Annotated in this window: 56 protein-coding genes and 1 riboswitch (2 of these 57 only partly in view); of the genes, 16 read left to right on the top strand and 40 right to left on the bottom strand. The window is 71.1% G+C overall.

Going from position 1 to position 56,718, the window contains the following annotated elements:
* A protein-coding gene (locus tag D456_RS0106950) for a UDP-N-acetylmuramoyl-L-alanyl-D-glutamate--2,6-diaminopimelate ligase (RefSeq protein WP_017575445.1) crosses the window boundary here: on the bottom strand, window positions 1-22 show its beginning. It extends 1,637 nt beyond the left edge of the window; only the first 22 of its 1,659 coding nucleotides appear in the window; it begins with the start codon at window positions 20-22; its stop codon lies beyond the left edge, outside the window.
* 189 nt (window positions 23-211) lie between these two features.
* Between D456_RS0106950 and mmuM the strand changes: the two genes are divergently transcribed.
* Window positions 212-1,138 (top strand): homocysteine S-methyltransferase, encoded by a 927-nt coding sequence (mmuM, locus tag D456_RS0106945; RefSeq protein ID WP_017575444.1) that lies wholly within the window; start codon window positions 212-214, stop codon window positions 1,136-1,138.
* Window positions 1,139-1,192: 54 nt separating this feature from the next.
* Here mmuM and D456_RS0106940 read toward each other — a convergent pair whose 3' ends face one another.
* The 4 genes from D456_RS0106940 to mraZ all read right to left on the bottom strand — a co-directional run bounded on the left by D456_RS0106940 (window position 1,193) and on the right by mraZ (window position 5,373).
* Complete coding sequence (locus D456_RS0106940; protein ID WP_026115645.1) at window positions 1,193-3,160, bottom strand: peptidoglycan D,D-transpeptidase FtsI family protein; 1,968 nt, start codon at window positions 3,158-3,160, stop codon at window positions 1,193-1,195.
* Window positions 3,157-3,582 (bottom strand): hypothetical protein, encoded by a 426-nt coding sequence (locus D456_RS27045; protein ID WP_026115644.1) that lies wholly within the window; start codon window positions 3,580-3,582, stop codon window positions 3,157-3,159. The genes D456_RS0106940 and D456_RS27045 overlap by 4 nt, the downstream gene beginning before the upstream one ends.
* A 12-nt stretch (window positions 3,583-3,594) precedes the next feature.
* On the bottom strand, window positions 3,595-4,665 hold the full coding sequence (gene rsmH, locus D456_RS0106930) for a 16S rRNA (cytosine(1402)-N(4))-methyltransferase RsmH (RefSeq protein ID WP_017575441.1): 1,071 nt from the start codon (window positions 4,663-4,665) through the stop codon (window positions 3,595-3,597).
* A 276-nt stretch (window positions 4,666-4,941) separates the two neighbouring features.
* A complete protein-coding gene (gene mraZ / locus D456_RS0106925) occupies window positions 4,942-5,373 on the bottom strand; it encodes a division/cell wall cluster transcriptional repressor MraZ (protein ID WP_017575440.1) in 432 nt (143 codons plus the stop codon).
* Between the two features lie 374 nt (window positions 5,374-5,747).
* Here mraZ and D456_RS0106920 point away from each other — a divergent pair, with 374 nt between their 5' ends.
* From D456_RS0106920 to D456_RS0106910, 3 genes are all read left to right on the top strand, one after another.
* Window positions 5,748-6,740, top strand: a complete 993-nt coding sequence (locus D456_RS0106920) for an AAA family ATPase (RefSeq protein ID WP_017575439.1) — start codon at window positions 5,748-5,750, stop codon at window positions 6,738-6,740.
* A gap of 88 nt (window positions 6,741-6,828) precedes the next feature.
* A complete protein-coding gene (locus D456_RS0106915) occupies window positions 6,829-8,037 on the top strand; it encodes a DUF58 domain-containing protein (protein ID WP_017575438.1) in 1,209 nt (402 codons plus the stop codon).
* A gap of 8 nt (window positions 8,038-8,045) precedes the next feature.
* Window positions 8,046-10,361 carry a transglutaminase family protein gene (locus D456_RS0106910; RefSeq protein ID WP_026115643.1) on the top strand — a complete coding sequence of 772 codons (2,316 nt, stop codon included), beginning with the start codon at window positions 8,046-8,048 and terminating at the stop codon, window positions 10,359-10,361.
* Between the two features lie 205 nt (window positions 10,362-10,566).
* Here the strand turns inward: D456_RS0106910 and D456_RS0106905 are convergent, their stop codons facing one another.
* From D456_RS0106905 to D456_RS0106855, 11 genes are all read right to left on the bottom strand, one after another.
* Window positions 10,567-10,986, bottom strand: coding sequence for a DUF3040 domain-containing protein (locus D456_RS0106905; RefSeq protein ID WP_040698856.1), 420 nt, complete (start codon window positions 10,984-10,986; stop codon window positions 10,567-10,569).
* A gap of 243 nt (window positions 10,987-11,229) precedes the next feature.
* Window positions 11,230-12,483 carry a DNA polymerase IV gene (dinB, locus tag D456_RS0106900; RefSeq protein ID WP_017575435.1) on the bottom strand — a complete coding sequence of 418 codons (1,254 nt, stop codon included), beginning with the start codon at window positions 12,481-12,483 and terminating at the stop codon, window positions 11,230-11,232.
* A gap of 124 nt (window positions 12,484-12,607) precedes the next feature.
* Window positions 12,608-13,378, bottom strand: coding sequence for a methyltransferase domain-containing protein (locus tag D456_RS0106895; RefSeq protein ID WP_017575434.1), 771 nt, complete (start codon window positions 13,376-13,378; stop codon window positions 12,608-12,610).
* Window positions 13,379-13,427: 49 nt separating this feature from the next.
* Window positions 13,428-13,841: a transcription antitermination factor NusB gene (gene nusB / locus D456_RS0106890; protein WP_017575433.1), complete on the bottom strand. Its 414-nt coding sequence runs from the start codon at window positions 13,839-13,841 to the stop codon at window positions 13,428-13,430.
* Complete coding sequence (gene efp, locus D456_RS0106885) at window positions 13,841-14,404, bottom strand: elongation factor P (protein ID WP_017575432.1); 564 nt, start codon at window positions 14,402-14,404, stop codon at window positions 13,841-13,843. The genes nusB and efp overlap by 1 nt, the downstream gene beginning before the upstream one ends.
* Window positions 14,405-14,592: 188 nt before the next feature.
* On the bottom strand, window positions 14,593-15,675 hold the full coding sequence (gene aroB, locus D456_RS0106880) for a 3-dehydroquinate synthase (RefSeq protein WP_017575431.1): 1,083 nt from the start codon (window positions 15,673-15,675) through the stop codon (window positions 14,593-14,595).
* Window positions 15,672-16,178: a shikimate kinase gene (locus D456_RS0106875; RefSeq protein ID WP_017575430.1), complete on the bottom strand. Its 507-nt coding sequence runs from the start codon at window positions 16,176-16,178 to the stop codon at window positions 15,672-15,674. Before D456_RS0106875 ends, aroB begins: the two co-directional genes overlap by 4 nt.
* A 265-nt stretch (window positions 16,179-16,443) precedes the next feature.
* Window positions 16,444-17,625 (bottom strand): chorismate synthase, encoded by a 1,182-nt coding sequence (gene aroC, locus D456_RS0106870; protein ID WP_026115642.1) that lies wholly within the window; start codon window positions 17,623-17,625, stop codon window positions 16,444-16,446.
* A gap of 50 nt (window positions 17,626-17,675) precedes the next feature.
* Complete coding sequence (locus D456_RS0106865; RefSeq protein ID WP_026115641.1) at window positions 17,676-18,566, bottom strand: prepilin peptidase; 891 nt, start codon at window positions 18,564-18,566, stop codon at window positions 17,676-17,678.
* A 225-nt stretch (window positions 18,567-18,791) separates the two neighbouring features.
* Window positions 18,792-19,514, bottom strand: coding sequence for an SseB family protein (locus D456_RS0106860; protein ID WP_017575427.1), 723 nt, complete (start codon window positions 19,512-19,514; stop codon window positions 18,792-18,794).
* A gap of 338 nt (window positions 19,515-19,852) precedes the next feature.
* Window positions 19,853-20,323, bottom strand: a complete 471-nt coding sequence (locus D456_RS0106855; protein ID WP_017575426.1) for a MarR family winged helix-turn-helix transcriptional regulator — start codon at window positions 20,321-20,323, stop codon at window positions 19,853-19,855.
* A 222-nt stretch (window positions 20,324-20,545) separates the two neighbouring features.
* Between D456_RS0106855 and D456_RS0106850 the strand changes: the two genes are divergently transcribed.
* The 4 genes from D456_RS0106850 (at window position 20,546) to D456_RS0106835 (ending at window position 25,677) form a co-directional block, all read left to right on the top strand.
* Window positions 20,546-21,088 carry a YceI family protein gene (locus D456_RS0106850; protein ID WP_017575425.1) on the top strand — a complete coding sequence of 181 codons (543 nt, stop codon included), beginning with the start codon at window positions 20,546-20,548 and terminating at the stop codon, window positions 21,086-21,088.
* A gap of 241 nt (window positions 21,089-21,329) precedes the next feature.
* A complete protein-coding gene (locus tag D456_RS0106845; RefSeq protein ID WP_017575424.1) occupies window positions 21,330-21,638 on the top strand; it encodes a DUF2470 domain-containing protein in 309 nt (102 codons plus the stop codon).
* Window positions 21,639-21,914: 276 nt separating this feature from the next.
* Window positions 21,915-24,617, top strand: coding sequence for a protein kinase domain-containing protein (locus D456_RS0106840; protein ID WP_026115640.1), 2,703 nt, complete (start codon window positions 21,915-21,917; stop codon window positions 24,615-24,617).
* Between the two features lie 79 nt (window positions 24,618-24,696).
* Window positions 24,697-25,677: an aldose 1-epimerase family protein gene (locus D456_RS0106835; RefSeq protein WP_017575422.1), complete on the top strand. Its 981-nt coding sequence runs from the start codon at window positions 24,697-24,699 to the stop codon at window positions 25,675-25,677.
* Window positions 25,678-25,721: 44 nt separating this feature from the next.
* Here D456_RS0106835 and D456_RS0106830 read toward each other — a convergent pair whose 3' ends face one another.
* The 8 genes from D456_RS0106830 to rpe form a co-directional block, all read right to left on the bottom strand.
* On the bottom strand, window positions 25,722-26,294 hold the full coding sequence (locus D456_RS0106830; protein ID WP_017575421.1) for a nucleotidyltransferase family protein: 573 nt from the start codon (window positions 26,292-26,294) through the stop codon (window positions 25,722-25,724).
* A 154-nt stretch (window positions 26,295-26,448) separates the two neighbouring features.
* The gene (locus D456_RS0106825) at window positions 26,449-27,633 is read right to left on the bottom strand and encodes an XdhC family protein (RefSeq protein ID WP_017575420.1); all 1,185 of its coding nucleotides are present in this window, start codon (window positions 27,631-27,633) and stop codon (window positions 26,449-26,451) included.
* 124 nt (window positions 27,634-27,757) lie between these two features.
* Window positions 27,758-28,216 carry a PH domain-containing protein gene (locus tag D456_RS0106820; protein ID WP_017575419.1) on the bottom strand — a complete coding sequence of 153 codons (459 nt, stop codon included), beginning with the start codon at window positions 28,214-28,216 and terminating at the stop codon, window positions 27,758-27,760.
* Between the two features lie 67 nt (window positions 28,217-28,283).
* Window positions 28,284-28,757, bottom strand: a complete 474-nt coding sequence (ribH, locus tag D456_RS0106815; protein ID WP_017575418.1) for a 6,7-dimethyl-8-ribityllumazine synthase — start codon at window positions 28,755-28,757, stop codon at window positions 28,284-28,286.
* A gap of 28 nt (window positions 28,758-28,785) precedes the next feature.
* Window positions 28,786-30,075: a bifunctional 3,4-dihydroxy-2-butanone-4-phosphate synthase/GTP cyclohydrolase II gene (locus tag D456_RS0106810; RefSeq protein ID WP_017575417.1), complete on the bottom strand. Its 1,290-nt coding sequence runs from the start codon at window positions 30,073-30,075 to the stop codon at window positions 28,786-28,788.
* An 85-nt stretch (window positions 30,076-30,160) separates the two neighbouring features.
* Entirely contained in the window at window positions 30,161-30,793 is a 633-nt protein-coding gene (locus D456_RS0106805; RefSeq protein WP_026115639.1) for a riboflavin synthase, read from the bottom strand.
* A 115-nt stretch (window positions 30,794-30,908) separates the two neighbouring features.
* A riboswitch (FMN riboswitch) is annotated at window positions 30,909-31,039 on the bottom strand.
* A 69-nt stretch (window positions 31,040-31,108) separates the two neighbouring features.
* On the bottom strand, window positions 31,109-32,272 hold the full coding sequence (locus D456_RS0106800; protein WP_017575415.1) for a phosphatase PAP2 family protein: 1,164 nt from the start codon (window positions 32,270-32,272) through the stop codon (window positions 31,109-31,111).
* Between the two features lie 176 nt (window positions 32,273-32,448).
* Window positions 32,449-33,120: a ribulose-phosphate 3-epimerase gene (gene rpe, locus D456_RS0106795; RefSeq protein WP_017575414.1), complete on the bottom strand. Its 672-nt coding sequence runs from the start codon at window positions 33,118-33,120 to the stop codon at window positions 32,449-32,451.
* 127 nt (window positions 33,121-33,247) lie between these two features.
* Between rpe and D456_RS0106790 the strand changes: the two genes are divergently transcribed.
* Window positions 33,248-33,634, top strand: coding sequence for a hypothetical protein (locus tag D456_RS0106790; protein ID WP_017575413.1), 387 nt, complete (start codon window positions 33,248-33,250; stop codon window positions 33,632-33,634).
* 32 nt (window positions 33,635-33,666) lie between these two features.
* Here the strand turns inward: D456_RS0106790 and D456_RS0106785 are convergent, their stop codons facing one another.
* Together D456_RS0106785 and fmt are read right to left on the bottom strand one after the other, a co-directional pair.
* Window positions 33,667-35,133, bottom strand: coding sequence for an RsmB/NOP family class I SAM-dependent RNA methyltransferase (locus D456_RS0106785; protein WP_017575412.1), 1,467 nt, complete (start codon window positions 35,131-35,133; stop codon window positions 33,667-33,669).
* Window positions 35,134-35,206: 73 nt separating this feature from the next.
* On the bottom strand, window positions 35,207-36,142 hold the full coding sequence (fmt, locus tag D456_RS0106780) for a methionyl-tRNA formyltransferase (RefSeq protein ID WP_017575411.1): 936 nt from the start codon (window positions 36,140-36,142) through the stop codon (window positions 35,207-35,209).
* A gap of 399 nt (window positions 36,143-36,541) precedes the next feature.
* Between fmt and D456_RS0106775 the strand changes: the two genes are divergently transcribed.
* Complete coding sequence (locus D456_RS0106775) at window positions 36,542-38,668, top strand: primosomal protein N' (protein WP_017575410.1); 2,127 nt, start codon at window positions 36,542-36,544, stop codon at window positions 38,666-38,668.
* Between the two features lie 62 nt (window positions 38,669-38,730).
* Here the strand turns inward: D456_RS0106775 and D456_RS0106770 are convergent, their stop codons facing one another.
* The 3 genes from D456_RS0106770 to D456_RS23765 form a co-directional block, all read right to left on the bottom strand.
* Window positions 38,731-39,273 (bottom strand): DinB family protein, encoded by a 543-nt coding sequence (locus tag D456_RS0106770; RefSeq protein WP_017575409.1) that lies wholly within the window; start codon window positions 39,271-39,273, stop codon window positions 38,731-38,733.
* A gap of 25 nt (window positions 39,274-39,298) precedes the next feature.
* Entirely contained in the window at window positions 39,299-39,985 is a 687-nt protein-coding gene (locus tag D456_RS0106765) for an SAM-dependent methyltransferase (RefSeq protein ID WP_017575408.1), read from the bottom strand.
* Between the two features lie 468 nt (window positions 39,986-40,453).
* Window positions 40,454-41,062 (bottom strand): RNA-guided endonuclease TnpB family protein, encoded by a 609-nt coding sequence (locus tag D456_RS23765; RefSeq protein ID WP_160166719.1) that lies wholly within the window; start codon window positions 41,060-41,062, stop codon window positions 40,454-40,456.
* 226 nt (window positions 41,063-41,288) lie between these two features.
* Here D456_RS23765 and D456_RS25515 point away from each other — a divergent pair, with 226 nt between their 5' ends.
* The 5 genes from D456_RS25515 to D456_RS0106740 all read left to right on the top strand — a co-directional run bounded on the left by D456_RS25515 (window position 41,289) and on the right by D456_RS0106740 (window position 45,019).
* Window positions 41,289-41,450, top strand: a complete 162-nt coding sequence (locus D456_RS25515; RefSeq protein ID WP_083904527.1) for an Arc family DNA-binding protein — start codon at window positions 41,289-41,291, stop codon at window positions 41,448-41,450.
* A 78-nt stretch (window positions 41,451-41,528) separates the two neighbouring features.
* Complete coding sequence (locus D456_RS0106755) at window positions 41,529-41,903, top strand: DUF3870 domain-containing protein (RefSeq protein ID WP_026115638.1); 375 nt, start codon at window positions 41,529-41,531, stop codon at window positions 41,901-41,903.
* A 97-nt stretch (window positions 41,904-42,000) separates the two neighbouring features.
* On the top strand, window positions 42,001-43,299 hold the full coding sequence (locus tag D456_RS0106750) for a CaiB/BaiF CoA transferase family protein (RefSeq protein ID WP_017575405.1): 1,299 nt from the start codon (window positions 42,001-42,003) through the stop codon (window positions 43,297-43,299).
* The gene (locus D456_RS0106745) at window positions 43,283-44,473 is read left to right on the top strand and encodes an acyl-CoA dehydrogenase family protein (protein WP_017575404.1); all 1,191 of its coding nucleotides are present in this window, start codon (window positions 43,283-43,285) and stop codon (window positions 44,471-44,473) included. Before D456_RS0106750 ends, D456_RS0106745 begins: the two co-directional genes overlap by 17 nt.
* Window positions 44,474-44,551: 78 nt before the next feature.
* Entirely contained in the window at window positions 44,552-45,019 is a 468-nt protein-coding gene (locus D456_RS0106740) for a nitroreductase/quinone reductase family protein (RefSeq protein WP_017575403.1), read from the top strand.
* Window positions 45,020-45,056: 37 nt separating this feature from the next.
* Here the strand turns inward: D456_RS0106740 and D456_RS0106735 are convergent, their stop codons facing one another.
* The 6 genes from D456_RS0106735 to ruvC all read right to left on the bottom strand — a co-directional run bounded on the left by D456_RS0106735 (window position 45,057) and on the right by ruvC (window position 51,603).
* Window positions 45,057-47,237 carry a RelA/SpoT family protein gene (locus D456_RS0106735; protein WP_017575402.1) on the bottom strand — a complete coding sequence of 727 codons (2,181 nt, stop codon included), beginning with the start codon at window positions 47,235-47,237 and terminating at the stop codon, window positions 45,057-45,059.
* A gap of 575 nt (window positions 47,238-47,812) precedes the next feature.
* The gene (locus D456_RS0106730) at window positions 47,813-48,370 is read right to left on the bottom strand and encodes an adenine phosphoribosyltransferase (protein ID WP_017575401.1); all 558 of its coding nucleotides are present in this window, start codon (window positions 48,368-48,370) and stop codon (window positions 47,813-47,815) included.
* A gap of 189 nt (window positions 48,371-48,559) precedes the next feature.
* Window positions 48,560-48,916, bottom strand: a complete 357-nt coding sequence (yajC, locus tag D456_RS0106725) for a preprotein translocase subunit YajC (RefSeq protein ID WP_040698877.1) — start codon at window positions 48,914-48,916, stop codon at window positions 48,560-48,562.
* Between the two features lie 354 nt (window positions 48,917-49,270).
* Entirely contained in the window at window positions 49,271-50,353 is a 1,083-nt protein-coding gene (gene ruvB, locus D456_RS0106720; protein WP_017575399.1) for a Holliday junction branch migration DNA helicase RuvB, read from the bottom strand.
* A gap of 34 nt (window positions 50,354-50,387) precedes the next feature.
* Window positions 50,388-51,005 (bottom strand): Holliday junction branch migration protein RuvA, encoded by a 618-nt coding sequence (gene ruvA / locus D456_RS0106715; RefSeq protein WP_017575398.1) that lies wholly within the window; start codon window positions 51,003-51,005, stop codon window positions 50,388-50,390.
* A 49-nt stretch (window positions 51,006-51,054) separates the two neighbouring features.
* Window positions 51,055-51,603: a crossover junction endodeoxyribonuclease RuvC gene (ruvC, locus tag D456_RS0106710; protein WP_017575397.1), complete on the bottom strand. Its 549-nt coding sequence runs from the start codon at window positions 51,601-51,603 to the stop codon at window positions 51,055-51,057.
* 174 nt (window positions 51,604-51,777) lie between these two features.
* On the opposite strand from ruvC, the gene D456_RS0106705 reads away from it, so the two are divergent.
* Window positions 51,778-52,203: a PPOX class F420-dependent oxidoreductase gene (locus D456_RS0106705; protein ID WP_017575396.1), complete on the top strand. Its 426-nt coding sequence runs from the start codon at window positions 51,778-51,780 to the stop codon at window positions 52,201-52,203.
* A gap of 89 nt (window positions 52,204-52,292) precedes the next feature.
* Here the strand turns inward: D456_RS0106705 and D456_RS0106700 are convergent, their stop codons facing one another.
* The 5 genes from D456_RS0106700 to D456_RS0106680 all read right to left on the bottom strand — a co-directional run.
* Window positions 52,293-52,754, bottom strand: a complete 462-nt coding sequence (locus tag D456_RS0106700; protein WP_017575395.1) for a DUF4282 domain-containing protein — start codon at window positions 52,752-52,754, stop codon at window positions 52,293-52,295.
* A 177-nt stretch (window positions 52,755-52,931) separates the two neighbouring features.
* Window positions 52,932-53,678, bottom strand: coding sequence for a YebC/PmpR family DNA-binding transcriptional regulator (locus tag D456_RS0106695; protein WP_017575394.1), 747 nt, complete (start codon window positions 53,676-53,678; stop codon window positions 52,932-52,934).
* A gap of 328 nt (window positions 53,679-54,006) precedes the next feature.
* Window positions 54,007-54,918, bottom strand: coding sequence for a pyridoxal 5'-phosphate synthase lyase subunit PdxS (pdxS, locus tag D456_RS0106690; protein WP_026115637.1), 912 nt, complete (start codon window positions 54,916-54,918; stop codon window positions 54,007-54,009).
* Between the two features lie 93 nt (window positions 54,919-55,011).
* Window positions 55,012-55,599 carry a hypothetical protein gene (locus D456_RS23760; RefSeq protein ID WP_017575392.1) on the bottom strand — a complete coding sequence of 196 codons (588 nt, stop codon included), beginning with the start codon at window positions 55,597-55,599 and terminating at the stop codon, window positions 55,012-55,014.
* A gap of 26 nt (window positions 55,600-55,625) precedes the next feature.
* Window positions 55,626-56,718, bottom strand: partial view of a glycosyltransferase family 4 protein gene (locus D456_RS0106680; RefSeq protein ID WP_017575391.1) — the 3' portion only. 191 nt of this gene lie beyond the right edge of the window; the window shows 1,093 of its 1,284 coding nt (coding positions 192-1,284); its start codon lies beyond the right edge, outside the window; the stop codon is at window positions 55,626-55,628.

Genomic DNA, 56,718 nt, shown 5'->3' with positions numbered 1-56,718 from the left:
GTTGAGTGTGTTCAGGTCGCATTACCGGTGGCACGTGTGGAGGGTAACGGGTGTCGGGAGCCGCTCGGTAATTTCCACGCTGGGTGCGACGGGGTTCACGCGAGCGGCTTTCCCGCCGAGGTTACCGGGGGCGCGGCGTTGCGTCCCCGGTTCGCACGTAAAGCTTCGCCGGACCCGGTGGGACGGCCACCGGTCCCCAGTGACGGAAGGGGTGACCGTGAGGGGCACGGAGGAGGCACGAGAAGGACCTCGTGTCCTGGACGGCGGGTTGGCCACCCGGTTGGAGGCCTACGGCTGTGATCTGGACGACCCCCTGTGGTCGGCCCGGCTGCTGGTGCAGGACCCGGGGGTGATCCGCCGGGCGCACCGGGACTTCTTCGAGGCGGGTGCCGACGTGGCGATCGCCGCCGGCTACCAGGCGAGTGTGCCCGCGTTGACGGCGCGCGGTCTGACCCGGGCGGAGGCCGCGCGGGTGGTGGCGAGCTCGGTGGAGCTCGCGCGGGCAGAACGGGACGCGCACGGGGCAGGGCTGGTTGCCGCGGGGGTGGGGCCGTACGGGGCCTTCCTCGCGGACGGGTCGGAGTACACGGGCGCCTACGACCTGGATGAGGAGGGCCTGTACCGGTGGCACCGGGAACGGTGGCGGATCCTGGCCGACTCCGGTGCGGATCTGATGGCGTGCGAGACGGTGCCTTCCCTGCCCGAGGCGCGGGCGCTGCGACGGTTGGCCGAGGAGACGCCGGGGGCGCGTACGTGGGTGAGCCTGTCGTGCCGCGACGGGTCCCGGATCAGCGACGGGAGCCCGTTGCGGGAGGTGGTGGCCGAGCTCGCTCCCGCGTATGCCGAGGGCTCCCTGCTGGCGGTGGGGGTCAACTGTGTGGCCCCGCACCACGTACCCGCCCTGGTGCGCACGATCGCGGAGGCAGGGGTGGACGCGGTGGCCTATCCCAATTCCGGGGAGGTGTGGGACGCCGCCTCCCGGCGGTGGACGGGCACGAGTGAGCCGGCCGAGTTCGGCGCGGCCGCGGTGGAGTGGTGGCGTGCGGGCGCAGCGTTCGTGGGCGGGTGCTGCCGCACCGGGCCGGAACACATAGCCTCGGTCCGCACCCACCTCGACCAGGCCGTGGGTTCCTCCTGACCCGGCCTCCGGCGCCGCCCCCGTATGCGGACGGCGCCGGAGGGGCCTACCGGTTCATTTCTCCTCCTCCAGCAGACGGAGCGCGGGCGGGTCCTCCCCCGTCGGCGGCACCTGCTCGGACTTGAGTGCGAAACTCATGATGTCGTTGAAGACCGGACCGGCCGCCTCACCGCCGTAGTAGGAGTTCTTCGGGTTGTGCAGAACGACCTGCACGACGATCTCCGGGTCGTCGGCCGGGGCGAACCCGGCGAAGGTCGCGGTGTATCCGCCGTCCTCGTAGCTCCCGGTCTCCGGGTCGATCCGGTTGGCGGTACCGGTCTTGCCCGCCACCCGGTAACCGTCGATGCGTGCCTGTGGCGCGGTGCCCTCGTCGCTGGTGACCGCCTCCAGCATGAGGGAGAGCTGGTCCGCGCTCTCCTCGCTCAGCACGCGGGTGCTTTCGCGTTCTTCTGCCGGGGTGAACTCGCCGCTGGGGGCGACGGTTCCGTCGATGACCGTGGGTTCCACACGTTCGCCGCCGTTGGCGATGGTCGCGTAGACCGACGCCATCTGTACGGCGTTGACCGACAGGCCGTGTCCGATGGAGACCGACGGCAGCTGGGTACCCCACCAGTCGTCGGGGTCGGTCAGCACACCGGATTCCTCCCCCGGCACGTCCAGGCCGGTGGGCCGGCCCAGTCCGAACCGGTCCATGTAGGCGTGCAGGTCCTGGGCCCCGACCTCGTCCGCGATCTTGATGGTGCCCACGTTGCTGGACTGGGCCATGATGCCGTTGACCGTCAGGCGCTGGGTGCCGTTGTTCTCGGAGTTGCGGAAGGTCTGGTCGTAGTACTCCATCGAGTAGGGCACCGTGAACACGCTCTCGGGTGTGGTCGTTCCTTCCTCCAGCGCAGAACCGATGGTGATGACCTTGTTGGTACTGCCGGGCTCGAAGGTCTCGGCCACCGCCCCGTTGGACCAGTCCTCGGCGGTGCTGTCCCCGATGTCCCCCTGGGAGTAGGACGGGTGGTCGGCCATCGCCAGGATCTCTCCGTCGGGACGGGAGACGATGGCGCTGCCGCCCTCGGCGTCCAGGGACTCGACCTGATCGGCCAGGGCCCGGGTCGCCTTCCACTGGATGTCGCGGTCCAGGGTCAGGCGCACGTCCCGGCCCGGCTCGGGCTCGCGCACCAGCCCGCCTGCCATGGGGATCTGTGTCCCGTCGTTGGCGACCTCCACCTGGCGTTTGCCGGCCTCACCGGCCAGGGTCCCGTCCAGGTAGCCCTCCAGCCCTTCCAGGCCGTAGCCTTCCGCACCGACGAACCCGACCAGGTCGGCTGCGCCCGTCTCGTCGGGGTAGACGCGCTCGTAGTCGACCTCGGCACCCACGCCCGACAGTCCCAGGTCCCGGAACTCGTACCAGTCGTCGGGCCGGACCCCCTCGGTGACGACCTGGTACCGGCTGGGTGTGGCGTCGACCTTCGCGGCGACCTCGTCGGCGTTCAGGTCGAAGTACTCGGTCAGCTCCGAGACGACCTGGTCGCGTTCTTCCGGTTCGACCTCCTCGGGGTCGACGAAGACGGTGCGCACCTCGGTCGAGAGCGCGAACGGGTTCCCGTCGGCGTCGGTGATCTGGCCCCGCAGCGTCGGCACGTCGATGGTCTGCAGGCGCATGTCGGAGGCGGCCGCCGCGTACTCCTCGGCCTCGAACCCCTGGATCTGGGTCAGGCGGCCGGCGAAGAGCACCATGATCGCCACGATGAGCACCCCGCCGATCTTGATGCGCTTCTTCGGGTCGCCGCGCCGGAACGTACGGCGCAACAGCGGCGGCGGGGGTTTCGGGGCCGATCTGCGCACGGTCCCGCCCCTGCGTTCGCGCGCGCCCGGGCGGGCGGCGCCCGAGCGGCCGGAGGGCCGTCCCCGGGCGCCGCCGTCGGGGCGGCGCGGTTCACGTTGGGGGCGCTTGTCGGGGCGCGAACCGGACCGGCTCGCCGCTCCCGGCCTGCGGGGGTCACGGGGACGCCGGTCGCGGGACGAACTCACTCGGCGCCTCCCTGACCTCCGACGACCTCACCCTCGTCCGGGTCGAGGAAGAGCGGAGCCTCCCCCTGCTCCATCCCCATCTCTTCGGCCTCCTCGGCGATCCTGTCGCTGTCCTCCAGGTGTGCGACCTCGTCCTGGAGCTCCTGTTCCTGGTAGGACAACCCCCGGTTCTGCGACTGCAGACTCGTGATGGCGTAGGCCTCCTGGGCCACGACACTGCGCAGGACCAGCAGACTCACCAGCGCCGACACCATCAGGCACAGCACGAGCAGGACGAAGGGGATACGCGGGGCCCGTGTGGGGCTCGCCGCCGTACCTCCGCCCACCGCGCCCGGTGCCGGACGCGGGGGCCTGCTCCGGGTGGGCCGCGCGGTTCTGCGACCGCGTGTGGGCCTGCGGCTCTTCCTGCTCGTGGTGCTCATCTGCTCTCCCTGTCACCGCGACGGAGCGCGCACCCGTTCGGCGGCCCTGAGCCGGGCCGAGCGGGCGCGCGGGTTCTGTTCGTTCTCTTCGTCCGTTGGGAGTTCCGCCCCCCGGGTCAGGAGGCGGATCTCGGGCTGCCGGTCCGGGAGGGGTACGGGCAGATCTGCGGGGGTGGTGTCCTTGGCCAGGGCCGCCAGGGCGCGCTTGCTCATGCGGTCCTCCAGGGAGTGGTAGGACAACACGGCGATACGGCCGCCCACGTCCAGGCTCGAGAGCGCAGCCGGCAAGGCGTCCTCGAGGATGGACAGCTCGGCGTTGACCTCGATGCGCAGGCCCTGGAAGGTGCGTTTGGCCGGGTGTCCACCGGTGCGCCGGGTCGCGGCCGGGATCGCCTCACGGACCAGCTCGGCGAGTTCGCTGGTGGAGTCCAGGGGCCCCTGGGCGCGACGGCGTTCGATGGCGCGGGCGATGCGGGAGGCGAAACGTTCCTCGCCGTGCACCCGCAGGACTCTGGTGAGGTCGGCTACGGGGTAGTTGTTGACCACGTCGGCGGCGGTCAGCTCCTGGGTGCGGTCCATGCGCATGTCGAGCGGGGCCTCGTGTGCGTAGGCGAAACCGCGGTCGGTCTCGTCCAGCTGTGGTGAGGACACCCCCAGGTCGAGCAGGACGGCCTGGGCACCGGTGACCCCCGCCTGTTCCAGGGCCTCGGGGAGGTCGGAGTAGACCGCGTGCACGAAGTGGGTGCGGTCGGCGTAGGGCGCGAGGCGTTCGGCGCTGCGTTCCAGCGCGCTGGTGTCGCGGTCCACCCCCACCAGATGCATCTCGGGGCAGGCTTTGAGCAGGGCCTCGGCGTGCCCGCCCAGGCCGAGGGTGCCGTCGACCAGGACGGCGCCCGGTTCGGTGAGGGCGGGGGCGAGCAGTTCGACGATGCGGTCGAGCATGACCGGCACGTGGAGGGGGTCGAGCCCTTCCCTGGCCGCGCGGACGCGGTCGGCGACCTCGGAGCTCTGTGTGTTGCTGCCTGTACGGGTGTTTCGCGAGTCGTCCCCCTCGGAACGATCGTGCTGCCGGGTCTCCCCCATGCGGTGGTGTTCCTCCACGCTCCGTGCCGTCTTCGCCGTCGTGGCCGCGTCCGTCCGGGCGGCGCGGCCGGTGTGTTCGCGTGGCCCGGACCGAGCCCGGCCGGGCCCACCGAGCACAGCCGCCATTGTCCACCTTTTGGGTGGTCAGGCTCCCACGACCTGGCACCGGGGAAGTCGCGCCAGCTCGTGTGTGCCGTGCTCGGCGAGGCCCGGCCGGCCTCGGTTTGCAAGGGGTCGACGTTGGGCCGTGCGTTCGGCGGGTGGGGCCCGCCGCCCTCACAGCGCCCCGGGCAGCACCTCCTCCGACAGACGGGCGAAGACCGGCTCCTGCTGGGCCTCGTAGTCGGCCCAGGCCTGGGAGGACCAGATCTCCAGGCGTGTGTTGGCCCCGATGACCACGCAGTCGCGCTCCAGCCCCGCGTAGGCGCGGAGCTGGGGCGGGACGGTGACCCGCCCCTGCTTGTCGCACGACTCGTCCGAGGCACTGGCGAAGAGGATCCTGCTGTAGTCGCGCACTGCCTTGTCGGTGACCGGCGCCTCGCGCAGGGCCCGGGTCAAGCGGGCGAATTCCGCGGCGGGAAAGACGTAGAGGCAGTGCTCCTGGCCCTTGGTGATCACCAGGCCCCCCGACAACTCGTCGCGGTACTTCGCGGGCAGGAACAGGCGCCCCTTCGGGTCGAGGCGAGGCGTATGAGTGCCGAGAAACACACGCTCACCTCCTCGCCCCTGTACGTGGGGAGCCTCTTCCACCACTTCGCTCCACCCTACTCCACTCCGCTCCACGGTCAACAGTCAATATCGCGCACAGAGCCCTCACGCTTCAGCATTTCCGCAGGTCAAAGCGGTGGAGCGTCAGGGAGCGCCAGGGGTGGCATGCGGATGCACACGCACACGGCGGACATCAGGGCACGGGAGCGCCCACGGAGGCAGGGCGAACCTTTTCGGTCGCTCTTGTCCCTCCTGGGCCACAACGGCGACCGATTCCGGCAATCGTGGTTTGCAATCAACCGGATTCGGCCTAGCCTCGGTTCGAAAGCACCGGTTACCCGCTACGCGGAGCCACAGGGAGCGGGAGGGGTCTTGTGTCACTCGGCACACAGAACGACGGCCAAGGGGGTGGCGTCCGCGGTCAGGTCGGCGAAGTCGTCGCCGTGGCCGAACGCATTCGTGGAGCCATCGGAACGGTCATCGAAGGCAAACCCGATGTCCTACGCCTCACCCTGACCGTGCTGTTGGCCGAAGGACACCTCCTCATCGAGGACGTGCCGGGCGTGGGCAAGACGATGCTCGCCAAAGCACTGGGCCGCGCCGTGGACTGCTCGGTACAGCGCGTGCAGTTCACCCCCGACCTGCTTCCCAGTGACATCACCGGGGTGAGCGTCTACCACCAGGACCGCCACGAGTTCGAGTTCAATCCGGGACCGGTCTTCGCCAACATCGTGCTCGGCGACGAGATCAACCGCGCCTCACCCAAGACCCAGTCGGCTCTCCTGGAATGCATGGAGGAACGGCAGGTCAGCGCGGACGGGCAGACCCGCCCGCTGGAGCGGCCCTTCATGGTCGTGGCCACGCAGAACCCCGGTGACATGGAAGGCACCTACGCCCTGCCCGAGGCGCAGCGGGACCGTTTCATGGCCCGCGTCTCGGTCGGGTACCCGGCGCCGCAGGACGAGCTCGACATGATCGACTCCCACAGTGCCGGTTCGCCGCTGGAGGCACTGACCCCGGTGGCCGACGCCGCCCAGCTCCGCGACATCGCCGATCGGGTGTGCGAGGTGCACGTGGCCCCCGGGATGCGCCGCTACGTCGTGGACCTGGTCAACGCCACTCGTACCGCCCCCGAACTGGACCTGGGCGCCTCGCCGCGCGCTACTCTGCACCTGGTGCGCGCCGCACGTGCCCACGCCGCCCTCGACGGCCGCCACTACGTGGTGCCCGACGACGTGCAGGCCCTGGCCGTTCCGGTCCTGGCCCACCGCCTGCTGCCCGGACCCGAGGCCCGGATGGAACGCCTGACCCCTGAGCAGATCGTGTCCCGCATCGTGGCGCGTCTGCCGGTCCCCGGCCCCCAGTAACCACCGGCGCCGGCTCCGGCACTCCCGACCAGATCCCGAGAGAGGGCCCATGCTCCCGCGACGAACCCTCACCGCGCGAGGCGTCTGCATGCTGGTCTTCGGTTCGGCCTTCCTCGTGGCGGGGCTGGTCGTCGAACAGTTCGAGCTCGTGGCCGTAGGTGTGTTCCTGGTCTGCGTGCCGCCGTTGTCCGCACTGACGCTCCTGGGGGCGCAGGCACGCGTGGGGCACAGCCGTCTGGTCCACCCGCACCGTCTGCACGTCGGCCAGGCCGCGCGGGTCGTGGTACGGGTCGGAAACTCCTCCCCCCTGTGGCCGGTGCCCTCGGTGGCGTTGGCCGACACGGTCCCGGTCCTGCTGGGTGAGGAGCCCCGTTTCGACGTGGGACATCTCGGTGCGCGTTCTGTGCGCGAGGTGAATTACCTGGTGCGCCCCCAGGTGCGTGGGCGCTACCCCGTCGGGCCGCTGCGGGTGGTCATCGGCGACCCGCTGGGGTGCGTGCGTGTCACACGCGAGGCCGACACGCCCGTGTCCTTGCTGGTCACCCCGCGCACGCTGGCTCTGCCCCCACTGGGTGTGCGGGGCGGTCCGCAGGGGGAGCACACACCGAGGCGGACGGCGAACGGCGCCGGTGAACAGGACCCGGTCCCGCGCGAGTACCGGTACGGCGACGAGATGCGGCGGGTGCACTGGCCCTCGACCGCCAAACACGGCGAACTCATGGTGCGCCGCGACGAACAGCAGCAGCGCGAACACCAGGCCCTGTTCTTGGACACCCGGGCCTGCGCGCACCGGGGCGAGCAGGCGGACTCGTCCCTGGAGACCGCGGTGACCGCGGCGGCTTCGGTGGCGGTACGTTCGCTCGAGGACGGCCACGACCTGAATCTGTACGGCGCCGACGGCCACCTGCCCGTGTCCGGGCTCCCGGGCGTGCTCGACGGTCTCGCCCTCACCGGGGTCTCCGGTAGCACCGGCCTGCACGCGGGCATCTCGGCGCTGTCCGCCGGGCGCGGCCCCTCCCCCGGCCTGATCACCGTCGTGCTGGGTGCTGTCGGCCCCGACGAGGCCGGCGCCCTCGCCCGTGTCGGAGGCGGGGCGCGGCGCGTGGCGGTCCTGTGCACCGGTGCGGCCTGGCCCTCAGAGGAGGCCGTACACGAGGCGGAGCGTGTGCTGGCCTCGGGTGGATGGCAGGTGCTGCGGCTGCCCCACCCCGACCGACTCCCCCACCTGTGGCGCTCGACCGGCGAGGCACCCCTGCCCGCAGCAGCGCCGCGTGTCTTCCCGGAGGGCCCGCTGTGAGAGCACTGTTGCCCCTGGCCACACTGGTGTGCCTGGTATCGGCCATGCCGCTGTTGGCGCCGTTGGTGACCGGCAGTTCCTGGTGGGTGCCCGCCCTCGTGCTGATGGTGACGGCCACGGGGGCCTCCGCGCTGTACCGGCTGACGGGCCGGAACCCCGCACCGGTGCCGTTGCTGCAGGTACTGGCCGTCGTACTTCTGCTCACACCCTTGTTCGCCGCACACACCGCGCCGATGGGGGTGTTCCCCACGGAAGCGTCGCTGGACCGCCTGGTGCAGGTCTTCGAGCGTGGCGTGGCGGACATCAACGAGAGCACCGTTCCGGTGACCGCGAACACCGGCCTCACCTTCATCGTCGCCCTGGTCTTCGCCGTCTTCCTGATCGTGGCCGACTTCCTCGCGGCCACCGCCCGGTGCGCGGGGATGGTCGGCGGGCTCCTGCTGATCCTCATGGCCGTGCCGCTGGTCGTGGACCCCGACGGCCTGGCCCTGTGGCAGGGCCTGTGGTGCGCGGCCGGTTACGTGGCGTTGCTGGCGGTGGAGTCGTGGGTGCGCCGCCGCGAGTGGGGCGCACCTGTTCCCTCCCCCTCCCCGGGGAGCCGTGTCCTTGCCGGGGTGCGCCGGGCGGGTACCGCTGCGTCGGCCGGTGCGGTGGCGGTACTCATGGCGGTGACGTTGCCGTTGGCCGTGCCCTCGCTGCGCACGGACGCCCTCTACGATCTGGCCGACGGCAACCATCCGGGGTTCGGGGAGAACGTGGTGCACACGACCCATCCGCTGGTGTCGATGCGGCGGGAGCTGGGCTCCGACTCCGCCGGCACCGTGCTGACCTACCAGACCGACGCCGAGGACCCCGATTACCTGCGTACCTACGTCCTGGACCGGTTCGACGGCGAGAACTGGACCATGGACCCGGTCGACGCCAGTGACGAGAACGTGGCCGGCGAGAACCTCCCCCTGCCCACCGGGTGGAGCACCGAGGTACCGGGCGGGACCACGACCACACAGGTCTCGTTGAGTTCCTCCACCCCGCGCCAGGAGTTCCTGCCGTTGCCGTACTGGGCACGGTCGGTGGACGTGAGCGGGCAGTGGCACGTGGACGAGGACAGTCACACGGTCTTCACCACCGGGACCCCGCCCACGGGCCTCAGCTTCACGGTGGAGAGCAGCCGGCGCACGCCCGGCTCCGAGGACCTGGAGAATGCCGGGAGCCCGACCTCGCTGTCGGCCGAACACCTCGGTCTGCCCCAGGACCTGGATCCGTCGGTGCAGGAGCTGACCGACTCACTCACCGAGGACGCGGACTCCGCCTACGAGCGGGCGGTGGCGATCCAGAACCATTTCGCCGACTTCTCCTACGATCTGCGGCCCCCGGAGGTGCCCGCGGGGAGCAACCCGGTGACCCACTTCCTGTTCGAGGACCGGATCGGGTACTGCGAGCAGTTCGCCGGGGCCATGGCGCTCATGGCGCGCCAGGCGGACATCCCCGCCCGGGTGGCGGTCGGCTACACCCAGGGCGAGCGTGCCAACGGGGACCGGTGGGTCGTCACCTCCGGTGACGCCCATGCATGGCCGGAGCTGTACTTCGAGGGTTCGGGATGGGTGCGGTTCGAGCCCACACCCTCCTCCGGGGGCGGTCAGGGTTCGGCCTCCGTGCCCGAGCACGCCGCCCCCTCGGACGGTGAGGACCGGGACGGAAGTTCCGATTCGCCCTCCCCCTCGCCCTCCGAGTCGCCCTCGTCCCCGGAAGAACCCGAGGTCCCCGAGGAGCCGCAGGAGCCCGGCGGGGAGAGCACCCCGCCCGAGGGCGACGAGGACCTCGGCTCCGAGGCGGGTGGCGGTGCGACGGGGGCCCCGGGCAGCCCGGCGGCCCTGCCGTGGTCGGCCTACGCCGGCGGTGCTCTTGCGGTGTTGCTGCTGGCGGCACTGCCCGCCCTGGTACGTGCGTGGGTGCGCTCCGTCCGGCACTCAGCCCTGGCCGGCGCCCCGGGCCCGGCCGCGCACGCGGCCTGGCGCGAGGTACGCGACACCTGTGTGGACCTGGCTCTGCCGTGGGAGCTCTCGGAGAGCCCGCGCGCTACGGCCGCACGCATGGAGCTACCGGTCGAGGCGCGCCGGGCACTGTGGCGTCTGGCACTGGCCGAGGAGGCGGCGCGCTACGCGCCCGAACCGACCACGGACGGACGACCGCGGCAGGACCTGCGCACGGTGCGTGCGGCCCTGGCGGCCTCGACGAGCCGGTCGGCGCGCCTGCGGGCCGTGGTCCTGCCGCTTTCCCTCGCGCCCTGGAAACGTCCGCGTCCGGCTCCTCTCCCCGCCACCTGAACCCCGCTCACACCGGGGCGGGGCCCGAGCGGAGTCCCGGGTACGGGACCGGGTCCGCGCGCGTTCGGGGCAGGTACCGGCACCGGATCCGGACAGCAGTGTGCCCCGTCACCCAGGGGTTCCCGGAGGTGAACGGGGCACCAGAAGCGCTGCGGGCATACGGACGAAGCCGTGTCCGGGGCCGTGCCGGTACCGTGTAGGAGAGCTACTCCTCACCCTCCTGACGACGACGCCACCGCTCCTCGAAACGGTTCATCATCCCGGGACGGCCGCCTCCGCCGCCCTTGCGTTTCTGTTTGCTCTCGGTCTCCTCAGCCACCATGGCGGCCTCGCCGCCTCCGCCGGCGGCCTTGCGCCAGGCGCTGGCCCCGTAGAGGAAGGACGCCAGCATGAGGACGAACCCCAGAACGCTGACACCGACCTGAAGGGCGATCTCTCCCAGGAGCAGACCGGTCAGCAACAGGACGACCCCGATGACGAAACCGAACCCGGCCTTGACGATCCGGCGCTTGTAGTGGACCGCGGGGTTCGTGTGCCGAACTGAGTTCGCGAACTTCGGATCCTCGGCATACAGCGCCCGCTCGATCTGGTCGAGCATGCGCTGCTCGTGTTCAGAGAGCGGCACGGCGCCTCCCTACGACAGTCCCCGCGTCGGGGGACGGGTACTGATGAACAGTCTCTTGTTCGGTGATATGCCCAGAATACGATGTGCTAGCGCATGGTGGAAAGAAAAGCTGCGTGTGTACCGGACCCACCACGATCACGGTACCCGCGCCCTGTCTCGCAAACACCGGCTTCCATGCCTCTCTTCTACCCGCCTTACCGGTCCCACCATGGGAACGTTCGGGAAGGCCCGGAAGTTGCCGTATCATACGTCTTTTTCATCACGCTTGGCCAACACGGCCGACTGGATCGCCCCCGGCCCGAACCGATCCGCCACTCGGTCCATCACCCGCTCGACGTCCCGCCAGCCCGTCTCCTCCTCCCCGAGGGCCAACTGGCGGTAGGACCGTTCGGCGGCCTCCACCCCTTCGACCCTCACTCCGATCAAACGCAACCGGGTCCGTTCCATTCCCGACATGTCATAGAGTTCCCTGGCCACGGCGTTGATCTCCCGGGCCACATCGGTGCTCTCCTGCAGAGTGCGGGAACGGTTGATGGTGCTGAAGTCCGCACGGCGCAGTTTCACGCTCACCGTGCGCCCCACGAGGCCCGCCGCCCGCATGCGCCTGGCCACCTTCTCCGAGAGCCGCAGGAATTCGCGGTGGATCTCCTCCACGTCGGACACGTCGCGGTCGAAGGTCTCCTCGGCCCCCACGCTCTTGTCCGGGCTCTCGGGTGTCACCGAGTTCCGGTCCACCCCGCGGGCGAGCTCGGCCAAGCGGGTACCGGCCTTGTTCCCCAGTTCCAGACACAGCAGGTCGGTCTCGACGCGTGCCACGTCGCCGACGGTGCGCAGCCCGAGCCGGGTGAGGGCCTTCTCGGTCTTGTCCCCCACCCCGGGCAGAGCGCCCACGGGCAACGGGTCGAGGAAGCCGTGCACGTGTTCGGTGGGCACCAGCAGCAGGCCGTCGGGTTTGCAGTGGGTGGAACCGAGCTTGGCGGTGAAGGGTGTCGCGGCCACACCCACCGAACAGGTCAGGCGCTGTTCCTTGCGCACCCGTTCCCGGATCATCGCGGCGATACGTACGGGACCGCCCAACCTCCGCCGGGCCCCGGAGACGTCCAGGAAGGCCTCGTCCGACGACAGCGGCTGCACCAGCGGCGTGACGGACCTGAGGATGTCCATGACCGCCTCGGAGGCCTCCCGGTAGGCAGGGCCGTCGGGTGGGAAGACCAGGGCCTCCGGGCACAGGCGCATCGCACGCACCATCGGCATCGCCGAGTGCACACCGCACCGCCGGGCCAGATAATCGGCGGAGGAGACCACCCCGCGCGGGCCGGTCCCGCCGACGATGACGGGACGCTCCCGGGCCTCGGGGTTGTGGAGGCGTTCGACGCTCGCGAAGAACGCGTCCATGTCGATGTGCAGGATGTGGCAGTCGGCGTCCGGACCTGATCCGTCCGGGGGGAAGTCCGCGCCCAGCGGCACGATGCCCTCGGCGGAGACCCTGCCCCGCATCGCGGCACCGCGCTCGAGTTGACGTCGGCTCATGGTTTCAGATTACGTCCGTCGGCGATGGGAGCCCACCCGGGGGCGGGACCGCACGTACTCCGCCCTCGTCACGGCCCCGGCCCTGCACGGCTCAGTCACGGGTGGCGACGACGTGCAGCTGGGTGGCGATGCCCACCATCTCGGGGTGCTGGGCCACCGCACGCTCCAGGTCGACCAGGTTCTGTCCGGTCTGGGCATCGCCTTCCCAGGCCTGCCCGGGCAGGACATCGGCGAACACCCGCACGCCGCGCACGCTCGTGGGGGCCAACCCGGAGTCGGTGAGCAGCTGCTGGAGCCGGCCACGGGTGAAGCGGCGCGGCATCGGGTCGTTGTCCCCCCAACGGCCGTCGGGGTCCTCGAGCAGGTGCTGGGCCTCGGCGACCTGGCCGGCCAGGACCCGGTGCAGTGCTCCCGCGACCGCGTTCGTGGCCAGGACACTGACGGCGCCGCCCGAGCGGGTGATACCGACGACGTCCTGCAGCGCCGCCGCGGGATCGTCCACGTACTCCAGGACGTTGTGCACCAGCACCAGGTCCGCGCTGCTCTTGTCGAAGAGCGTGCCCAGGTCGCGGGTCTCCCCCTGTACACCGCGGACGACCACGCCGCTCTCGGCGGCACGGCGCTCCAACGCGGCCAGGGAGTCGGGGCTGGGTTCGACGACCGTGACCCGGTGGCCGAGTTCGGCGAGGGGAACGGCAGCGCCGCCGGTACCGCCGCCGGCGTCGACGATCTCCAGAGGGCCGTCGCCCAAATGGGACAACAGCTCCTGCAGAGCCTCCCACACCACCGCGGTCCGGGCCGCGTTGGCCGCCCGGGCCGGGCCGGTCGTTCCGCCCGCGGTCGTGCCGGCCTTGTCCGTCACCTGGGTCCCCCCACTAGTTGTGCTCGTTCCCGCCCGATCCCGGCGGGGCTCAGAGCGCGAGCGTCGACTTGTTCTCCATGAGCCGTGACAGGAGCCCGCTGATGAAGCTGGGCGAGTCATCGGTGGAGAGTTCCTTGGCCACACCGACCGCCTCGGCGATCGCCACCCCGTCCGGGATGCTGTCGTCCCACAGAAGCTCGTAGGCGCCCATCCGCAGGATGTTGCGGTCCACGACCGGCATGCGCTCCAAGGTCCAACCGATGGCGTAGGCGTCGAGCAGCTCGTCGATACGCCCGCGCCGCTCGTCGATGGCCCGGGCCAACCTCTCGGTGAACTCGTTGATGGGCGGCTCGGGCTGGGCCCGGCGGCGTGCGATGACGTCGTCGACCGAGATCGCCCGCACCTCGGACTCGTAGAGAACCTCGACCGCGCGCCGCCGGGCCTTGCGTCGTGCTCCGCTCATCAGTTGACTCGCCCGAGGTAGTCGCCCGTGCGGGTGTCGACCTTCACGGACTCGCCGGTGGTGATGAACAGCGGGACCTGGATGGTGGCGCCGGTCTGCACCGTGGCGGGCTTGGTGCCGCCGGTGGAGCGGTCGCCCTGCACGCCCGGGTCGGTCTCGGTGATCTCGAGCTCGACCGCCGGGGGGAGCTCGATGTAGAGCGGGTTGTCCTCGTAGGTGGCGACGGTGACCTTGGTGTTCTCCAGGAGGAAGTTCTTGTAGTCGCCGACGACCGTCTCCGGGACCGGGATCTGGTCGTAGGTGGAGGTGTCCATGAAGACGAAGGACTCTCCGTCGTTGTAGAGGTACTCCATCTCGCTGCGGTCGACATTTGCGAACTCGACCTTCGCGCCGGCGTTGAAGGTCTTGTCGACGATCTTGCCGGTCGTCACGTTCTTCAGCTTGGTGCGGACGAACGCGCCGCCCTTACCCGGCTTGACGTGCTGGAACTCCAGGACGTTCCACAGAACGCCGTGTTCGAGCTTCAGGGTCGTACCGTTCTTGATGTCGTTCGTCGAGGCCACTTCGGTCGTCTCTCCAAGGGGTGTGGACACATGGGAGACCGGGCTGGCGCCCGGTCGGTCGGCGGGGCGAGGCACGGACTTGTTTCCCGCGCAGCTCGCCCGGGGCCAGTCTAGTGGCTGATGGGAACTCGGACGCCGTCCGTCGCACGGCACGGTGGTTGCCGGAAGGTCCCGTGGTCTCCGAGGGGTCAGGCTCCGGCCGTGACCGCGCGATAGGCCTCCCCGAGCTGCTCGGGTGAGGGACCGCTGAGGATCACCGGCTCGGCGAGCCCGTCCAGGACCACGAAACGCAAGGTGTCGCCGCGGGTCTTCTTGTCCACACTCATGGCCGCCAAGAGGTCGGGCCATGCGGCGCGGTCGTAGGAGACGGGCAACCCCACCGAGGACAACAGCATGCGGTGGCGCCGCACGAGGTCCTCACCGATGCGCCCGTCCAGACGGGCCAGCTCGGCGACGAAGACCATACCCACGGACACCGCGTACCCGTGCCGGAAGGTGTACTGTTCCGCACGCTCGATCGCATGGCCGAGCGTGTGCCCGTAGTTGAGGATCTCCCGTCGGCCGCTCTCGCGCAGGTCGCCGGAGACCACGTCGGCCTTGACCCGGATCGCACGCTCGATGAGTTCCCGGGTGTGGGGCCCGTCGGGTGAGGTGGCGCCTTCGGGGTCGGCCTCGACGAGGCCGCAGATGGCGGGGTCGGCGATGAACCCGGCCTTGAGCACCTCGGCGAGACCGCCGATGTAGTCGGCCCGGGGCAGGGTGCGCAGGGTCTCGAGGTCGCAGAGCACACCGGCGGGAGGGTGGAAGGCACCCACGAGGTTCTTGCCCTCGGGCGTGTTGATGCCGGTCTTGCCCCCGACCGCGGCGTCGACCATGCCGAGCATGGTGGTGGGGACCAGGACCGCGCGTACCCCGCGCAGCCAGGAAGCCGCGATGAACCCGGCGAGGTCGGTGGCGGCTCCCCCGCCCAGGCCCACGATCACGTCGCTGCGGGTGAAGTTGTTCCGGCCCAGGCGCGACCACAGGCCCGCGGCCACGTCGGCGGTCTTGGCGGCCTCCCCGTCGGGGACGGGCATCGGAAAGACGTTGTGCCCCGTCTCCCGCAGAGTGCCGGCGACTCGGTCGGCGAGCTCGCCCAGCGTTTCGGGGTGGATGAGGCAGACCTTCTCGGCGTTGCCCACCAGGCCGGGGAGCTCGGAGAGGACCCCCGTGCCGACCACGACGTCGTAACGTTCGGCGGGCCCACCGACCCCGATACGGGTCACGGTCACTTCTCGGCCTTTCCGGAGTTGTCGAGGGTCGGCAGGATCTCGTCGACGATCTCCTCGGGGTGGTAGCCGGTGGTCTCCACAGTGACCGAGGCCAGACCCTCGTAGATCGGCAGGCGTTCGTTGAGCAGTTGGCGGAGCTTGGTGCGCGGGTTCCCCGAGAGCAGCGGCCGGGCCGCGTCCATGCCCACACGCTTGGCGGCTTCGCCGAACTGCACCTGCAGGTAGACGACGTGGTGTGCGTCCAGGTCGGCACGGGTGCGCTCGTCCAGGACCGCACCGCCGCCGACGGCGATCACACCTTCCCAGGAACGCAGGCCCTCGGCCACGATCTCGCGTTCCAGGACACGGAAGTGGTCCTCGCCGTCCTCGACGAAGATGTCGCCGACCGGTTTGCCGGCACGCTTCTCGATCTCGGTGTCGGTGCACAGCAGGTCCGTGTCGAGCCGGCGGGCCAGGGCCTCGCCGACGGTGGACTTGCCCGAGCCCGGGGAACCGATGAGCACCGCGATCGCTCTTGCCACGCTTCTGCCTCACTGAATGGGGTCGGGGCCGGTCCCGCGGGAGCGGCCGGGGTCAGCCGTCGGAAGCGGACACGGCCCGGGGGCACGTCCGCACGGTTCAGTCTAGGCCCCCGTGGAAGGGGGTTCCGGCCGGTCGGCGGCCTTTCCCGGCGCACGTCCGGGGAGCGTCGGGTCCGACGGCCGACCGTGCCGAGGACGTACTCGGCCACGCCGGGCCCGGACGGCTGAGCGGGCCCGGCCCGCTGCGTCAACGGATCTCGAGCGAGTCCAGGTACGCACGGACGTTGCGTCCGGTCTCGTCGACGGAGTCTCCGCCGAACTTCTCGACGGCGGCCTCGGCCAGGACCAGCGCCACCATCGCCTCCGCGACCACGCCGGAGGCGGGCACCGCGGTGACGTCGCTGCGCTGGTGGTGGGCCTGGGTGGGTTCACCTGTCGAGGTGTCGACGGTGTCGAGCGCGCGGGGCACGGTCGCGATGGGTTTCATCGCCGCACGCACACGCAGCGGGGCCCCGGTGGACATACCGCCCTCGACACCACCGGCGCGGTTGGTACGGCGGCGCACCCCGTCGGGACCGGGCTCGATCTCGTCGTGGGCCCGGGACCCGCGGCGTGCGGCGGTACGGAAACCGTCGCCGACCTCGACGCCCTTGATGGCCTGGATGCCCATGAGCGCACCGGCCAGGCGCGAGTCGAGGCGGCGGTCCCAGTGCACATGACTGCCCAGGCCGGGCGGCAGACCGTAGACGAGCACCTCGACGACCCCGCCGAGGGTGTCCCCGGCCTTCTTGGTGTCGTCGATCTCCTCGACCATGCGGGCACTGGTGTCGGCGTCGAAGCAGCGCACGGGGTCGGCGTCGACCGCCTCGAGGTCCTCCGGGCGGGGCTCGGCCGCGTCCTCGGGCACCGCGACCGGGCCCATGGACACGACATGGCTGAGCAGCTGCACACCCATGGTCTGCTCGAGGAAGTGGCGGGCGACCTCGCCCACCGCCACACGGGCGGCGGTCTCACGTGCGCTGGCGCGCTCCAGGATCGGCCGGGACTCCTCGTGCCCGTACTTCTGCATGCCGACCAGGTCGGCGTGCCCGGGGCGGGGCCGGGTCAGGGGCGCGTTGCGCGCCAGACCCTCCAGCTCCTCCTCGGGAACGGGGTCGGGAGACATCACCTTCTCCCACTTGGGCCACTCGGTGTTTCCCACCTCGATCGCGACCGGACCGCCCTGGGTGCGGCCGTGCCGGATGCCTCCGATGACGGAGACCTGGTCTTTCTCGAACTTCATCCGGGCACCTCGGCCGTACCCGGCGCGGCGACGGAGCAGCGCGGCGGCGATGTCGTCAGAGGTGACGGACACACCGGCCGGGAGGCCCTCCAGAATCGCGACGAGTGCCGGCCCGTGGGACTCGCCCGCGGTCAGCCAACGCAACATGTCGATGATCATCCCACGGATTCGGGCCCGCTGTGGAACGCGACCCCGGGTCAGGGCAGCAGAGGTGCACCGGCCAGGACGGTGAGCAGGGTACTGCCGAGCATGAACGGCCCCAGGGGGAAGGGCTGTCTTCGGGTGAGACGGCGCAGGGCGAGCAGGACCGTCCCGACGAGCGAAAAGACCGCGAAGGCCCAGAAGGCGGCCGCCAGGGCACCGACGGCTCCCGCCGCCCATCCCGAGTAGAGGCCGGTGATCCCGGCGAGTTTGACGTCGCCGAACCCGAGGCCGGAGGGCTGCACGCGCCACAGCAGCCAGTACAGCACCGTGATCAGGACCATGCTCACCAGGGCCTCGGCCCCGCGCCGGAGCCCGTCCTCGGAGGGCCAGAGCACGGCGGTGGCCAACAGGGCCCCGGCAACCGGGTAGGCGGTGCCCACGACGGGGTCGGGCAGGCGCATGACCCGCAGGTCGACAACGGACAGGGGCACACCGAACGCGACGAGCCAGAGCACGGCCGGAAGGTCGGTGGGCGCCCAGTGCTGCTGCAGGGCCACCGCAGCGGTGACCGCGAAGAGCACGCCGGTGACGGCAGGCACGGCGGGGTGGGCCGGGACCGTGTCGCGGCAGTGCGGGCAGGCGCCGCTCCACCACGCCCCCGGGCCGGTGAGAGCGGACAGGAACTCGGGAAAGGGCAGGTCGCTGAGGCAGTGCGGGCAGCGGGGAGGGGGAGGCCCCTCGTCCTCGTGGGTGGGAGGCCCGGGCAGTGCGTCCGTGCCGAGGTCGGCGGGTACGGCGGAACGGGGTACGGGCCGGGCGGGACCGAAGAGGGGGACCAGGCGCCCGCAGACACGGCCGAGCAGGACCCCGAGCACACCGGACGCGAGGACGGCCAGGGCCATCACGGCGGCGGGGACGAGGGCGAGCTCGGAGGGCATGAGCATGTTCGGAAAGCTACCCCGTGGAGCGCTCGGCGAACAGGACCTCACCGAGGTTGTGGACGACGGCCGGGCGCACCGGTGCGGGGGAACCGGTCCTTCCACGCGTGTGTGCCGGGCATGAGGCAGCACGCCCGGAGGGTGGGTGTGTGAGCGGGCGCGGGGCGGGGCGGTCCCCCTCTGCCTGGCCGCGTGTGGGGACGCCGCGGCGGCCCGGAGGCCCGGGCGGTCTCAGGAACCCGCGGCGGGCGGGTCCTCCCGGCGGGCCCGCACCACGGCGCTGAGCTCGATCCCGCCGGGCAGGACGGGCCCGAGCTCGTCGCGCAGGCGTTCGGCCATGCTCTGCAGTGCGGTGTCGTCGCGTTCGTCGAGTTCGAGGCGGATCCCGATCTCCGCCTTCTCCGTGGTGTGGATCCGGACCCGTTCGACACCGAACTCGGTGTGTGTGACGCGGTAGATGAGCGCGAGGACCTGGGGATCCTCCTGGGGCTCGGGCACGACCCCGTGTTCGGCGAGCACCGTGAGGAAACGCCCCTGCACGGTGTAGGGCACGGGCCCGGCGACGTCCAGGACGAGGGCGTCGGCGTCCTCGTCCAGGACCGCCTGGCAGGCGTCCTGGGTGGTGAAGGGCACGGGGCGCGCGTCGGGACGCCAGCGCCGCACGGCGTCGACGGAGGTGAAGGCGAGCAGGCCGCGGCGCCCGTCCCGGCCGGTCATGACGGGGACGGTGACCTCGGAGTTCTTGTCCTTGGTGAGCCCGCCCGCTCCCGGTTCGGTCTCGGTGGCATCGGCGACGACGGGGACGAGTACGCGGGAGGCACCGAGCGCGATCAGGACCTGGCGGTCCCCGACCCCGCCCTCGGCGTGTTCACGCAGGCGCGCCTCGACCTCGGGGTCGGCACTGCCGTCGTCGTCGCGGAAGTTCTGGGCGCCCAGAATGGATGGTCTGCTCACGGGGACCGACTCTACCGCCGACGGACGCGTCGGTCGGGGAGGGCCGGGTGTGCGGCGGGCCCGTGCAGCTGTGCTCGCGAGTGCGGGCCCGGACCGCCTGCCGCCGTCCCTTCCCGCGCGTTCGGCCCCGGGGCGGGGCCTGCCGGGGTTCAGATCGTTGACGGGTGTGGCGGAGATCTTGTGGCTCTGCGGGGCCGTCCCCGGGGTTTCTTGGGGCTGCGGGACCTGTCGGAGGATGCGGCGTTGTGGTGGGCCGGGGTGCGGGGGTTTCTTGTGGCGCCGGGGACGAAAAGGGGGTTCGACGCTCCGACGGACACCACCCGCAAGTCTGCACCCCGTCAGCGGTCCCAGAGGTTGCTGGTGGGGTCGTCGCCGCCGAGGGAGTGGAGAATGCCGCTCAACTGTGTGATCTGCTCGGGGGTGAGACGGTCGAAGAGCAGGTCCCGGACGCGGTCGGCGTGTCCGGGGGCGGCTCGTGCCAAGATTTTGTGCCCGTCCTCGGTGAGCACGGCCCAGAACCCGCGCCGGTCGTCGTCACAGTGCTCGCGGCGTACGTGGCCGTCGCGTTCGAGCCGGGCGATCTGGTGGGACAAGCGGCTCTTGGACACGATGACGCTGTCGGCGAGGTGGCGCATCCGCATGCGCTGGGAGGGTGCCTCCGACAGGTGCACGAGGATCCCGTACTCGACGAGGCTGAGGTTGCTGCGGTCCCGCAGGTCGTGTTCGAGTTCGTCGTAGATCCACGCGTTGGTTCTCAGGAACGCGCGCCAGACCTGCTGTTCACCGGCGTCGAGCCGTCCTGTTCCCATGGCTTCGATACTAAGGCGGCACGGCGTGGACACGGTCCGGATTCGGGGGACCGGACCGCCGCCCCGCCGCACTACGAGGGCCGGAGGCAGTGGCCCCTCGCGCCCATGTGACGAGTGCCACTCAAGATAACTTCCCAGGAAGATACTTCTGGGGTATCTTGTTACTGGACAGCGAACAGGGTCCGGCACATGGACCCGAAGAAGACTTCAAGGGAGCAGACCATGGCGCAGGAACTCAAACCCGGCACCTGGAACATCGACGCCACCCACTCGATCGTCGGTTTCTCGGTCCGCCACATGATGGTCAGCAAGGTCCGCGGCCGTTTCGAGAAGTTCGACGCGACCCTGACCGTGCCCGAGGACCCGACCCGGTCCTCGATCGAGGCGACCATCGACTCCGGCTCGATCAACACCGACAACAGTGACCGCGACACGCACATCCGCTCGGCCGACTTCTTCAGCGTCGAGGAGTACCCGCAGTTCACTTTCCGCTCCACCGGCCTGGAGGCCAAGGGCGAGGACTTCGTCCTCAAGGGTGACCTGACCATCAAGGGCAACACCCACCCGATCGAGCTCGCGCTCGAGTTCAACGGCGCCACGGTCGACCCCTACGGGCTGGACCGCGCCGGTTTCGCCGCCACCACACAGATCAGCCGCAAGGAGTTCGGTGTGGACATCGAGACGCCGATGGACAGCGGCGGTGTGGTCGTCGGCGACCGCATCACCATCCAGATCGACGCCGAGTTCACCCGCCAGGACGGCTGACTCCGACCGAGAGCGGCCACGATCCGGTCCGGGGCGCTCCCTGCCCCGCCCCGGACCCGGGGTCCCGCCGGGGCCCACGGGGAAGGGCCCGGCACACGGCGATGAGAACGTGGCCGGCCGGGGCACGGCCACCATCCGGCTCGTAGCGGCATCCCCCGCTGCGCCACGACCTCCGATATCGTCCTCGGGGGAGGGCAGACGCCCTCCCCCGTTTTCTGTGTCCCGCTGACCAGGAGGAACCGTGTCTCCGAACCCCTTCTCCCCCGAGGTCGTCGAGGCCGTCACCAAACACATGAACGACGACCACCCCGAGGACACGCTTCTCATCTGCCGTGCTCTGGGCGGACGGCCCGACGCGACCGCGGCCCGGATGACCGGCCTGGACGGCGAGGCCGGCGAGTACACGGTCGCCGTCGGCTCCGAGGAGCGAACGGTGCGGATCCCCTGGTCCGAGCCGCTGACCGAGCGCCCCCAGATCCGCGCCGAGGTCGTCGCCCTGTACCGGCGCTCCTGCCGCGAGCTGGGCCTCGTCCCGCGCGGGGAGCACTGACCCCTCCCCCGGCCCAGGCCCGGTCCGCAGGTTCCCGCTCCCGGCCGGCTCCGCCCCTGTGGCTGCGTCGACCCCGATGGCCCACGCCACGGGAACCGGGAGCCCTCGAGCGGAGTCCAACCGCGTACAGGAGAAGCAGTGCCCCGCACCCGCACGTCGACGACCGGGGACACCGTCGGTGGAGACCGAGCGCGGAACGGGAAGATCTAGTGTGGGTCCACTGCCTCCATCCCCCGGACCGACCCGACCACGAACCGAAGGGTGGACCGACCCTCCATGGGCACGCCCGACCCCGACGAGAACGCACCGACCCGGCACATCGATCCGGCCACTCCGCCCACGACCCGTAACGCGGCCACACGCTGGGTCACGCGTGTGTTCCGCCCAGGCGCCGAGGGCGGCGGTGACGAGGAGGCCACCACGGTCGTGCCCCCGGACGGCGGGGACGACCGCACCGACGTTCTCGCCCCGGGGGCCGACCGCACCAGTGTCCTGCCCGGGACCGGGGCGGCCGACCGGACCGCGCAGGCGCCCCCGCGGCGTCCCTCGCCCACGGGCGGCGGTGGCGGGCGCCGGTGGTGGCAGAAACTCCTGGGCCCCTTCCTGACGTGGCTCTCCCACCTGGTCTCGCGTGTGGTCGTGGGACCCGCCGGCGACCTCGACTACGCCGTCCCCACCGACCTGCGCAAGCGGTACCAGATCCTCAACCGGATCGGCGCCGGCGGCGAGGCCGTCGTCTACCTGGCCGAACCCGTCGACGAACCCGGGCGCCGGCTCGCACTCAAGGTCTACCGGCCCGGCCACGACATCAACCGGGAGTTGCTGGACCGTCTGCGTGCCCGCGGGACCTCGTCCCCGCACACCCCGGCGGTCCAGGGGTACGGCAGTGCCGCCAGTTCCTGGGGTGAGGACCTGGCCTGGGAGGCCCAGGAGTACTTCGAACGGGGATCGCTGCGCGAGGTCATCGACCGGGCTCCCCTGGACGACGAACAGGCCCGCGCGGTGGTCTCCGCCGTCGCCGAGTGCCTGCACCACTGGCAGCACGAGCTGCAGCACAACCACACCGACGTCAAACCCGAGAACCTGCTCGTACGGTCGGCGGACCCGCCGGTCCTGGCCCTGACCGACTTCGGCGGGGCCGTGCGCGCCACCATGAGCCGTGTCTACGGCGGGGTGGCCGTCACCGAGGACTACGCGGCGCCGGAGGTGATCGAGGGGCGCCGGGAGGCCCCGGCCGCATGGTGGTCCCTGGGGATCATGGTGCACGAACTCGTGGCCGGGCGCCGCCCCGAGCGGGGCGGGAACTGGTTGACCGCACGCAACACCGAGGTCGACATCTCCGCGATCGCCGACGAACGGTGGCGTCTTCTTGCACGCGGTCTGCTCGCACCGGCCCCGGCAGCGCGGTGGGGACACGAGGAGGTGGCCGCGTGGCTGGCGGGGGAAGAGCCGAGTATCCGCACGGTGCGGCGCCAACGACCCCTCTCCTTCGCCGGGACCGACCACGAGGACCCGCCGAGCCTGGCCTTCGACCTGCTGGACCGTTCCGAGACCGGTGCGATGTGGCTGCGGACCCACTGGCAGGAACTGCGCACGTGGCTGGACCGCGAGGTCAACGACTACACCTTCGACCGTGCGTACCTGACAGGCTTGGACGAGCACCCCGAACGTGCGTACCTGGCGATCAGCGCGCTGGCAGCGCGGTACGTGCCCGGGATGCCGCCGCGGTTCCGGGGCCACGAGATCAGCGCCGACGGTCTGCTGGCCCTGGCCTCCGGCGATGCGAGCCGGCACGCGGTGGTGCGTGAGGTGGTCGAGAGCGGGGCGGTGGGCCTGGGGGCGCAGCACTGGTGCCCGCACCCGGAGTGCCGTTCCGGTGGATCGGGGCGGTGTGCACTGCTGGAACGGGTCCAGCACCAGGTCCCGCTCATCATGCGGAGGGTGCACGCGACCGTGGACTCGGCCGCCGACGGGAGCGCCGACGCGCCGCGGCGCCCCGAGCAGCACGAGATCGACACGGCCTGGGCACGGGCGGTGGAGCTGGTGCTCGACCCGGAGACGGCCTCCCAGCACCGGTCGCTGCTGCGGCGCCAGTCCTGGCACCCTTCGCAGCGCAGCACCGCGCCGCACGCACCGTGGTGGGTGGAGCAGCGGCGCCTGGCCCTGCGGGATTCCGGGGACACCGTCACCACGCGGGCGGCCGTGGTCGGCTCGCTGTTGCTGTTGCCCGAGGCCGTCCGGGTCGGTGCACAGGTACAGGAACGCGAGCGCGCCGACGGGCGTGCCCGCCGTCAGGACCGGTGGGCAGCGCTGGCGGGATCGGTGCGTGAGCGTTGGTCGGGGGCGAAGGCGAGCTTGGCGGAGGCGCAGCAGCGCCGCGCGGAGGCCTCCACCGCTCCCGAGCGGAACGTCGGTCCGGCTGCCGACCCGGCCCGTCCTCAGGAGCCCGTGACCGGTAAGGAACGCCGGAGGTTGGCCCGGGAGGAGCGGCGCCGGCGGAAGTCCGACCGGCAGGTCGAGCGCACCATGCACCAGATCGAACGGGCGCAGTCGGCCGGCAGGTGCCGCCGTTTCGCGACCCCTGCCGCGTTGCTGGGGCTGGTGGACGGCCTGGGCCGGGCGTTGCGGCCGGAGGGCGGTTTCTTCCCCGAGAGCGCCCCGGTCCTGGATGCGTACACGGGGTTGTTGGATCTGAGCAACAGCGCGCTGCTCACCTGGCTCTCGCAGATCACAGGAGCGGTCACCGGGCTGCTGCCCGCAGGGACCGGTACGGCCTGGTGGCTGCCGGTGGTGCTGTCGCTGGCGCTGTTCTGGATGGTGCGGGTGGCCGGGAAGTACACGGCCAAGGCCCGGCGCCGGTTGGCGGCGTTCCGGATGGCGGCCGTGGGATCGGTACTCATGGTGCTCGTGTTGTTGTCGTCGGGCCTGGTGGCGCTCGGGTCGGGTGTGCTCATTCCGTTGGACGCACTGCTCGGTTGAGGTCCGCGTCCCGGGAACCATGCCGCGCGTAAGACGTCCGTGACGGGCTCTCTTTCCACGGCACAGGCCGGTTCGGGCTATGATCACCCGGTTCGGCAAGACGCCGGACCAACCGATCCGGGAAGGCAGCCACGTGTCCGAGGTCCTCGAGCTCCGAAGCGGCGATCACTACGCCACGGTCGACACCACCGGTGCGGCCCTGCGGTCTCTGACGTGGGCCGGCCGGGACCTGGTGTGGCCCTACAGCGCTCGTCCGAGCGCGTTCCAGGGCCAGGTCCTGGCTCCGTGGCCCAATCGGGTGCGCGAGGCCCGGTACCGCTTCGGCGGGGTCGAGCACCGGTTGGCGGCCACCGAAGCGGCGACCGGGGCTGCGATGCACGGGCTGGTCCACGACCTGGTGTGGGAACCGCTCGCGGTGGTCGAGCACGAGGTCCGGCTCGGGGTGGATGTTCCGGGCAGCGACGGGTACCCGTTCCCCCTGCGGATGGAGATCGGCTACCGGCTGGACGCGGGCGGGCTCACCGTCACCACGGACGCCACCAACACCGGCAGGGACACCGCGCCTTTCGGTCTGGGTTTCCACCCCTACCTGACGCTCGGCGCGCCCCTGCGGGACCTGGCCGCACGGGGTGAGGCGCATCTGTCGGTCCCGGCCGACCGGCACCAACCGGTCGACGACCGCCTGCTGCCGGTCGGGGACCCGGTGCCGGTCGACGGTGGAGCGCTCGACCTGCGGCCGCCCGGTCGGGAGCTGGGCGGCACCGTTCTCGACACCGCCTTCACCGGCCTGGAACGGGACGGACGAGGGCGTGCGTGGGTGTGGCTCGCGGGGCCCGAACACCGTGTCGGCCTGTGGAGCGACCGGAGCTTCGGATGGGTGCAGCTGTTCAGCTCGAACTCGCTGGAAGGTGCCGACCACCGCGCGCACCTGGCCGTGGAGCCCATGACGTGCCCGCCGGACGCGTTCAACAGCGGTACCGATCTGATCAGGCTCGCCCCGGGTGCCTCCACCCGCCACACGTTCGGCATCACCGCCACGGGTCCCGGCGCCCGGGACTGACCCGGCGGCTCCGGCGGTCGGGACACGCTCCGCCGCCGGGCCGCTCAGGTCCCTTCGAGGAGGCCGGTGAGACGCTCGAGGTCCTCCGGGGTGTCGATGTCGTCGGGCCGGGACACGTCCTGGCACTCCACCGGGGTGACCAGGTGGGAGTAGGTCCGCAGGAACGGCCGTGCCCCGACGTCGTCGACGGCGAGGGCGTAGACGGTCGACCAGTGCTCGCGCCCCAGCAGTACGGGGTTGCGTTGGTTCCCGTGGTAGGTGGCCACGGCGGCACGGGCACCCGTCCCCCGGGTCCCCAGGAGACGGCGCACTGCGTGGGAGGTGATCAGCGGCTGGTCGGCCAGGGCGATGACGACGGCGTCGACGGTCCCGGGGAGGGCGTCCAGGCCGGCACGCACCGAGGAGCCCATCCCGGTGTTCCACTCGGGGTTGCGCACGGTGGTCACCCCCTCGACCTCGGTCTCGGCGGCGCCCATCACCACCATGACGGGGTCGCACCCGCCCTCGTGCAGGGTCCGCACGCCGCGGTCGACGAGACGCTCACCCCCGAACTCCACCAGTGCCTTGGGCCGGCCCAACCGGCTGCCCGAGCCGGCAGCCAGGAGCAGTCCGGCCACCTGTCCAGCCCCGTCGGGCTGTCCGCCGTGCGCGTACCCAGTACCCATGGGCCGATCATGCCACGCGGGTGCGGAGTTCATGGGGCGGCTTGGACAGAGTCGTCCGGGGCATTTGCCGCGTGCTCGTTCTGTACCACTCTCACCAGCACGGACCTCACCGGACCGTTTTCGGTTCGTCCTGGACCTCGACCGAATCGGACCGCAACAGGCCCGTGGGCTCGCTGTCGCGGTGGATGGGCCCCTCGGTCTCCCGCAGCGCCCGCCCGCTGCCGCCCCACCGGGTCTGGATGAGCTCCGCTGCGATGGACACAGCGGTCTCCTCCGGGGTCCGTGCCCCCAGGTCCAGGCCGATCGGCGAGTGCAGGCGCTCCAGCGCCCTCTCCCCCACGCCCGCCTCGCGCAGACGCTCCAGCCGGTCCTCGTGCGTGCGCCGCGACCCCATGGCCCCGATGTAGCCGGCCCGCGTGCCCAACACCGCCTTGAGTACGGGAACGTCGAACTTGGGGTCGTGGGTGAGCACGCACACGGCCGTACGTTCGTCGATGTGTTCGGCGATCTCCTCCACGTACACGTGCGGCCACTTCACGACGACCTCCTCGGCCGTGGGGAAACGCCGCGCGGTCGCGAAGACCGGGCGCGCGTCGCACACGGTGACGCGGTACCCGAGATAGGAGCCCAGGTCCGCGACCGCCGCCGCGAAATCGATCGCTCCGAAGACCAGCATGCGGGGCGCGGGGGCGAAGGAGGCCACGAAGACCTCCAGCTCGTCGCCGCGCCGCTGCCCGTCGGCCCCGTAGTGCAGCACCCCGGTGCTGCCCTGGGCGAGCATGCCGCGCGCGTCGTCGTCGAGCGCGTCGGTCAGGCGTCCCCCGTCCGACCCCAGGGCACCCTCGGCGTGGCCGGGCCAGACCACACGCCTGAGCCCCACACGGTCGGCCCCGGAGGGGTCGGCGACGACCGTGGCCACCGCGACGGGCTGGTGTTCTTCCATCGCTCCCAGGACCGAACCGAGCTGGGGGAAGGAGGCCCGGTCCACGGGCTCGATGAACATGTGCAGCGTCCCGCCGCAGGTCAGACCGACACTGAAGGCGTCCTCGTCACTGACCCCGTAGGTGCGGCGTACGGGGTTCCCCGTACGGATGACCTCGAGAGCCTCCTCGTAGACGGCACCCTCCACACATCCGCCGGAGACACTTCCGGTCACCTCACCGGAGGCGCTCACCAACATGGATGCGCCCGGTCCTCTCGGCGCGCTCTTGGACGTGTCGATGACCGTGGCCAGAGCGAACGTCTCCCCCGAGGTGTAGAGCTCGGACAGGGTCGTACGGACATCGCGCACGAGGCACCTCATTCCACATCAGGTCAAGTGGTCCCTGGCACCAATTTATGTGGCCCGGACAACACGGGGGAGCCCCCGTTCCCTCAAGAACGGACGGCTCCCCGTGCGTGATGTTCGTCGATGTCTACGAAAGGTCGGGTTCGTCGGCTTCTCCGCGGCGCAGCATCACACGGAAGCCCTCCACGGCCTGTCGCGCGCTCTCGCCGTCGGTGCTCTGGATGCCCATGACCGGCAGGCTGGTGCCGTCGGAGAGGTCCACGCACGGCCAGGGCTCGCCCTCGGGCATCTGGATGTCGAGGATCTCCTGCCAGGAGAGCACATGGGTGCGGATGCCGTTGACGACCAGGACCCGGTCCTCCTCGACCGTCAGGCGGGGCCGGCCCAGCAGGTGCAGCCCGCCCGCGACGAGGAGTCCCAGCCCGACCAGCATCACCCGGTCCAGGGTGCGCCAGTCCATAGGCAGGATCACCGCCATGACGGCGAAGGTGACCACGATCAACAGCCCGAGCCCGTAGGCGACCATCCGCACCGCGCGCGGGCGCCACGTGTGCGGCACCTCGGGCGTGCTCACTGCCTCGTCCACCGGTTCTTCCTTCGGCCGCACCGACTGCTCCACTTCTCCCGTTCGCCCCGGCCCCTCGTATCGGGGCTCAGCGGCGCAGACCGCGCAGGGACACGGCGGTCTCCAGCGCTGCCACGGCCGCCTCCGCGCCCTTGTCCTCCACACTGCCGGGAAGGCCGGCGCGGTCCCGCGCTTGTTCAAGCGTGTCACAGGTGAGGACACCGTTACCCACGGGGGTGGATTCGCGCAGGGCCACCTCGGTGAGGCCGTGCGTGACCGACCGGCACACGTAGTCGAAGTGCGGTGTGCCGCCCCGGATGACCGCCCCCAGGGCGATGACGGCGTCGTGCTTGCGGGCCAGCTCCTGTGCGACCACGGGCATCTCGACGGCCCCGGCGACGTGCACCACGACCGGTTCGGCCGCGCCGGCGTTCTTCACCACGCTCAGTGCGTTGGCCAGCATGGGTTCGACGACCGGGGCGTTCCACTTGGTGGCCACGATCCCGACGGACAGGCCGGAGGCGTCGATGTCGTTGTGCTCTGGGCGTCCTTCGCCGCTCATGGATCTCTCCTGTTGTTACGAGTGGGAACTACCGTGCGACACCGGTCAGGTCGTGACCCATGCGGTCGCGCTTGGTGCGGAGGTAGGCGACGTTGTCGTCGGTGATGAAGGTGGGCATGGGAACACGCTCGTGCACAGCGACCCCGTGCTGTTCCAGTGCCTCGGACTTGTCGGGGTTGTTGGTGAGCAGGCGGACCGATGAGATCCCCAGATCCTGGAGGATCTCGGCGCCGGCCCCGAACTCGCGGGCGTCGGCGGGCAGGCCGAGTCGCAGGTTCGCGTCGACGGTGTCTGCCCCGGCGTCCTGGAGGCTGTAGGCGCGCAGTTTGTGCAGCAGGCCGATACCGCGGCCCTCGTGCCCGCCGAGGTAGACGACGGCACCACGCCCCTGGGCTGCGATCTCGGCCATGGCTGCCTCGAGCTGGGCGCCGCAGTCACAGCGGTGGGAGCCGAAGGCGTCCCCGGTCAGGCACTCCGAGTGCAGACGGACGGTGATGCCGGTGCCCTCGCCGATCTCCCCCATGACCAGGGCCACGTGCTCGGCGCCGTCGGCCGTTCCGGTGTAGCCCACCGCGCGCCACTCGCCGTGCTGGTTGGGCATGCGGGTCTCGACGGTGCGGGTGACCAGGGGCGGGCGGGCCTGCTCCTCGGTGATCCGCTCACCCAGGGCCTCGCGATGGGCTGCGAGCTGTTCCACGGAGACGAGGGTGAGTCCGTGCTCGTCGGCGAACTCGCGCAGGCGCGGCAGGCGGGCCATGGTTCCGTCGTCGTTGACGACCTCGGCGAGCACGCCGGCAGGGCGCAGCCCGGCCAGACGGGCGAAGTCGACGGAGGCCTCGGTGTGGCCGCGGCGGGCCAGGACACCGCCCGGGCGGGCGCGCAGCGGCAGGATGTGTCCGGGGCGCACGAAGTCGACGGGGTCGCTGCCGGCGTCGGCCAGCAGGTTGATGGTGTGCGCGCGATCGGCAGCGGAGATCCCGGTGGTCACGTTCTCCCGCGCGTCGACGGTGACCGTGTAGGCGGTGCGCAGGCTCTCCTCGTTGCGGGCCGTCATCAGCGGCAGCGCGAGACGGTCCAGGTCCGCACCCTCCATGGGCACGCAGACCACACCCGAGGTGTACCGGATCATGAACGCGAGCAGCTCGGGGGTGGCCAGCTCGGCGGAGAAGATGATGTCGCCCTCGTTCTCCCGGCCCTCGTCGTCGACCACCACGATGGCCCGTCCGGCGGCGAAGTCTGCGACGGCGTCCTCGATACGGTCGAGGACGGTGTTCGGCTCGGAGTCGTCGGCGGCCGGGGTGGTGTCGGTGACGGTCATGCCCGCTCCCTGAAGGTCCGTGGTCTGTGAATGGTGGGGACGGGTGGCGGCCACAGGTGGTCCGCCCCCGGGGTTGAACTGTGGGTCAGGCGCTCGCGCGGGCTGTGGTCACGGCGGTGATGCGCTCGACGTACTTGGCGACGACATCGACCTCGAGGTTGACCACGCTGCCGGTCCCGGCCGCGCCCAGGACGGTGGCCTCCAGAGTCGCGGGGATCAGGCTGACCTCGAAGAACTCCTCGTCGGCGCCGGGAGCGCTGACGGCGGAGACGGTGAGGCTGGTGCCGTCCACCGACACCGAACCCTTCTCGACCACGTACGGGGAGAGCTGCGGCGGCAGACCGAAGCGGAGGACGTCCCACTTCTCACCGGGTTCCCGGCTCAGCAGGCGGGAGGTGCCGTCGACGTGGCCCTGGACGATGTGCCCGCCCAGCCGGCTGTCGGCGCGGGTGGCGCGTTCGAGGTTGACCCGGGATCCGGGGGCGAGGGAACCGAGGGAGGAACGCTCCAGGGACTCCTTCATGACGTCGGCGGTGAAGGTGTCCTCGTCGAGGCCGACGACGGTCAGGCAGACGCCGTTGACCGAGATGGAGTCGCCGTGGGAGGCGTCGGAGGAAGCCAGGGGGCCGCGCACCGTGAGGAGGGCGGCCTCACCCGTGGAGCCGGCGGGCTCGATGGAGAGGACCTCGCCGATTTCTTCGATGATTCCGGTGAACACGTCCGGCATCCCTTCACCTCGACGGGCTCCGGGGACGAACGTGGAAGGACTCTTCCACCACAGGACGGACGTGTGCACCGGGGCGCCGGAGGACCGGCGGATGCCACACCCGCCCACGCGCGCTGCCTCCCATCCGGACTCTCACCGTCGGTACCGGAATTCCACCGGTTCAACCGGCCGATGGCCTCGGCCGGGTCGCGGACTGTCACCGCCGGTTCGGACTTGCACCGACCCCGGAGCACGCGTAAACGACTTGTGTCTTCGTCCCGGATCATATCCCCTGCGGATCGGGGCGTACAGCCGAGGTGCCCGACATCACACGCGGCGGTCGCGTCCGGGACCGTCCTCGGTGGTGTCGGAGGTGGCCTCCTCCGGGGCCTCGCCGCCGCCGGGGTCGGACACCTCGCCCTCGGCCGGCGGAGCGGAAGCGGTACCGGGGCCCTCCGCCTCGCCCGGGTCCGTTTCCGGTGCGGTGTCGGGGTGTGGGGCCAGTCCCCCGTTCAGGAACATGCGCGGGGCTGCGTAGGTCGCCCAGAAAGCGATGGCGGCGTAGAGCAGATAGGTGGGAACCGCTTCGGCCAGGCCGGAGAGCTCACGCAGGAGGATGTCGGCGACGATCTGCACGGTCAACACCACCGAGATCCCCAGGACGAACCGGGCCGCACGCTGGGCGAGGGTTCCGCGCGCGCTGTACCAGCCCTTCCCGGCCAGCAGGGTCAACCCGACCAGGCCGCCGAAGAGCGCTCCCGAGACCAGGAAGAGAGCGGTGAGGCTGTCGCCGGCCGGGTCCTGGGGCAGGCGCCCGACGACATCGGTCTCGGGGGCGTTCCAGGGGCCGCGCACCACCAGGACCCAGAGGGCCGCGGCCGCGCACGGCACGAGGGAGACGGCCAGCGCGTAGGCCGCCGCGGTCCGGATGCCCAGCGCACGCCACCAGCGCAGCACCGGGAGTTCCCATCGCTGGAAGGCCCAGAGGATCGCCACTCCCAGGAGCACGCCGACGACGACGTCACTGAAGAAGTGCAGCCCCAGGTAGATACGGGAGAAGCAGATGAGCGCGATGAGCCCCACCGCGCCCCAGAACCAGGCGCGGCGGCCCGAGACGATCCCGAGGTAGCCGTACAGGACCGTGGAGCCCTGTGCGTGGCCCGAGGGCATCCCGAACGTGGGTTCACTGGCGTGGCCGACGACCAGTCCCGAGTGCCAGTACGGGCGTGACCCGTACAGGAGTGCCTTGAGCAGCGCGTTGACCACACCCGAGGCGATGACCAGCACGAACAGGCGCGCGCCGGTGCGGGCGTGCACGCTCCAGAAGACCAGGGCCAGCACCGCGACCACCACGGTGTGCGACCCCAGTTCGGTGACGGGCGACAGCAGGTAGGACAGCCACTCACCCGGTTTCTGCAGCCACTGGATGGCGTCGGCCTCGGCGCCCCACACCGCGTCCATGGCGAGGGGGCCGGTCGTCCAAGCGTTCACACCGCACTCCACGGGTCCGCGCCTGGTTACGCGCTCACGCCGCGCCGCTCCCCCGGGCGCCGAGGCGCAGGGGAAGACGGAGCCGCGACCAAGCGAAATTCAACGACTACCGGGCGGTAGCCTAAGGGGCGCGGCGCCTGTGTGACCAGTCGCACAGGACAGCCGCACCGGGATCGTTATCCACGCCCGCTCGCCGAGGCCGCCTGCGCGCGCAGGGAATCGACCGCCCCGGCCGGGTCCTGGGCACCGTAGACCGCTGACCCGGCCACGAACACGTCGGCGCCGGCCTCAGCAGCACGTTCGATGGTCTCGCTGCTGACCCCGCCGTCGACCTGCAGCCACACCGAGGCCTCACGGCTGTCGAGGATCTCGCGGGCACGGCGGATCTTGGGCAGCACCACGTCGAGGAACTTCTGTCCGCCGAACCCGGGCTCGACCGTCATGAGCAGGAGCATGTCCATCTCACCGACGAGGTCGGCATAGGGCTCCACGGGCTCGGCGGGGTTGAGCGCCAGGCCGGCCCGGGCACCCTGATTGCGGATCTCGCGCAGGGTGCGCACCGGGGCGTCGGCGGCCTTGGCGTGGACGGTGACGCTGCCCGCGCCCGCCTCGGCGTACCCCGGGGCCCACGTGTCGGGGTCCTCGATCATCAGGTGGCAGTCCAGGGGTGTGTCCGCCGCCCTGGCCAGGGACTCCACGATCGGGAGGCCGAGCGTGAGGTTGGGGACGAAGTGGTTGTCCATCACGTCCACGTGCAGCCAGTCCGCGTTCGGAGAGACCGCCGCCGCCTCGTCGGCCAGGTGGGTGAAATCGGCGCTGAGAATGCTGGGAGAGATCTGAATTGCCACGTCAGCGAGTGTAGCGAGGACACGGTCCGCAGGGCCCGCTCGGGTGTGGCCGCCTCCCGTCGCGGGCAGAGCCCCATGATCGGACCCGCCCGGCCGTTCGTCGGGCCCCACGCTGAGGAGGGCGACGTTGCTCGACCGGGACGAACTACAGGACTTCCTCGACGCCTACGGGCGCGAACTGGTCTCGGGCGACCTCGACCGGGTCGCGGCGCGTTACACCTATCCGGTGTGTGTGGTCGGGGAGGAAGCCACCCTCGCCCTGTCCGCCCCGGGCGAGTTGAAAGCGACGCTGGGCAGGACGGCCCGGCGCTATCAGGAACGGGGCGTGACCGATCTGGCGTTGGAGCTGCGCGGCGTGGAGGAACTCACCGACCACCTGGTGTGGGTGGACGTACGGCGGGCCGCCCGCGCCTCCGACGGCAAGGAGATCCTCGTCGAGGGACGACGTTACCTGCTGCGGGTGGCAGACAGCTCGTGCATGATCTGCGTGGTCGTTCCCACCGGCCCCGCCTGAGCCCTTCCGGCCGGAGGCGCGCGGGGTCCGGCTCACTGCTCCTTGCGCCGCAGCAGCGCCAGGAACATGGCGTCGGTGCCGTGCACGTGCGGCCAGAACTGGGCGTACATGCCGTCCGGACCGGCGGCCAGGTCGGGTACTTCGTCCAGGAAGTCGGCGGCGCGCAACAGCGTGAGGTCGCCGCGCTCCGACAGCACGCCCCGCACGACCGCGTCGGTCTCGTCCACGTGCGGCGAGCACGTCACGTAGGCGGCCACCCCGCCGGGACGGACGGCCTCGACGGCGTTGACGAGCAGATCGTGCTGGAGCGGCGCCAGCTCCTCCGCGCTCTGCGGGGTACGGCGCCAACGCGACTCCGGACGGCGGCGCAGCGCTCCCAGGCCCGTGCAGGGCGCATCGACCAGGACCCTGTCGAAGACGCCCGGACGCCACGGGGGTGCCGTACCGTCCGCGGCCACCACACGGCCGGCGTCACGCGGGGCACGGTGCACAGCGGTGGCGACCAGTCCGGCACGCGCGGGCTGGAGCTCGGCGGCCAGCAGGTGGGCCCCACGGCGCCCGGCCAGGGACGCGAGCAGCCCGGCCTTGCCGCCGGGGCCCGCGCACATGTCGAGCCAGCGGTCGTCCTGCCCGTGGGGGTCCACCCGGGACAACGCCAGGGCCACCAGCTGGCTGGCCTCGTCCTGGACGGCGGCCCGGTTCTGGCGCACCTCGCGGAGCGCGGCCGGGTCGCCTTCGTCGAGGTGGGCGGCGAAGGGCGAGTACCTGCCCTCCTTCGCGCCCGAAGCGGTCAGGTCGGCGACGGTGGAGCGGCCAGGTTTGGCCACCAGGGTCACGCGGGGGCGTTCGTTGTGCGCGCGCAACAGCTGCTCGGTCCCGGGCAGGCCGCCGCCGGAGCGCTCGCCCAGGGCCCGGGCGAGCTCCTTGACGATCCAGCGCGGATGGCTGTGCACCACCGACAGGTGTCCGCTGGGGTCGCGCTCGCGCTCGGGGGCCACGATCTCGGTCCACTCCTGCAGGTTCCGCGCGCTGACCCTGCGCAGGACGGCGTTGACGAAACGGGACCGGTGGTGGCCCACCACCTTGCGCGCCAGGTTGACGGTGGCGCTGACGGCTGCGTGCGGCGGGACCTTCGTGGACAGCAGCTGGTGGGCGCCCAACCGCAGCAGGGGCAGCACCTCGGTGTCCACCGAGGCCAGTGTGCGGTCCACACAGGCCTCCAACACGGCGTCGTAGGTGCCCTGCAGACGCAGGGTGCCGTAGGTGAGCTCGGTGGCGAGGGCGGCGTCGCGTCCGCTCATGCCGCGCTCGTTGAGCAGCGCCGGAAGCAGCAGGTTGGCATAGGCGTCACGCTGGTCGACGGCTCGCAGCACGTCGTAGGCGACCCTGCGCGCGGGGTCACGGGGCTGGGGCGGCCCGGAGCCGTTCTGCGCGCCACCCTTCGCGGGTTTCTTCCCCTTGCGGGGGCGGCGGTTCTGGGAACGGTGCTGCTCGCTCAACGTGGGGTCTGCCTCAACGATTCCGGGGACGTGTCGCGCGGCCGGACGCCGCCGGTTCCGAGCCTACGGCAGCTCAGCTGCCCAGGCGGTCGCCTTCGGTGGGACGCACACCACGTGCCCAGTCGACCGCGTCCATGGCCTTCTTGCCCTGGGGCTGGACCCGTCCGAGTTCGACGGGATGGGTGCTGGTGCCGACGAGTACCCGCTTCTTCTCCACGTGCAGCTCGCCGGGCTCGAGAGCAGGGGTGTCGGCGTCGGTGATGGGCCGCACGGGACCGACCTTGAGGCGGGCCCCGCGGAAGGGGGTCCAGGCGCCGGGGGCTGGGGTGCAGGCACGCACCAGCCGGTCCACACGCCGGGCCGGGGCGGTGAAGTCGAGTTCGGCGTCCAGGGGGGTGAGTTTGGCGGCGTAGGAGACGTCGGCCTCGGGTTGGGGCACCGCTTCGAGGGCACCGGCCTCGATGCCGTCGAGGGTGCGCACGAGGAGGTCGGCGCCGGAGACCGAGAGGCGTTCCAGGAGGTCGCCGCTGGTGTCGGTGGGACGGACGGTCTCGGCGAGGGTGCCGAAGACCGGGCCCGCGTCCAGCTCCTCGACGATCCGGAACGTCGAGGCGCCCGTGACGTCGTCGCCGTGCAGCAGGGCGTGCTGCACGGGGGCGGCACCGCGCCAGGACGGGAGCAGCGAGAAGTGGAGGTTGACCCACCCGTGCCGGGGGATGTCGAGCGCGGGCCGGGGCAGGAGAGCACCGTAGGCCACGACGGGGCAGCAGTCCGGCGCGATCTCGGCCATGCGGGCCAGGAACTCGGGATCACGGGCCTTGGCCGGTTTGAGGACCTCGATGCCCTCGGCCTCGGCGACCTCGGCGACGGGGTTGACCGAGGCCTTGCGTCCGCGGCCGGAGCGGGCGTCGGGCCGGGTGACGACGGCGGCCACCTCGTGGTCGGAGGCCAGGAGCGCCCGGAGTGAGGGCACCGCGACCTCGGGTGTTCCGGCAAAGACGAGCTTCATGTGTGTGGTGTCCCCTCCACCCGTGTCCTGGTCTGTCGGTGTCCCAGTTCTACCCTGTCTCGTCCGGGCGTGCTCCGGCATGCACGCCGGAGGCGGACGGACCTGGGCCCTTCCGCAGCGGAGCGGGTGTTTCTCACCCCCGCACGTGGAGCACGGCACACCGGCCCGATCCCCTGTCCAGGGGCGGAAGCCCTCCCTGCGGCGGTGGTACGTTGAGTGCTGTCCGTGAGGGTCACTCGGACTCACGCGCGGGTGGGGCCCGCGCCGGCCCGTGGAGACCTCGTGGTCACCCGGCCCGGGAAGCAGCCACGACCGCGAGGTGCGGCGCCCGCCCGGCCGGAGGGGCCGGACCCGGATCCCGGTTCCGGCCACGGGAGGAACTCGAGGACCGGAGGGGACATGGCAACGCACCCCGATCCGCCCGCCGAGGCCCTCTTCGACCTCCCCGGACCCGCCAGGACCCCGGCGGCGGGGTCGAAGGCGCGTACGGCCGGGCGGCCCAAGGCCAAACGTCCTGCCGATCGCCTCCCGGTCGCACGGGTGGTCGTTGACACCCCGCTCCCCCACCTGGACCGGCCCTTCGACTACCGGGTGCCCGCGAGCATGGACGAGAAGGCCGTGCCCGGATGCCGTGTGCGCGTCTACTTCAACAACCGCAAACTGGACGGGTTCCTGGTGGAACGGGTGGAGCAGTCGGAGTTCTCCGGTCGGCTGCTCTACATCGACTCGGTGGTCTCCCCGGAGCCGGTGCTGACCCCGCAGATCCTGGACCTGGCGCGTGCGGTGGCCGAACGCTACGCGGGCACGCTCAACGACGTGCTGCGGTTGGCCGTCCCCCCGCGGCACGGCCGTGTGGAGAAGGAGGCCGCGACGGCCGAGGGAGGCTCCGCGGGGGATTCGGACACGGCGGACCCGCAGGACACGGGGATACCGGGAACCACGGAGGCGCCACCGGTCGTCCCGGGCCCGTGGGCGAACTACCCCGAGGGGCCCTCGTTCCTCCGGGCGCTGCGCGAGGGCCGCCCCGCCCGCGCGGTGTGGAACGCTCTGCCCGGACCGGACTGGGCACACGCCGTCGCCGTGGCTGTCGGCGCCACCGCGGCGGCCGGGCGCGGCGCCGTCGTGGCCGTACCCGACGGGCGCGACGTGGCCGCCGTCGATGCCGCGCTCGCCGAGGTGCTGGGTGAGGGGCAGCACGTGGCGCTGACCGCTGATCTGGGCCCGGCCGAGCGCTACCGGCGCTGGTTGAAGGTGTTGCGCGGCCAGGTGTGCGTGGTCGTGGGTACACGCGGGGCGGTCTTCGCGCCCGTGTCCGACCTGGGCCTGGTCGTGCTGTGGGACGACGGCGACGACGTGCACGCCGACCAGCACGCCCCCTACCCGCACGCCCGCACGGTGTTGGCGATGCGCGCCCACCGGGAGGGTGCGGGCGCGCTCATAGGCGGACGCACGCGTACCACGGACGCGCAGTTGCTGGTGGAGGCCGGGTGGGCGCACCCGTTGGTGGCCGACCGCGGCACGCTCCGTCGGTACGCGCCCGTCGTCAAGGCGGCCGGGGACGACCGGGAGCTGGCCCGTGACGAGGCGGCCCGGTCGGCGCGGATGCCGAGCCTGGCGCTGCGCACGGCCCGGGAGGCGGCCCTGACCGGCCCCGTCCTGTTCCAGGTGCCGCGCCGGGGTTACCTCAACACCTTGGCCTGTGCGAACTGCCGGGAACCGGCCCGGTGCGAGCAGTGCCACGGCCCGCTGGCGGTACGGGGTTCGCACGCGATGCCCTCGTGCGGATGGTGCGGCCGGGTGTCGGGCGGCTGGGCCTGCCCGGGGTGTTCGGGCACACGCATGCGCGCGGTGGTCGTGGGTGCGCGCCGCACGGCCGAGGAACTGGGCCGTGCCTTCCCCTCCTTGACGGTGCGCACCTCCGGGCGCGACGAGGTGCTCACGCGTGTCCCGGACCGGCCCTGCATCGTGGTGGCCACGCCGGGCGCCGAGCCGGTGGCCGGGCAGGGGTATGCGGCCGCGGTCCTGTTGGACGGGTGGGCGCTGCTGAACCGTATGGACCTGCGCGCGTCGGAGGAGGCGCTGCGGCGGTGGTTCAACGCCGCCTCCCTGGTGCGTCCCGGGGGCACTGTCGTGGTCTCTGCGGAGGCGGGGTTGCCGGTCGTGCAGTCGTTGGTGCGCTGGGACCCGGGCGGACACGCGGAGCGGGAGCTGGCCGAGCGGCAGGAGCTGGGGTTCCCGCCCGCGGTGTCGATGGCCTCGGTCACCGGCGCTCCGGAGCACGTGCGTGAGCTGCTCGACCAGGTGGAGCTGCCCCCGGAGGCCGACCTGCTGGGTCCGGTCCCGGTGGATCGTCCCGGGCCGGAGCGCCCGGGTGAGGACCGGGCTCCGGAGCGTGCCCTGCTGCGGGTGCCGCGCAACCGGATCGGTGCCCTCACGCACGCGCTGAAGGTCGCTGCTGCGGCGCGCAGCGCCCGTGGGGACGAGTACCTGGCCCAGGTCCGGGTGGACCCGCTCCACGTGATCTGACCGGCCCGTGGCGCGGGCCCCGTGCCCGCACAGTGCACGCCGCCCGGCGCCGTGTGCGGGGATCAGTCACGTGCGCGGTAGAGGTCGCGCAGGAGCGAGACCTCCGCGCCGTGGTGGATCAGTTCGCGCTGCAGGTGGAGTACGAGCACCACCAGCGGCAGGTCCTCCCACTGTGTGGACTCGGACCCGCCCACGGGGGCGGCGAAGTCCTCCTCGCCCAGCTCCTGCATGTACTCGCCCCAGGTGTGGAACGCCATGCGCAGGCGCTGTTTGGCCTCGTCGGCGCTGCTGGGCCAGTCCACGGTATCGCGGCTGAGGGTGCGGTCGCCGAAGTACCAGTTGATACGGGTCTCGAGCACGTCCACGACGATGTGTCCCAGGCGCCAGGCGATGGTGGTGACGGGGGGCGGGTCGGGCTCGGGGACCTCGTTGTCCGGCGCGTGCCGGCCGTCGGGCAGGCGGCGCACGGTCCAGGCTCCGGGCGCGGGTTCCCAGTAGAACTCGGCGTCGGTGAGTCCCCCCAACCGGGGCCACAGCGAGAAGTCCCAGTAGAACGCGCCCTGCGCCAGGATCTCGGCGGGCCAGTTCACTGCCGGTGTCGTCATGCCCCTACTCCCCCGGGGATGTTCGTCAGTTCCTGTGGGTGCGCCCGAGGCCACCCAGCACTCCGGTGCCCTCCATGGCCACGTCCTCGTCCGGGTAGGGCCACCATCGCAGATCGGCCAGGCCGGGTTCGAGGGGGACGAAGGGGTCGAAGACCTGCTCGGCCGCCCGTTCGGGTGCGTCCACGGCCAGGGCCAGGTATCCGCCGCCGTGCATGAGGGAGTGCAGTCGGGTCAGGCCGGGGGGCGGGGTGTGCGCGTTGAAGGGGCGGGTCATGAGAACAGCGACGGGCTCGTCGAAGTCGACGAGCCCGCAGGTGGTGAGCCGGCGCAGAGGGGTCTCGGCGTTCTCGGCTCCGCCGGAGAGGACGGGGGTGTCGGGTGAGGAGAGCATTCCGACGGTGCCGTGGGGGGCGACGTGTACGACGCTGTTGTCGGGGTGGGCCCGGCGTATGCGCTCGGCGGTTCCGGGGACCGGGCTGCCCCAGTCGATGAACTGGCGCACCCCGCGGTCGGTGCTGAGGTAGTCGACGACCCGGTCGAGGAAGGCCTGGTGGGCACGGGCGTCGCGGGCGGGCGGCTGCGCGGGCGCGGTGTTCTGGCGGCGTCCGCCCAGATGGACGACGTGTCCACGTGAGGGTGGGACCCGGGAGGATGGCCCTTGGCCGTCGAGCACGGTTCCGGGCTCCACCTGGTGCCGTCGCGCGTACGTCATCTCGTCCCCCAGCCGGTTCGCTCGCGGGAGGCAGGTTCGAGTCCGCGGGGCCGGCGGCCCCGACGGCACCGCGCCATGCCATCAGGGCCCGATGCTACAGGTTGCCCACGTGATTCCCAGCACACCGGACAACGAAATGTTACCTTTTGAGCTCTTTGTAGTGACCTGCGGTGTATGGATTCCCAGGATCGGGATCAGGGACCTTCCGGGCCGAGGACCCACCCGGCTCAACGGCCCCTGCCCGCGACGGCCGGCGGACCCAACGCTTGGCATGCTCCACCGCCGCTGCGCCATCCTGAAACCTTGCCTGCCCTCACGTCGCGGACGTTCGTCCCCGGCCGCCCTCCAGATGCGAGACTCCAGTGCGACGGAGTTGTCGTGGGCCCGCGAACGAGAGTTGACTGCTCCCCTCCTTGGCGGGAGGGCCCTCCCACCGAGGGAACTGCGGGGATTCACGTCTCGGTCCGCCTACTCGCCCTGCGGAAGATCAGGTCGTACACCCTCGACACCGTCCGGGTCCAGACCGGCCCGGACCAGCATCACGCGTGCGGAGTTCCTGTCCCGAGGGCAGACCGCTCCGCACGCGGTGCAGGTGTAGGTGCGTTCGGACAGCGGCAAGCGGTGCTTGGCTCTCGCCCCGCAGTATCCGCAACCCATGGTGGTGCACGCGGGACGCACCGGGTACACGGTGCGCTGTTGTCTGCGGCCCATCCCGATCAGTGCCGTCCTGGTCGCGGCCAGGGCGGCGTCGGCGGCCTGGCGGGCCATGGTGGACTTGGCCAGGAACTTGGGGTTGAAGCCCTCCACGGCCGAGGAATCATGGTCACGCACGACCTTCTTCGCCCGCTTACGTGCGGCGTCCTGGCGCTGACGAGCCACCTTCCTGTGCACCTTGGCCACCTGCCGCTCGGCCTTCTTGCAGCCGTTCGAGGCAGGCTTTTTCTCGGCGGGTCTGCGGCGGGCCACCATCCGCTGACAGCGCGTCAGCTTCTGTGCGGCCCTCTTGCCGTGCTCGTTGTGGACCAGGCCGTACTCGGGGCTGGTGGCGGTCGCGATGTCCGTGACCCCCCGATCCACACCGATCACCCTCCCCGTGGCGGCAAGGGGGCGGGGCGGGGACAGCAAACGAGGCGTACCAGTGGCCCGGTGCATCGCTGTTGGGACCGGAGGGCGCGCTCAGCGGTAGTGGACAGGCGCAGCCGGTAGGTGTACCGGGCATACCTGGAACCTTCATTCATCCCTACCACTGTCATGGTGTCATTTTAACACTAGCGAGGGCTTGTGTTGACGTTACTCTGGAGTCATGGATGAAGAGAAACGTGTCACGGTCCGCATCCCTGCCGACCTCCACGCCCGGGTTGCTGCCCAGGCCAAGGCGGACCGACGCTCGCTCAATTCCGAAATCTTGTACCTGCTGGAAGCCGGCCTCGCCAGGACTGATGCCGCCGCTGATCGGTCGGCTTGATTTGTCCCGCTTCGCAGGAGGCCGGGTCCCTCCCCGGCCTGAAGACCGGTGAGGGACCCGGGAGATCAGGTGAACATGTTGTACGGCGACGACCGTGTCCAGCAGCTCTTCCACAACCCCCGTGTGGTCCTGGTGTCGGGATACGCCCGGCTCCCCGACCCGGTTGCGAGCCATTCCCAGTACCAGCGTCTCGGCGTCATCCTCGCGGTGGACACGGCCGACGGGCGGATCACGGCCGCCGACACCACGCTCCTGACCGACCGGGCCAAGGACTTCTTCCGGGCCCTGGCCGAGGGCGCATCGGTCACCGAGGACATCACCGAACTCGTCCGGCGCGTGCAGTCCCGCTACGCGGGCCAGTCGGGTGCCGCGCTCACCACCGCTCTGCGCCGTTGCCTGGAGACCTACTCCCAGATCAAGAGCGAGCACCAGCTCCCCGACGGCAGCACCTGAGCGCCGCCGGGCCTTTCGAGGACCATCCCGCGCACCGAAGGAAGGAACGTATGCGCGCTCGCACCCGCCCCGGCCGCCCCACCCCGGGGGTGGCCCGATGAACCCGAGCGACCCCGACGCACGCCCGGCCCCACTGCCCCTGGAAGGGGTACGGATCGCCGACCTGTCCCGTGTCCTGGCCGGCCCCTACGCGACGATGCTGCTGGCCGACATGGGCGCCGAGGTCGTCAAGGTCGAACAGCCCGGACGCGGCGACGACACCCGTTCCTGGGGACCGCCCCACGCCGGCGGCGACGAGGAGACCCCGGGGGAGGCCGCCTACTTCCTGTCGGTCAACCGCAACAAGCGCAGCCTGGCCGTGGACCTGAAGGACCCCGACGGTCTCGCGGCCGTCCAGGAACTCTGCTCGCGCTCGGACGTGGTCATCCAGAACTTCCGCCCGGGTGTGGCCGAACGGCTGGGCCTGGGACACGAGAAGGTCTCCGCCGCCAACCCCGCGGTCGTGTACTGCTCGGTGAGCGGGTTCGGTCCCGAGCACGAGCCCGGGACCCGCCCCGGCTTCGACATCGTGGTGCAGGCCGAGAGCGGTCTGATGGCCACCACCGGACCGCAGGAGGGCCCGGCCAGCAAGGTCGGGGTGGCCCTGACCGACGTCCTCACCGGGCTCAACGCGGCCGTGGGGATCCTGGGCGCCCTCATGCGTGCCCGGGTCACCGGGCAGGGGGAGAACATCAGCGCCTCCCTCATCAACTCGACCCTGTCGGGTCTGGTCAACCTCACCCAGCAGGCCCTGGTCACCGGGGAGGAACCGCGCCGGGTCGGCAACGCGCACACCACGATCGTTCCGTACCAGACCTTCCCCACCGCCGATTCCGAGATCGTGGTGGCCGCCGGCAACGACTCCCTCTACCAACGCCTGTGCACGGCTCTGGACCGCCCCGACCTGGGCGAGGACCCCCGCTATGCCACCAACCCCGGACGTGTGGCCCACCGCGAGGAACTCGTCGTCGACCTGTCGGCGACCCTGGCTTCCCGGCCCGCCGACCACTGGATGGAGGTCCTGGTGGATGCAGGGGTGCCGGTGGGGCGTGTGCGCGGGGTCCTGGACGCTCTACGCACCGGCCAGGCCCGGGGCGACGACCTGCTCCGGACCGTCGAGCACCCCACGGCGGGGCTCTTGGAACAGGTCCGGGCGGGTTTCCGCCTGGAGGGCTCCCCTCCCCCGCTGACCGCACCACCGCTGCTGGGACAGCACTCCCGTACTGTGCTCACCGAACTGGGACTGACCGAGGAACAGGTCGCAGCCATGGTCGAGCGCGGCGCCGTCCACCAACCCGACCTGCCCGGCCTGGCCGGACTCCACGAAGGGACACCGCACGATGAGCGACAACCGTAAGCCTGCCGCCCCGGACCCGCACGACTTCCTCGACGTGGACGGTGGTCTGGAGGAGACCGAGCGCGACGTGCGCGACGCCGTCCGCGACTTCGCCCGCAAGGAACTCACCCCGCACGTGGCCGACTGGTTCGAGGCCGGGACCCTGCCCGACCCCCGCGGCCTGGCCAAGGCCTTCGGTGACCTGGGGGTGCTGGGCATGCACCTGGAGGGATACGGGTGCGGCGGTTCCAGCGCGGTGGCCTACGGTCTGGCCTGCCGTGAACTGGAGGCCGTGGACTCCGGTCTGCGCAGTTTCGTCTCGGTACAGGGTTCGCTGGCCATGACCGCGATCCACAAGTACGGCTCCGAGGAGCAGAAGAACACCTGGCTGCCGCGGATGGCCGCCGGCGACGCGATCGGCTGTTTCGGCCTCACCGAGCCCGATTCCGGTTCCGACCCGGGGTCGATGCGCACACGTGCGCGCAAGGAGGGTTCGGACTGGGTGCTCAACGGCACCAAGATGTGGATCACCAACGGCTCCGTGGCCGATGTGGCCGTGGTCTGGGCCACCACCGAGGACGGGGTGCGCGGGTTCGTGGTGCCCACCGGCACCCCCGGGTTCAGCGCCAACGTCATCCACAGGAAGCTGTCGCTGCGGGCCTCCATCACCTCCGAACTGGCACTGGAGGAGGTCCGTCTGCCCGCCGGGGCGCTCCTGCCCGAATCGCGCGGTCTGGGCTCACCGCTGTCCTGCCTGAACGAGGCCCGTTACGGGATCGTGTGGGGCGCGGCAGGGGCCGCACGTGCCTGCTACGAGGCGGCCCTGGACTACGCCTCGAACCGTGAGCAGTTCGGCAAGCCGCTGGCGGGGTTCCAGCTGAGCCAGCGCAAGTTCGCCGACATGGTCGTGGACGTCAACCACGCCGCCATGACCTCCCTGCACCTGGGCCGCCTCAAGGACCAGGGGCGCGCACACCACAACCACGTGAGCTTCGGCAAGTTCGCGAACGTGGCCGCCGCCCAGCGGGTGGCGAGCACCGCACGCGGCCTGCACGGAGCCAACGGCATCACCCTGGAGTACCCCGTGATGCGGCACATGGTGAACTTGGAGACGGTGGCCACCTACGAGGGCACCGAGGACGTCCACGCGCTGAGCCTGGGCCAGGCCGTGACAGGGATCTCCGCCTTCCGTTGACGCGGGCCCGCACCTCGGGTGCCGTCAGTGGACGGCACCCGCCACAATAGGAGGCATCCGACCGAGGGAGTTGCCGACATGGGGAACGAACCGACGAAGCGGTTCGAGATGACACGGCTGAGGCGAACTGCCAACGCGGCCGTCAGCGGCTTCGTCAAGTACGGCGTGGGCCCGGACGAGCTGCACCTGCTCACCACGCGCGGGCGCAGGTCGGGTTTCCTGCGCAGCGTCCCGCTCAGTGTCCTGGACAGCGAGCGCGGCCGTTTCCTGGTCTCGCCCTACGGTGAGACCGACTGGGTCCGGAACCTGCGTACCGACGGGTTCGCGACCCTGCGCCGGGGCGGCTGGATCGAACTGGTCAGCGTGCGCGAGATGGACACGCGCGAGTCGGCGCCGCTGCTGTGCGAATACCTGGACCACCCGCGCTCGGTGGTCGTGGCCCCCTGCTTCGAGGCCGCCCCCGGGGCTCCGGTGGAGGCCTTCGAGGCCGAGGCCGACCGCCACCCGGTCTTCCAGGTCGTGCGTTCCACGAGCATCCGGATCTGACCGGCGGCCCCAGGTACCTCCGCCGAGCGGGACCCGCTCAGTTACGGACCCGGAAGACGTCGTAGACACCGTCGACCCCGCGCACCGAACGCAGGACACTGCCCAGGTGCGCGGGGTCGGCCATCTCGAAGGTGAAACGGCTCTGGGCGACACGGTCGCGGCTGGTCTGCACGGTCGCCGACAGGATGTTGACGTGCTGGTCCGAGAGGACCCGGGTGATGTCGGACAGCAGCCGGGAACGGTCCAGGGCCTCCACGTGCAGGGCCACCAGGAACATGGAGTCCTCGGTGGGCGACCATTCCACCTCGACCTTGCGGGCGTCCTCCAGGGTCTGGGCGTTGACACAGTCGGCCCGGTGCACCGATACCCCGTTGCCCCGGGTCACGAAGCCGACGATGTCGTCCCCGGGGACCGGAGTACAACACTTGGACAGACGCGCCCACACGTCGGAGTCCCCCTGGACCACGACCCCGGGGTTGCCGGTACGGCTCTGCGGGGCGCGGGCGGCCTTGGAGGGCAGGGCCTGCTCGGCGATGTCCTCCTCGTGGCTGTCGATGCCGCCCATGGCGTCCACGAGTTTGGAGACCACACTCTGGGCGCTGACCTGGCGTTCGCCCACGGCCGCGTAGAGGGCCTCCACGTCCTGGTAGCGCAGGTCGTTGGCCAGGGCGATGATGGACTCGCCGCTGAACATGCGCTTGACGGGCAGCTCCTGCTTGCGCATGATCTTGGCGATCTCGTCCTTGCCCTGTTCGATCGCGGCCTCACGGCGTTCCTTGGTGAACCAGTGCCGGATCTTGTTGCGTGCGCGGGCGCTCTTGACGAAGTTGAGCCAGTCGCGGCTGGGGCCGGAGCTGGGGTCCTTGGACGTGAGGATCTCCACGGCCTCGCCGTTCTGGAGCTCGCTCTCCAGCGGGACGAGACGGCCGTTGATACGCGCACCGACGGTGCGGTGGCCGACCTCGGTGTGTACGGCGTAGGCGAAGTCGACGGCGGTGGCGCCCTGCGGCAGGGAGATGACATCCCCCTGCGGGGTGAAGACGAAGACCTCCTGCACCGACAGGTCGAAGCGCAGCGACTCCAGGAACTCGCCCGGGTCCTTGGTCTCCTGCTGCCAGTCGATGAGCTGGCGCAGCCACTGCATGTCGGTGGTGGCCTTGCCCTTGGGCGCGCCGTTCGAGCCCCGGTCCTCCTTGTACTTCCAGTGCGCGGCGATGCCGTACTCGGCCCGGCGGTGCATGGCACGGGTACGGATCTGCAGCTCCACCGGGTTGCCCGAGGGTCCGATGACCGTCGTGTGCAACGACTGGTACATGTTGAACTTGGGCATGGCGATGTAGTCCTTGAACCGCCCCGGCACGGGGTTCCACCTGGCGTGGATGGTCCCCAGGGCCGCGTAGCAGTCGCGGACACTGTCCACCAGGACCCGAACGGCGATGAGGTCGTAGATCTCGTCGAAGCCGCAGTTGCGGGCGATCATCTTCTGGTAGATCGAGTAGTAGTGCTTGGGCCGTCCGCGCACGGTGGCCTTGAGCTTGGACTCGCGCAGGTCGCCCGAGACCGCCTCGATGACCTCCTGCAGGTACACGTCGCGGCGGGGGGCGCGCTCGGAGACCATGCGGGCGATCTCGTCGAAGCGCTTGGGATAGAGGGTGGCGAAGGCCAGGTCCTCCAGCTCCCACTTGATGGTGTTCATACCCAGCCGGTGGGCCAGCGGGGCGAAGATCTCGAGGGTCTCGCGGGCCTTCTTCTCCCGTTTGGCCTTCTTCGGCAGATAGCGCAGCGTACGCATGTTGTGCAGGCGGTCGCACAGCTTGATGACGAGCACACGGATGTCGCGGGCCATGGCCACGACCATCTTGCGGACCGTCTCGGCCTGGGTGGCCTCGCCGTACTTGACCTTGTCGAGTTTGGTGACGCCGTCGACGAGTTCGGCGATCTCGTCCCCAAAGTCGGAGCGCAGCTCCTCGAGGGAGTACTCGGTGTCCTCGACGGTGTCGTGCATCAGGGCGGCGGCCAGAGTGGCCTCCTGCATGCCCAGTTCGGCGAGGATGGTGGCGACCGCCAGCGGGTGCGTGATGTAGGGGTCACCGCTCTTGCGTATCTGGTCGCGATGGTAGTGCGCGGCCACCTCGTAGGCACGCTCGATGAGCCGCACGTCCACCTTGGGGTGGGTGGCACGCACGGTCTTGATCAGTGGTTCGAGCACCGGGTTCATCGTCACTCCCCGCTGAGCGCCGAGCCGTGCGAGTTTCCGGCGGACCCGCACGGTCGAGGGTGTCGCGGCCGGCGGCGTGGACCGGGAAGTGCCGCGCTCCGTACCGGATGCACCGGAGGGCGCCGCCTGACTCGCGGCGCCCTCCGGGCTCTGCTGTTGGTCCGTGGTCGGCGCATGGGGCCTGTCGGACCGGTTCTGGTGGCCGGCGGATGCCTGCCCCTGCTGCTCCCTCGCGGATACCGCTCCGGTCGATACCACTTCGCTCGGCATGCCTACCTCCCGCGGATCCGCCCGGTCGGAGCGCGGAGGGGTGTCCCGCCGGCTCCCCCGGTGCACTTGCGTGTCATCAGGGCCAATCGCTGACGTGACCGCCACGGTGTCTCCCCACCGGTCGGGGGACCTTCGCGGTCTCCTCGAGCGGTCACCACGGTGGCTCTGAACCGACCGTCGGGGCACCGACACGGCCACGTCGGAGCGGGTGGTCGTGCTGTCGGCGCCTCGGGTGTTGGCACAGATCAACGATGACGGGGCCCGGTGCATTCCCGAGCGGGTGCCGCTCGCCGACGCGCGCCGGGTCAGACCGAGAGGAGAACGTGTGGCTCCACGTCGGGCATCTTCTCGCGCCCGCGGAGCGCTCCGAGCTCCATCAGGACGGAGAATCCAACGACCGTACCACCTGCCCTGCGCACAAGGTCCACCGCGGCCCTGCCGGTACCGCCCGTGGCGAGGACGTCGTCGACGATGAGCACACGGCTGCCCGGAGTGATCGCGTCGGAGTGGATCTCGACGGCCGCGGTGCCGTACTCGAGATCATAGGACTGCTCGATCGTCTCCGCAGGAAGTTTCCCCAACTTGCGGGCCGGCACGAAACCCGCCCCGAGTTCCAGAGCGATCGGCGCCCCGAAGATGAACCCGCGCGCCTCGAGCCCGAGGACGTGGTCCACGGCCGTGCCCCGGTAGGGGGCGGCCATCTCTTCGACGCTCGAGCGCAGTGCGCTGGCGTCGTTGAGGAGAGGGGTGATGTCCTTGAACAGGATCCCGGGCTCGGGGTAGTCCGGGATGTCCCGGATCTGTGCGAGGAGCAGCTCGGCCACGGCCGAGCCCTCGGTTCTGGTGGTGGTTTCGTGCGCCATGGACGATGGTGCCTTCTGCTGGAGAACATTGCGGCACCGGCCCCGGTCGGTCGGGGCCGGCGCGGTGGGACACGGACGCCCCCACGGCCGGTGGCCACAGGGGTTGCGGTGCCGGGGAGAAGCAGGCCCCGGAGGACGCCGGACACACTTCACCCGGCGTCTGCTCTGGGCCAGCGACCCGAGGACGTGCTAGTCCTTGGGCTTGTCGTCGTCGCCGAAGTCGGGACGGTCCTCCACCGGGGTGTCGTCCACCTGAGGGCTGTTGATCTGGGCGATGCCCGCCTTGAGCATCCGGATACGGGTGCCCGGCGCAATCTCCAGGAGCAGGTCGTCGTCGTGCACCTCCACGACGGTGCCGAACATGCCGGCCTTGGTCATGACCTCGGTGCCGGGGCCCAGGGAGCTCTGCATCTGGGTCTCCTGCTGCCGGCGCTTCTGGTTCGGCCGCCAGAACAGCAGCCAGAAGACCAGAAGGATGAGGCCGAACATGATGAAGGTGCTCATCAGACTGCCGCCTTGGGAGGCGGCGTCCGCGAGTGTGTACATGCCCTCCTGCACGGGGCGTCCTTCCTGAAGTCTGCTCTCGGCCGACGGTGGTCGGACACCGCCTCGGCCATGGTCCACCGGGCGGGACCGGAACAGTGTCCCGGTACGACGCCCAGCATCTACAACGCGCGGGGACGCGTCGGCGTTCCAACGGGTGTCGAAGAGCACCGGACGAGAGGCCGCGGGTCCGTTTCTCGCGTTCGTCCCAGACTAGGCGGCAACTGCGGTGAGCGCTCTTCGGCATCCGTTCCGAACGGCCGACGATTCGGAACCGGCATACACCCGTGTCCCTTTCATTGTGCCCGGATAAGTGACATATGTCAGCACCCGAACGCAAAGAGCGAAAAGCCTGGTTCAAGGGGTGACCGACTCGTCGGTGTCGGTGTCGGCATCGGTCCCCGCACCGAAGGCGGCGTCCGGGGGCGGGGTCCGGCCCATGTGGTCCCAAGCCATGGGCGTGGCCACCCGGCCGCGCGGGGTACGGGCCACAAAACCCGACCGGACCAGGAAGGGCTCGGCCACGGCCTCCACCGTCTCGGGCTCCTCCCCCACCGAGACCGCGAGCGTGGACAGCCCCACGGGGCCACCCCGGAACTTGGACATGAGGGAGTCCAGGACCGCGCGGTCCAGACGGTCCAGACCGGAGGCGTCCACCTCGTACAGGTCCAGGGCCGAACGGGCGGTGCCGAGGGTGAGAGTGCCGTCACCGCGTACCTCGGCGTAGTCGCGGACCCGGCGCAGGAGGCGGTTGGCGATACGCGGGGTGCCGCGCGAGCGCCGGGCGATCTCGGCAGCGGCATCGGCGTCCATGGGGGCTCCGAGCAGGCCGGCGGAACGGTGCAGGATGCGCTCGAGCTCCTCGTCGTCGTAGAAGTCCATCTGCGCGGTGAACCCGAACCGGTCACGCAGCGGGGCCGGCAGCAGGCCCGCCCTGGTGGTCGCACCCACCAGGGTGAACGGAGCGATGTCGAGCGGGATCGCGGTGGCGCCGGGTCCCTTGCCGACCATGACGTCGACACGGAAGTCCTCCATGGCGACGTAGAGCATCTCCTCGGCGGGTCGGGCCATGCGGTGGATCTCGTCCAGGAAGAGCACCTCCCCCTCCTGGAGGGTGGACAGCACCGCAGCGAGGTCGCCGGAGCGTTCGATGGCCGGCCCGGAGCTGATGCGCAGCGGGGAACCGAGCTCGGAGGCGATGATCATGGCCAGCGTGGTCTTGCCGAGCCCGGGTGGGCCGGACATGAGCACGTGGTCCGGGGCGCTACCGCGGCGCTGGGCGCTGTGCAGGACCAGGGAGAGCTGCTCGCGCACCCGTTCCTGCCCGACGAAGTCGCCGAGCACGCGGGGCCGCAGGGCCCGCTCGGCCTGTTGCTCGTCCGAGCCGGCCTCGGGTGAGACCGCCTCCCGCTCGTAGGCGCCCGGGTCGGGCTCGTGCATGGGGTCCTTCCTCCTGGTTCCGGGGGCTACGGGCTCAGGCGCGGCTCAGCTTGCGCAGGGCGCTGCGCAGCAGGACGGTCACGTCGGTGGTCTCCTCGGCCTCGGCCGCCACCGCGGTGGCGGCCTGCTCGGCGTCCTTGGCCGACCAGCCCAGGTTGATCAGGCCGGAGACGACCTGTCCGCGCCAGGCACCGTCGGGTGTGGGGCTCTCCGGCGCCTCGGTCCCGGGCAGAGCGCCGTCGGTGGCCACAGGGGCCTCCAACTTGCCGCGGAGCTCCAGGACGATGCGCTGGGCCCCCTTCTTGCCGATGCCGGGCACCCGGGTCAGAGCAGCGGTGTCCTCGGTCGCCACGGCCTGGCGCAGCCCGTCGGGGGTGTGCGCGGCGAGCATGGACAGGGCCAGGCGCGGCCCCACACCCGAGGCGGTCTGGAGCTGCTCGAACATGTGGCGTTCGTCGTCGTCGCAGAACCCGAAGAGGGTCATGGAGTCCTCGCGGACCACGAGGCTGGTGGAGACGGTGCCCTCCTCCCCCACACGGAGTGCGGACAGGGCTGCGGGGGTGCACTGGACGGACATACCGACCCCGCCGACGTCGATGACGGCGCTGCCCGCGCCACGGGCGGCCACCCGGCCGGTGAGGAACGCGATCATCTGGTGCAGGGCGCCGTGGAGGCGCCCGTCTCCTTCCTGGGAGCGGGGGTCAGCTGCGCCGCGCGCGGCGGGCCAGTTCGACCTTGCGCGCGAAGTCCTGTTGTGCCTGGGCGACCCGGGCCTTGGCCCCGCCCCGCCAGATGTGGCAGATGGCCAGGGCGACCGCGTCGGCGGCGTCGGCGGGCCTGGGCGGTGTGTCGAGTCCGAGGATACGCGCGACCATGGTGCCCATCTGTTTCTTGTCCGCACGCCCGTTCCCGGTGATGGCGGCCTTGGCCTCGCTGGGGGTGTGCAGTACCACGGGAAGGCCCCGGCGGGCGGCGCAGACCAGCGCGATGCCGCTGGCCTGGGCAGTTCCCATGACCGTGCTGAGGTTGTGCTGGGCGAAGACGCGCTCGACGGCCACGGCATCGGGTCGGTGTTCGTCGATCCAGGCGTCGATACCGCGTTCGATCGCGACGAGGCGCTCGGGCAGTTCCGTTTCGGGACCGGTACGGACGGCGTCGGCACCGAGCAGTTTCAGGGAGCGGCCGATGGAGCCCTCCACGGCACCGACACCGCACCGTGTCAGTCCGGGGTCGATCCCCACCACACGCACACGCCCCACCTCTCTCGAACGCCAGTTCGCAGACCACCCTAGCCCGGGCTCACTGTCGACGGGGCCACCCTAGCGACCGGCACGGACATCCGTCGGGCACACGCCGCTCGGTGCGGGAGGCCGGGGCCGCGTGTCGGGGCCCCGGCCGGGGCCGGTGCGCGTCAGCATGGGGCCATGAGCTCACTCGACGACCGGGAGATCCGGGACTTCCTCCTGCACGGCACACGCACCGCCAAGGTCGCCTACACCTCCTCCGGAGGCCACCCTCTGGTGGCTCCGATCTGGTTCGTCCTCGACGGGGACGACCTGGTCTTCAACACGGGCGTGCGCACCGCCAAGGGGCGCTCCTTGGCGCGTGATCCCCGAGTGGCGCTGAGCGTGGACCTGGAGGAGCCCCCGTTCGCGTTCGTCCAGGTCCAGGGGGAGGCGCAGCTGTCGGAGGAGCCGTCGGAACTGCTGCGCACGGCCACGGCCATCGCGGCACGGTACATGGGCAGCGAGCGTGCCGAGGAGTTCGGCCGGCGCAACGGCGCGCCCGGGGCGATGGTCGTGCGGGTCCGTCCGACCAAGGTCATCGCCGAGATGGACATGATCGCCTGATCCCACCGCGGAGCCCGGGCAGCACGGAGCCCGCCGGTGGTCCCTCGCGGACACACCGTCGGGCTCGCTGTGTTGCCGGCCGGGTGTTCCTACATTCCGCCGCGGCTGCGGATGGCGGTGAGGTCCTCACTGATGCGGAAGAGCACGATGAGCACCTCCATGACGATGCGCGAGAAGAGCACGCCCATGGCGCCACTGATCAGCGTCAGGATCAGCATGAAGAACCCGAGGAACCCGGCTTCATCGCCCATCGCGAGGAAGGAACCGATCACACCGGTCAGGGTTCCGAAGCCGATGGCCACCAGCCACAGGATCCACACGACCGGGATCACTCGGCTGGTGACGAAGCTCTTGAAGGAGAAATCGAAGAGCGAGCCGAAGAAACCGGGACGGGTGCCGGAGGCGGACTGGTGCGGGGCCATCCCGCCGGGACCGGCGGTGGGGCCCTGCTGGTACCCCTGGGCACCGTAACCGCCGCTGTAGTACGGCTGCTGGGGCTGCTGACCGTAGTACTGGGACGGGTCGTAGGGCTGCTCGGGGGGATTGCTCATGGTCCGGTCCTCGTCGTTCGTCAGGGTAGGGGCTCCACACGGGGGCATCGCATGTGGACGGATCACCCCTCATCGTACCGACCGCGTGTGCACCGTCGGTGACCTACCCGTCGACAGCACAGGACGGTGCCCCTCGGGCCGTCCGGGCCGCCGCCGTCCGGAACACCGCCGTCCGCATCACTGCTCGGCCAGGACCTCGGCCGGGAAGTCGGCGTTGGTGAAGACGTTCTGCACGTCGTCGGCGTCCTCGAGGGCGTCGACGACCCGCAGGACCTTCTCGGCCGTCTCGGCATCGAGGGGGACCTCGACGCTCGGGACCCAGTTGGTGTCGGCGGAGTCGTACTCGATGCCGGCCTCCTGTACAGCGGTGCGCACGTCGACCAGGTCACCGGGCTCGGAGACGACCTCGAAGTACTCCCCCCGGTCACGGATCTCCTCGCCGCCGGCTTCCACCACGGCAAGGGTCACGTCGTCCTCGGTGGTCTTCTCCTTGGGGACGATGACGACGCCCTTGCGGGCGAACAGGTAGGAGACCGAGCCGGCATCGCCCATGTTGCCGCCGTTGCGGTTCACGGCCGTGCGGACGTCGGAGGCGGCGCGGTTGCGGTTGTCCGTGAGGCACTCGACGAGCATCGCGACACCGCCGGGGGCGTAACCCTCGTACAGGATGGTCTGCCACTCGGCTCCGCCGGCTTCCTCACCCGATCCCCGCTTGCGGGCACGCTCGATGTTGTCGGCCGGCACCGAGTTCTTGCGCGCCTTCTGCATGGCGTCGTAGAGCGTCGGGTTGCCGTCCGGGTCCCCGCCGCCGGTCCGGGCCGACACCTCGATGTTCTTGACCAGTTTGGCGAAGAGCTTGCCGCGTTTGGCGTCGATGACGGCTTTTTTGTGCTTGGTGGTGGCCCACTTGGAGTGGCCGGCCATGGATGTCCTTTCGCGATGTCGACGAAGAGGCGGTGCACGCGCGCGTCGCCGGTGGGTACGGGGTGGCAGGACGTCGCCCTCGGGGCGTCCTGCTGTCACAGACGATCCTACCGGGCCCTGCCACGGTGATGAGGCGGTCGAGCACAGCGGCACCTGGGCCCCCCGGGCAACGCGGCCGGCCGGGAGGATCATTCCGGCTCGGGTGCCGGGAACCGGTACCCCGGTGCCCCCGGGCAGCGGCTCGGACCGACCGTGGCCGAGGGCCGGAGCGCCCCGGACCGGCGGTCCGCCCCTCACACCGGCGGTGCGGGGCCCGGGGCCGCTGTCCTCACCAGCCGCGACCGGCGTAACGCTCGGTCTCGGGCAGCTCCTCGACGTTGATCCCGACCATCGCATCGCCCAGGCCGCGGGAGACACGGGCGATGACGGCGGGGTCCTCGTAGTTGCGTGTGGCCTGCACGATGGCGTCGGCGCGCTTGGCGGGGTCACCGGACTTGAAGATGCCCGACCCGACGAAGACACTCTCCGCGCCGAGCCTGCGCATGAGCGCGGCGTCGGCCGGGGTGGCCACTCCTCCGGCGGAGAACAGGGGCACGGGCAGTCGGCCGGTGCGGGCGACCTCGGCGACCAGGTGGTGCGGGGCACGCAGCTCCTTGGCGGCCCCGAAGAGCTCGGCCGCGTCGAGGGTGCCCAGGCGCCTGATGTCGGAGCTGATGGCGCGCATGTGCCGGGTGGCCTCCACGACGTTGCCGGTACCGGCCTCGCCCTTGGAGCGGATCATGGCAGCGCCCTCGGCGATGCGGCGCAGGGCCTCTCCGAGGTTGGTGGCCCCGCAGACGAAGGGCACGGTGAAGGCCCACTTGTCGATGTGGTTGACCTCGTCGGCGGGGGTGAGGACCTCGGACTCGTCGACGAAGTCGACACCGAGGGACTCCAGGACCTGGGCCTCGACGAAATGGCCGATGCGGGCCTTGGCCATGACCGGGACGGAGACCGCCGAGACGATGCCGTCGATCATGTCGGGGTCGGACATCCTGACGACACCGCCGTCCTTGCGGATGTCGGCGGGCACGCGCTCGAGGGCCATCACGGCCACTGCCCCGGCGTCCTCAGCGATACGGGCCTGCTCAGGGGTGACCACGTCCATGATGACGCCGTTCCTGAGCTGCTCCGCCATGCCCCGCCCGGCGCTCCGGGTGTCGGGGGCGTCTCCGGTCGTGTTGGTTGCGTTCTCGGCCACGGTCATGGGATCCCGTCTCTTCGTCGACAGTGGGCCCGGGCAAACACACGGGTCCACCTCGTGGCCCGGTCCCGGGTCTACCAGCGGTCCACACTAGTCACCCGTTCTGCCACCGTTGTCGTCCGGTTCGGCATTTCTGCCAGTAACACCCTTCTCCGGGTGCGGTGCCGGCCGGTACCGGAGACCGTCGGGGCGGGGCGGGTGGTCGTCCATATCGAAGAATTCAGGCAGGGTCGCGTGCCCCGCCAGGTACAGACCGCGCACCAGCCGCGAACGCCGGGCCCGACGTGTCTCGGCGACGGCGTCGTTGTGGAAGGTGCGGGCCATGTGCACCCCCTTGGCCGCCTCGGTGATCTCCTCGACCGAGGAAACGGCCTGTACGGGCAGGTCGGAGCGTTCCAGCTCCGTACGCACCACGTGCGACAGACGGCTCTCCAGGAACTCGCGTTCGTCCGGGGACGCCCGTCGCGCTGCGGTGGCGGCCCCGGCCAGGTCCCGGGAGGCCTGCCGGTCGAGCACGTCGGCGGCCACCAGGGCGAACACGGCCGCGCCGCGCCGCAGCAGCGCGGCGTCCAAGGCGGCCCAGGAGGTCTCGACCCGGTGGTGGAGCCGGTCCAAGCGGGTGATCCGCCAGGAGAGATAGAAACCGGTGAGTACCAGGGCGAGCGTCAGCACGGCCACCAGGGCCAGGAGTGCGGTGTCCCCGCTCAGAAACGCTCACCCCGTCCCCCGGCGCGCCCGTAGGGGCCGCGCCGTCCTCGTCCGGCACCGGCCCGGCCCCGGCGGGGGGTACCGGGCCTGGGGCCCGCACCGCGCCGGAGCAGTGCGGCCGGGCTCGGACCGGAGGCGACACGGACCCTGTCCCGGCCCTCCGGTCCCTCGCCGTGCAGCACGGTCTCGTACACCCGCACCACGTCGGCGGCCACGGTGCCCCAGTCGTAGGGCAGGGCCGCCTCTCGGGCGGCCTCGGCCAGACGTGCTCGGCGCTCGGGGGCGGCCAGCAGGTCGGCGGCCCGTCGGGCGAGGTCGGCCGCGTCGCCCGTCGCGAACAGCTGTCCGGCACGCCCGCCGTCGAGCACGGCCTCGAACGCGGGGATGTCACTGGCGGCGATCGTGGCCCCCGCCGCCATCGCCTCGGTCAGGACCATGCCGAAGCTCTCCCCGCCCAGGTTCGGGGCGCAGAAGAGGTCCGCGGAGTGGAAGGCGCGCACACGGTCGGTCTCGTCCAACCGCCCCAGACACACGACCTTCTCGCGCAGGTGTTCGGGGACCGCTTCCAGTGCGGGCCCGGGATCGCCGGGTCCCGCGACCAGCACCCGGAGCCCGGGGTGGTCGGGGGCCAGGAGGGTGAAGGCCTCCATGAGGGTGGCCAGACCCTTGCGGGGCTCGTCGACCCGGCCGAGGAAACCCAGGGCACCGCCCGGCCCGGGCCACCCCGGGAGCGGCTCGGCCTCGGCGAAGGCGGCCGTGTCCACCCCGTTGGGGATGAGCACGGCATCACCGCCGATGTGTTCGACCAGTGTGCGGCGGGCCGCCTGGGAGACGGCGATGCGCCCGTGGATCTTCTCCATGGCCGAGCGCAGTGCGCCCGAACCGGCCGCCATCGCCCGTGAACGCGGGTTGGCGGTGTGGAAGGTGGCCACCATGGGCCCTTCGGCGGCCCAACAGGCCAGCAACGAGGTACTGGGCGCGGAGGGTTCGTGGATGTGCAGGAGGTCGAAATCGCCGGTGGCGATCCAGCGCCGTACCCTCCGTACGGTGCGCGGTCCGAAACTGAGCCGGGCCACCGACCCGTTGTAG

Origin of the sequence: Nocardiopsis kunsanensis DSM 44524 (assembly GCF_000340965.1) — a bacterium.
In the GTDB taxonomy this organism is placed as follows: Bacteria; Actinomycetota; Actinomycetes; order Streptosporangiales; family Streptosporangiaceae; genus Nocardiopsis; species Nocardiopsis kunsanensis.
The sequence above is the reverse complement of the archived record's forward strand: the minus strand, read 5'-3'. Positions and strand labels throughout refer to the sequence as shown.

Coding starts and splice junctions, on each gene's coding strand:
- dinB (WP_017575435.1), bottom strand. CDS start 12,483: ATGCGGGGCAGGGTCTCCGCCGAGGGCATCGTGCCGCTGGGCGCGGAC.
- D456_RS0106700 (WP_017575395.1), bottom strand. CDS start 52,754: ATGAGCAATCCCCCCGAGCAGCCCTACGACCCGTCCCAGTACTACGGT.
- D456_RS0106835 (WP_017575422.1), top strand. CDS start 24,697: ATGATCACCCGGTTCGGCAAGACGCCGGACCAACCGATCCGGGAAGGC.
- D456_RS27045 (WP_026115644.1), bottom strand. CDS start 3,582: ATGAGCACCACGAGCAGGAAGAGCCGCAGGCCCACACGCGGTCGCAGA.
- D456_RS0106735 (WP_017575402.1), bottom strand. CDS start 47,237: ATGAACCCGGTGCTCGAACCACTGATCAAGACCGTGCGTGCCACCCAC.
- D456_RS0106730 (WP_017575401.1), bottom strand. CDS start 48,370: ATGGCGCACGAAACCACCACCAGAACCGAGGGCTCGGCCGTGGCCGAG.
- D456_RS0106775 (WP_017575410.1), top strand. CDS start 36,542: ATGGCAACGCACCCCGATCCGCCCGCCGAGGCCCTCTTCGACCTCCCC.
- yajC (WP_040698877.1), bottom strand. CDS start 48,916: ATGTACACACTCGCGGACGCCGCCTCCCAAGGCGGCAGTCTGATGAGC.
- D456_RS0106750 (WP_017575405.1), top strand. CDS start 42,001: ATGAACCCGAGCGACCCCGACGCACGCCCGGCCCCACTGCCCCTGGAA.
- D456_RS0106740 (WP_017575403.1), top strand. CDS start 44,552: ATGGGGAACGAACCGACGAAGCGGTTCGAGATGACACGGCTGAGGCGA.
- nusB (WP_017575433.1), bottom strand. CDS start 13,841: ATGAGCGGAGCACGACGCAAGGCCCGGCGGCGCGCGGTCGAGGTTCTC.
- ruvA (WP_017575398.1), bottom strand. CDS start 51,005: ATGATCGCGTTCCTCACCGGCCGGGTGGCCGCCCGTGGCGCGGGCAGC.
- rsmH (WP_017575441.1), bottom strand. CDS start 4,665: ATGGGGGAGACCCGGCAGCACGATCGTTCCGAGGGGGACGACTCGCGA.
- ruvB (WP_017575399.1), bottom strand. CDS start 50,353: ATGCACGAGCCCGACCCGGGCGCCTACGAGCGGGAGGCGGTCTCACCC.
- D456_RS0106855 (WP_017575426.1), bottom strand. CDS start 20,323: ATGGGAACAGGACGGCTCGACGCCGGTGAACAGCAGGTCTGGCGCGCG.
- ribH (WP_017575418.1), bottom strand. CDS start 28,757: ATGAGCGGCGAAGGACGCCCAGAGCACAACGACATCGACGCCTCCGGC.
- D456_RS0106770 (WP_017575409.1), bottom strand. CDS start 39,273: ATGACGACACCGGCAGTGAACTGGCCCGCCGAGATCCTGGCGCAGGGC.
- D456_RS0106745 (WP_017575404.1), top strand. CDS start 43,283: ATGAGCGACAACCGTAAGCCTGCCGCCCCGGACCCGCACGACTTCCTC.
- D456_RS0106865 (WP_026115641.1), bottom strand. CDS start 18,566: ATGCTCATGCCCTCCGAGCTCGCCCTCGTCCCCGCCGCCGTGATGGCC.
- D456_RS0106840 (WP_026115640.1), top strand. CDS start 21,915: ATGGGCACGCCCGACCCCGACGAGAACGCACCGACCCGGCACATCGAT.
- D456_RS0106915 (WP_017575438.1), top strand. CDS start 6,829: ATGCTGGTCTTCGGTTCGGCCTTCCTCGTGGCGGGGCTGGTCGTCGAA.
- D456_RS0106810 (WP_017575417.1), bottom strand. CDS start 30,075: ATGACCGTCACCGACACCACCCCGGCCGCCGACGACTCCGAGCCGAAC.
- aroC (WP_026115642.1), bottom strand. CDS start 17,625: ATGTTGCGTTGGCTGACCGCGGGCGAGTCCCACGGGCCGGCACTCGTC.
- D456_RS0106850 (WP_017575425.1), top strand. CDS start 20,546: ATGGCGCAGGAACTCAAACCCGGCACCTGGAACATCGACGCCACCCAC.
- D456_RS0106695 (WP_017575394.1), bottom strand. CDS start 53,678: ATGGCCGGCCACTCCAAGTGGGCCACCACCAAGCACAAAAAAGCCGTC.
- D456_RS0106705 (WP_017575396.1), top strand. CDS start 51,778: ATGAGCTCACTCGACGACCGGGAGATCCGGGACTTCCTCCTGCACGGC.
- D456_RS25515 (WP_083904527.1), top strand. CDS start 41,289: ATGGATGAAGAGAAACGTGTCACGGTCCGCATCCCTGCCGACCTCCAC.
- D456_RS0106765 (WP_017575408.1), bottom strand. CDS start 39,985: ATGACGTACGCGCGACGGCACCAGGTGGAGCCCGGAACCGTGCTCGAC.
- fmt (WP_017575411.1), bottom strand. CDS start 36,142: ATGAAGCTCGTCTTTGCCGGAACACCCGAGGTCGCGGTGCCCTCACTC.